Annotated in this window: 47 protein-coding genes and 1 pseudogene; 35 read left to right on the forward strand and 13 right to left on the reverse strand. The window is 68.3% G+C overall.

The features are described 5' to 3' along the window. The first annotated feature begins 89 nt into the window (after positions 1-89). Both AWC03_RS09080 and AWC03_RS09085 read left to right on the forward strand, forming a co-directional pair. Positions 90-515: pseudogene (locus AWC03_RS09080) on the forward strand (metallopeptidase family protein). Further along, complete coding sequence (locus AWC03_RS09085; protein WP_085240187.1) at positions 512-703, forward strand: hypothetical protein; 192 nt, start codon at positions 512-514, stop codon at positions 701-703. The pseudogene AWC03_RS09080 and the gene AWC03_RS09085 overlap by 4 nt, the downstream one beginning before the upstream one ends. 7 nt (positions 704-710) lie before the next feature. On the opposite strand, the gene AWC03_RS09090 is transcribed toward AWC03_RS09085, so the two are convergent. Continuing rightward, complete coding sequence (locus AWC03_RS09090) at positions 711-1,397, reverse strand: histidine phosphatase family protein (RefSeq protein ID WP_085240188.1); 687 nt, start codon at positions 1,395-1,397, stop codon at positions 711-713. Then, a complete protein-coding gene (gene pheA, locus AWC03_RS09095; RefSeq protein ID WP_085240189.1) occupies positions 1,394-2,344 on the reverse strand; it encodes a prephenate dehydratase in 951 nt (316 codons plus the stop codon). Before pheA ends, AWC03_RS09090 begins: the two co-directional genes overlap by 4 nt. 90 nt (positions 2,345-2,434) lie before the next feature. Here pheA and AWC03_RS09100 point away from each other — a divergent pair, with 90 nt between their 5' ends. Together AWC03_RS09100 and AWC03_RS09105 are read left to right on the forward strand one after the other, a co-directional pair. Further along, a complete protein-coding gene (locus AWC03_RS09100) occupies positions 2,435-3,238 on the forward strand; it encodes a DUF2470 domain-containing protein (RefSeq protein ID WP_085240190.1) in 804 nt (267 codons plus the stop codon). 45 nt (positions 3,239-3,283) lie between these two features. Then, positions 3,284-4,486, forward strand: a complete 1,203-nt coding sequence (locus tag AWC03_RS09105; RefSeq protein ID WP_085240191.1) for an LCP family protein — start codon at positions 3,284-3,286, stop codon at positions 4,484-4,486. Here AWC03_RS09105 and AWC03_RS09110 read toward each other — a convergent pair. Beyond that, the gene (locus tag AWC03_RS09110; protein WP_085240192.1) at positions 4,483-5,307 is read right to left on the reverse strand and encodes a glycerophosphodiester phosphodiesterase; all 825 of its coding nucleotides are present in this window, start codon (positions 5,305-5,307) and stop codon (positions 4,483-4,485) included. The two genes, AWC03_RS09105 and AWC03_RS09110, sit on opposite strands and share 4 nt — an antisense overlap. After that, on the reverse strand, positions 5,304-6,347 hold the full coding sequence (locus tag AWC03_RS09115) for a DUF4328 domain-containing protein (protein ID WP_085240193.1): 1,044 nt from the start codon (positions 6,345-6,347) through the stop codon (positions 5,304-5,306). Before AWC03_RS09115 ends, AWC03_RS09110 begins: the two co-directional genes overlap by 4 nt. A 500-nt stretch (positions 6,348-6,847) precedes the next feature. On the opposite strand from AWC03_RS09115, the gene AWC03_RS27445 reads away from it, so the two are divergent. From AWC03_RS27445 to rraA, 9 genes are all read left to right on the forward strand, one after another. Continuing rightward, complete coding sequence (locus AWC03_RS27445) at positions 6,848-7,003, forward strand: hypothetical protein (RefSeq protein WP_169716514.1); 156 nt, start codon at positions 6,848-6,850, stop codon at positions 7,001-7,003. Positions 7,004-7,167: 164 nt separating this feature from the next. Further along, the gene (locus AWC03_RS09120; RefSeq protein ID WP_085240229.1) at positions 7,168-7,791 is read left to right on the forward strand and encodes a superoxide dismutase; all 624 of its coding nucleotides are present in this window, start codon (positions 7,168-7,170) and stop codon (positions 7,789-7,791) included. Between the two features lie 194 nt (positions 7,792-7,985). Beyond that, positions 7,986-8,519 carry a peptidase gene (locus AWC03_RS09125; protein WP_067925804.1) on the forward strand — a complete coding sequence of 178 codons (534 nt, stop codon included), beginning with the start codon at positions 7,986-7,988 and terminating at the stop codon, positions 8,517-8,519. A 583-nt stretch (positions 8,520-9,102) separates the two neighbouring features. Next, entirely contained in the window at positions 9,103-9,501 is a 399-nt protein-coding gene (locus tag AWC03_RS09130) for a helix-turn-helix domain-containing protein (protein WP_085240194.1), read from the forward strand. A gap of 77 nt (positions 9,502-9,578) precedes the next feature. Then, a complete protein-coding gene (locus AWC03_RS09135; RefSeq protein WP_085240195.1) occupies positions 9,579-10,235 on the forward strand; it encodes a DUF6474 family protein in 657 nt (218 codons plus the stop codon). Between the two features lie 30 nt (positions 10,236-10,265). Beyond that, entirely contained in the window at positions 10,266-10,919 is a 654-nt protein-coding gene (locus AWC03_RS09140; RefSeq protein WP_167542643.1) for a YcnI family protein, read from the forward strand. Further along, a complete protein-coding gene (locus tag AWC03_RS09145; protein WP_085240197.1) occupies positions 10,916-11,425 on the forward strand; it encodes a copper resistance CopC family protein in 510 nt (169 codons plus the stop codon). The genes AWC03_RS09140 and AWC03_RS09145 overlap by 4 nt, the downstream gene beginning before the upstream one ends. Before the next feature lie 96 nt (positions 11,426-11,521). Further along, a complete protein-coding gene (locus AWC03_RS28105; protein WP_085240198.1) occupies positions 11,522-11,962 on the forward strand; it encodes an Rv3852 family protein in 441 nt (146 codons plus the stop codon). A 29-nt stretch (positions 11,963-11,991) separates the two neighbouring features. Then, complete coding sequence (rraA, locus tag AWC03_RS09155; protein ID WP_085240199.1) at positions 11,992-12,471, forward strand: ribonuclease E activity regulator RraA; 480 nt, start codon at positions 11,992-11,994, stop codon at positions 12,469-12,471. On the opposite strand, the gene AWC03_RS09160 is transcribed toward rraA, so the two are convergent. Continuing rightward, positions 12,468-13,937 (reverse strand): flavin-containing monooxygenase, encoded by a 1,470-nt coding sequence (locus AWC03_RS09160; RefSeq protein ID WP_085240200.1) that lies wholly within the window; start codon positions 13,935-13,937, stop codon positions 12,468-12,470. The genes rraA and AWC03_RS09160 overlap by 4 nt on opposite strands. A 76-nt stretch (positions 13,938-14,013) precedes the next feature. Between AWC03_RS09160 and AWC03_RS09165 the strand changes: the two genes are divergently transcribed. The 3 genes from AWC03_RS09165 (at position 14,014) to AWC03_RS09175 (ending at position 16,865) form a co-directional block, all read left to right on the forward strand. Continuing rightward, complete coding sequence (locus AWC03_RS09165; protein WP_085240201.1) at positions 14,014-14,655, forward strand: TetR/AcrR family transcriptional regulator; 642 nt, start codon at positions 14,014-14,016, stop codon at positions 14,653-14,655. A gap of 101 nt (positions 14,656-14,756) precedes the next feature. Beyond that, positions 14,757-15,956 (forward strand): DNA polymerase IV, encoded by a 1,200-nt coding sequence (gene dinB, locus AWC03_RS09170; RefSeq protein ID WP_085240202.1) that lies wholly within the window; start codon positions 14,757-14,759, stop codon positions 15,954-15,956. 150 nt (positions 15,957-16,106) lie between these two features. Next, the gene (locus AWC03_RS09175) at positions 16,107-16,865 is read left to right on the forward strand and encodes a YoaK family protein (protein WP_085240203.1); all 759 of its coding nucleotides are present in this window, start codon (positions 16,107-16,109) and stop codon (positions 16,863-16,865) included. Positions 16,866-16,871: 6 nt separating this feature from the next. Here the strand turns inward: AWC03_RS09175 and AWC03_RS09180 are convergent, their stop codons facing one another. Both AWC03_RS09180 and AWC03_RS09185 read right to left on the reverse strand, forming a co-directional pair. Then, positions 16,872-17,879 carry a PHP domain-containing protein gene (locus AWC03_RS09180; protein WP_085240204.1) on the reverse strand — a complete coding sequence of 336 codons (1,008 nt, stop codon included), beginning with the start codon at positions 17,877-17,879 and terminating at the stop codon, positions 16,872-16,874. A gap of 22 nt (positions 17,880-17,901) precedes the next feature. Continuing rightward, positions 17,902-18,333 (reverse strand): hypothetical protein, encoded by a 432-nt coding sequence (locus AWC03_RS09185; RefSeq protein ID WP_085240205.1) that lies wholly within the window; start codon positions 18,331-18,333, stop codon positions 17,902-17,904. Between the two features lie 50 nt (positions 18,334-18,383). On the opposite strand from AWC03_RS09185, the gene AWC03_RS09190 reads away from it, so the two are divergent. After that, a complete protein-coding gene (locus tag AWC03_RS09190; protein WP_085240206.1) occupies positions 18,384-19,235 on the forward strand; it encodes an LLM class F420-dependent oxidoreductase in 852 nt (283 codons plus the stop codon). 352 nt (positions 19,236-19,587) lie between these two features. Here AWC03_RS09190 and AWC03_RS09195 read toward each other — a convergent pair whose 3' ends face one another. Beyond that, positions 19,588-21,054, reverse strand: a complete 1,467-nt coding sequence (locus AWC03_RS09195) for a glutamate synthase subunit beta (protein ID WP_085240207.1) — start codon at positions 21,052-21,054, stop codon at positions 19,588-19,590. Beyond that, complete coding sequence (gene gltB, locus AWC03_RS09200) at positions 21,047-25,642, reverse strand: glutamate synthase large subunit (protein ID WP_085240230.1); 4,596 nt, start codon at positions 25,640-25,642, stop codon at positions 21,047-21,049. Before gltB ends, AWC03_RS09195 begins: the two co-directional genes overlap by 8 nt. 636 nt (positions 25,643-26,278) lie before the next feature. Between gltB and AWC03_RS09205 the strand changes: the two genes are divergently transcribed. Further along, positions 26,279-27,466, forward strand: coding sequence for a MinD/ParA family ATP-binding protein (locus AWC03_RS09205; protein WP_249025855.1), 1,188 nt, complete (start codon positions 26,279-26,281; stop codon positions 27,464-27,466). On the opposite strand, the gene sigI is transcribed toward AWC03_RS09205, so the two are convergent. Further along, complete coding sequence (gene sigI / locus AWC03_RS09210) at positions 27,463-28,341, reverse strand: RNA polymerase sigma factor SigI (protein WP_085240209.1); 879 nt, start codon at positions 28,339-28,341, stop codon at positions 27,463-27,465. The two genes, AWC03_RS09205 and sigI, sit on opposite strands and share 4 nt — an antisense overlap. Positions 28,342-28,452: 111 nt before the next feature. On the opposite strand from sigI, the gene AWC03_RS09215 reads away from it, so the two are divergent. Next, positions 28,453-29,295 carry an NmrA family NAD(P)-binding protein gene (locus AWC03_RS09215; protein ID WP_085240210.1) on the forward strand — a complete coding sequence of 281 codons (843 nt, stop codon included), beginning with the start codon at positions 28,453-28,455 and terminating at the stop codon, positions 29,293-29,295. Between the two features lie 12 nt (positions 29,296-29,307). Continuing rightward, positions 29,308-29,748 carry a nitroreductase family deazaflavin-dependent oxidoreductase gene (locus AWC03_RS09220; RefSeq protein ID WP_085240211.1) on the forward strand — a complete coding sequence of 147 codons (441 nt, stop codon included), beginning with the start codon at positions 29,308-29,310 and terminating at the stop codon, positions 29,746-29,748. 96 nt (positions 29,749-29,844) lie between these two features. Here the strand turns inward: AWC03_RS09220 and AWC03_RS09225 are convergent, their stop codons facing one another. Both AWC03_RS09225 and AWC03_RS09230 read right to left on the reverse strand, forming a co-directional pair. Beyond that, positions 29,845-30,126 (reverse strand): WhiB family transcriptional regulator, encoded by a 282-nt coding sequence (locus AWC03_RS09225; RefSeq protein ID WP_085240212.1) that lies wholly within the window; start codon positions 30,124-30,126, stop codon positions 29,845-29,847. Positions 30,127-30,381: 255 nt separating this feature from the next. Next, positions 30,382-30,669, reverse strand: a complete 288-nt coding sequence (locus AWC03_RS09230) for a WhiB family transcriptional regulator (RefSeq protein ID WP_085240213.1) — start codon at positions 30,667-30,669, stop codon at positions 30,382-30,384. Between the two features lie 526 nt (positions 30,670-31,195). Here AWC03_RS09230 and AWC03_RS09235 point away from each other — a divergent pair. The 15 genes from AWC03_RS09235 to AWC03_RS09305 all read left to right on the forward strand — a co-directional run bounded on the left by AWC03_RS09235 (position 31,196) and on the right by AWC03_RS09305 (position 49,305). Beyond that, entirely contained in the window at positions 31,196-31,999 is an 804-nt protein-coding gene (locus AWC03_RS09235) for a helix-turn-helix domain-containing protein (protein ID WP_249025856.1), read from the forward strand. A gap of 636 nt (positions 32,000-32,635) precedes the next feature. Further along, entirely contained in the window at positions 32,636-33,922 is a 1,287-nt protein-coding gene (locus AWC03_RS09240) for an EspA/EspE family type VII secretion system effector (RefSeq protein WP_141659149.1), read from the forward strand. A 64-nt stretch (positions 33,923-33,986) separates the two neighbouring features. After that, positions 33,987-34,301, forward strand: a complete 315-nt coding sequence (locus AWC03_RS09245; protein ID WP_158089960.1) for an ESX-1 secretion-associated protein — start codon at positions 33,987-33,989, stop codon at positions 34,299-34,301. A 2-nt stretch (positions 34,302-34,303) separates the two neighbouring features. Further along, the gene (locus AWC03_RS09250; protein ID WP_085240216.1) at positions 34,304-35,152 is read left to right on the forward strand and encodes an ESX secretion-associated protein EspG; all 849 of its coding nucleotides are present in this window, start codon (positions 34,304-34,306) and stop codon (positions 35,150-35,152) included. Between the two features lie 46 nt (positions 35,153-35,198). Then, positions 35,199-35,756, forward strand: coding sequence for a hypothetical protein (locus AWC03_RS09255; protein ID WP_085240217.1), 558 nt, complete (start codon positions 35,199-35,201; stop codon positions 35,754-35,756). After that, the gene (gene eccA / locus AWC03_RS09260; protein WP_085240218.1) at positions 35,753-37,474 is read left to right on the forward strand and encodes a type VII secretion AAA-ATPase EccA; all 1,722 of its coding nucleotides are present in this window, start codon (positions 35,753-35,755) and stop codon (positions 37,472-37,474) included. Before AWC03_RS09255 ends, eccA begins: the two co-directional genes overlap by 4 nt. A gap of 3 nt (positions 37,475-37,477) precedes the next feature. Further along, positions 37,478-38,929 (forward strand): type VII secretion protein EccB, encoded by a 1,452-nt coding sequence (eccB, locus tag AWC03_RS09265; RefSeq protein ID WP_085240219.1) that lies wholly within the window; start codon positions 37,478-37,480, stop codon positions 38,927-38,929. Beyond that, a complete protein-coding gene (gene eccCa, locus AWC03_RS09270) occupies positions 38,926-41,169 on the forward strand; it encodes a type VII secretion protein EccCa (protein WP_085240220.1) in 2,244 nt (747 codons plus the stop codon). Before eccB ends, eccCa begins: the two co-directional genes overlap by 4 nt. After that, positions 41,166-42,935, forward strand: a complete 1,770-nt coding sequence (gene eccCb, locus AWC03_RS09275) for a type VII secretion protein EccCb (RefSeq protein WP_085240221.1) — start codon at positions 41,166-41,168, stop codon at positions 42,933-42,935. The genes eccCa and eccCb overlap by 4 nt, the downstream gene beginning before the upstream one ends. A gap of 252 nt (positions 42,936-43,187) precedes the next feature. Then, entirely contained in the window at positions 43,188-44,435 is a 1,248-nt protein-coding gene (locus AWC03_RS09280; RefSeq protein ID WP_085240222.1) for a PPE family protein, read from the forward strand. Positions 44,436-44,524: 89 nt separating this feature from the next. Next, positions 44,525-44,827, forward strand: a complete 303-nt coding sequence (locus tag AWC03_RS09285; protein WP_067917004.1) for a WXG100 family type VII secretion target — start codon at positions 44,525-44,527, stop codon at positions 44,825-44,827. 42 nt (positions 44,828-44,869) lie between these two features. After that, positions 44,870-45,157, forward strand: coding sequence for a WXG100 family type VII secretion target (locus AWC03_RS09290; protein WP_085240223.1), 288 nt, complete (start codon positions 44,870-44,872; stop codon positions 45,155-45,157). Between the two features lie 101 nt (positions 45,158-45,258). Beyond that, positions 45,259-46,914: an ESX-1 associated ATP-binding protein EpsI N-terminal domain-containing protein gene (locus tag AWC03_RS09295; protein WP_085240224.1), complete on the forward strand. Its 1,656-nt coding sequence runs from the start codon at positions 45,259-45,261 to the stop codon at positions 46,912-46,914. Continuing rightward, entirely contained in the window at positions 46,911-48,458 is a 1,548-nt protein-coding gene (eccD, locus tag AWC03_RS09300; RefSeq protein WP_085240225.1) for a type VII secretion integral membrane protein EccD, read from the forward strand. Before AWC03_RS09295 ends, eccD begins: the two co-directional genes overlap by 4 nt. A gap of 97 nt (positions 48,459-48,555) precedes the next feature. Continuing rightward, entirely contained in the window at positions 48,556-49,305 is a 750-nt protein-coding gene (locus tag AWC03_RS09305; protein WP_142278359.1) for a hypothetical protein, read from the forward strand. A 73-nt stretch (positions 49,306-49,378) separates the two neighbouring features. On the opposite strand, the gene AWC03_RS09310 is transcribed toward AWC03_RS09305, so the two are convergent. Continuing rightward, positions 49,379-50,829 (reverse strand): hypothetical protein (locus tag AWC03_RS09310; RefSeq protein ID WP_211279219.1); only part of this gene is annotated, 1,451 nt, incomplete at its 5' end.

The raw sequence follows: 50,829 nt of genomic DNA on the forward strand, positions 1-50,829 counted from the left end.
CCCTCAGGCACCTCCCCCTCCCGCGGACGCCGGAGCGCCCCCGGCGCCGGAGGCCCCACCCGCCGCGCCCGCGCCCGGGGGCTGACCGCGTGCCCGCGCGGATGGATCCGGAGCGGTTCGACGAACTGGTTTCCGACGCGCTCGACCTGATCCCGCCCGGGCTGGCGGCGGCGATGGACAACGTCGTCGTTCTGGTCGACGACCGTCACCCCGAGGACGGCGACCTGCTGGGGCTGTATGAGGGGGTCGCCCTGACCGAACGTGACTCCGACTACGCCGGGTCGCTGCCGGATGCGATCACCATCTACCGCGAGGCGCTGCTGGACGTCTGCGAGTCCGACGACGAGGTGGTCGAGGAGGTGGCGATCACGGTGATCCACGAGATCGCCCACCACTTCGGCATCGACGACCACCGGCTGGAAGAACTGGGCTGGGCCTGACGACACCAGCCGTGCCGACTTTATGGGCGCGGCATCCCGGATTTGTCCGCGGCCGGTGCTATGAACGGCTTATGAGTGCTGACTGCCGCGACTGCCGGGTGGGCCTAGAGCACTGTCACGGCACCATCATTCGCCATGCCCTGCGCCGCTCGGAATGCACGGAGCCGGACTGCTTCAGTCCCGAGTTGTTGCCGCACGCCTTCGTCGTCGACTGCGACGCGGTCGGCTGCGAGTGCTGCGAATCCGTCGCGCTGGCCGTTTGATCGACGGTCAGCCCATCGGGTCGGTGCTCGAGTGCACCGCGTCCGCGACGGGCGTGGCGTCGGTCTCGGGGTAGAACGGCGGCGTCAGGGTTCCCCACCGCACGCAGCTCCACCGCCCGTCGGTGATGGGAGCCAGCACCACGGATTCGGCATTGTCCAGGTGGTTGTCCAGCGCGAAGCCGGCGTCCACCCCGGCCAGCACCGCGGCGGCCAGCCGGATCGCGGCGCCATGGCTGACGACGACGATGTCGCCGGTCCAGTCATGGTTGTCGAGGTAACGCAGCCGCAGGTCGGTGAGCACCGGCACATAGCGGTCCAGGACGTCGTTGCCGGTTTCCCCGCCGGGCAGCGGGGCGTCGAGGTCACCGTGGTGCCATTGCTCGTAGATCGCGTTGAACTCCGCGACCGCGTCGTCGTCGCTGCGGTCTTCCAGCGCGCCGACCTGGACCTCGTGGATGCCGGCCACCTCGGTGGCGTCCAACTTCAGCTCGCCCCCGATGACCGCGGCCGTCTGCGACGCGCGGATCGCCACCGAGTGAGCGAGCAGCGCCGGCCGTCCCGCGCCGTGGGCGAAGGCGCGGGCCTGGTCGCGGCCCAGCGGCGTCAGCTCCGCCCCGGGCGGCCGGGTGTCGAGCCTGCGCTCGACGTTGCCGTAGGACTGGCCGTGTCGCAGCAGCACCAGCCGGCCCGTCATAGCTCGCTCCCCCCGGCCGTGGTTTCCGGTTTGCCCTCTCGCAGCCGCGCCAGCCAGCGGGCCGCCTCGTCGGCAGGCGGCGGCAGCACGCCGGCGGGCGAGCCCGTCGGCCAAGATCCCAGGTATCGCACATCTGCACAACGCCGGTGCAGCGCTTTGAGTGCCTCGGCCACGGCGTCGTCGTCGATGTGGCCCACACAGTCGGCGAAGAACACGTACGTGCCCAGGGCCGTCCGGGTCGGGCGGGATTCGATCCGGGTCAAATCGATGCCGCGGATGCCGAATTCGGTCAGCGCGCCGAGCAGCGCACCGGGCGCGTTGTCGATGCGCAGCACCACCGACGTCCGGTCGGCGCCGGTGCGGGCCGGCGGCGGCCCCGGCAGGCCGACCAGGAGGAAGCGGGTGCAGGCGTTGGGCTCGTCGACCACACCGTCGGCCAGGGCGGCCAGCCCCCAATGGGTGGCGGCCAGCGGCGACGTCACCGCGGCATCGGCTTGCCCCTCGGCCACCTGACGCGCCGCGTCGGCGTTGGAGTACGCGGGCCGCAGCTCGGCGCCGGGCAGGTGGGTGGCGACCCAGTGCCGCACCTGCGCGGCGGCCACGGAAAATGCCGCCAGCGTGCGCACATCGCCGGCGGCGCGACCGGATTTGACGACGATCGTGAACGCGACATCCAGGGTCGTCTCGGCGAATACCTGCAGGGGCGAGCCGGTGGCCAGGCTGTCCAGGGTGGGGGTCACAGACCCGTCGATCGAGTTCTCGATGGGGACACACGCGTATTCGGCACTGCCATCGCGGACGGCGTCCAGCGCCGCGGCGGTGCTGTCCATCGGCAAGCGTCGGACCTCGCCGGGCCCCTGGCCGGGAATCAGGCCGGCGGCCGTGATCTGCAACAGCGCCGCCTCGGTGAAGGTCCCTTCCGGACCGAGATAAGCGATGCCGACCACGCCCCAACCCTAGCGGCGACCGGCGCCGGACGGCTCTTGCGGCATCCACGCCGTTGAGTTAACTTAGGCTTACCTAACTGAAGGAGAACGGTGTTACCGCTGACGTGCCCCGCCCCGACGACGGCCGAACGGATCCGCAGCGCGTGCGTACGCGCCGGCGGCGCGCTCCTGGCGCTGGAAGCCCCGCACGCGCGCCAGGATCCGGTCGTCACGCCCGTCCATCACCTGCTGCCCGACGGCTCGTTCGCGCTGGCGCTCCCGAATGCCGGGGACGGCCAACCCGACAGCGGCGTCGCCGGATCGCAGGCGCTCCTCGAGTTGACCGACTACGCACCGCTGCCGCTGCGGGAACCGGTGCGCTCGCTGGTGTGGGTACGCGGGCGCCTGCGCGAATTCCAGCCGACCGAGGTCGCCGCCACCGTCGACCAGATCGCCGCCGAGTGGCCGCACCCGGCCCTGCTCCAGGTCGACACCCCGCGGTGCGCGCCGTGGGACGGGCAGGAGCCGCGGTACACGCTGGTCCGGCTGGAGATCGCGTCCGTCGTCGTCACCGACGCCACCGGCGCCGAGCCCGTCAGCGTCGAGGCTCTCCTCGCGGCCCGGCCCGACCCGTTCTGTGAGATCGAGTCGAACCTGCTGTGGCATTTGGACACCGCCCACAGCGATGTGGTCGCGCGGCTGGTGTCCCGGCTCCCGGCGCCGTTGCGGCGCGGGCAGGTCCGCCCGCTCGGCCTGGACCGCTACGGTGTGCGATTCCGCGTCGAAGGCAAGGACCGCGACCACGACGTCCGGCTGCCGTTCCACAAGCCGGTGGACGACATGACCGGATTGAGCCAGGCCATCCGCGTGCTGATGGGGTGCCCGTTCATCAACGGCCTGCGCGCCCGCCGGTAGCCGAACCGGTCGTGTCGGGCCGCCCCGGCCGCGTACGTTAACCAGGTGAACGGCGATCGACCAGCGCAGCGGCCCGACCCGCGTACCGAGCCGTCGCCGGTGATTCGCCGCGGGGCGCGGCCTGCGACACCCGCAGAGCAGACCACGCCGCTGCGGCGGGCCACGCCCCCACCGCCCCCGTCGCCGCGCCCCGTGGACCCGCCGCGCCCCGTCCCACCGGCGCCGCGCACCCGTGAACCGGCCGGGCCGCCACCCCGGCCCACGCCGCCGGGCGCGCGGCGCCGACGCGGCTGGCGCCGCTGGACGCGGGCCCTCGCTTCGGCGCTGATGATCGGCGTCCTACTGGCCGGCATCGGGGCGGTGTGCGGGGCCGTGTGGTTCGACAGCAGGCTGCACCGCGACGACGTTCTCACCGACTACCCGGGACGCCCGGGAGCGGGCCGAGGGACGAACTGGTTGCTCGTCGGCTCCGACAGCCGCCAGGGTCTCACCCCCGAGCAGCAGGAGGCCCTGGCCACCGGCGGTGACATCGGCAGCAGCCGGACGGACACCATCCTGCTGGTACACCTGCCCGAGCCGTGGTCCGGTGGGCGGGTGGCGATGGTGTCGATACCGCGGGACTCCTACGTCCCCATTCCCGGCCATGGCAAGGACAAGATCAACGCGGCCTTTGCGATGGGCGGCCCCACCTTGCTGGTCCAGACGGTGGAGCAGGCCACCGGGTTGCGCCTCGACCACTACGCCGAGATCGGATTCGGCGGGTTCGCCGCCGTGGTCGACGCGCTGGGCGGGGTGACGGTGTGTCCGACGGCGCCGGTCAACGACCCGTTGGCCGGCATCGACCTGCCCGCGGGCTGCCAGAAACTCAACGGCCGCAACGCCCTCGGGTACGTCAGGACGCGCGACACCCCGCGCGCCGACCTGGACCGGATGGTCAACCAGCGGCAATTCGTCGCGGCGCTGCTGCGCGCCGCAGGCAGCCCCACGGTGTGGCTGAACCCGTGGCGCTGGTACTCGGTGCCGCGCGCGGTCGCCGACGCGCTGACCGTTGACCGCGGCGACCACGTATGGGACCTGGCCCGGCTCGGCTGGGGGCTGCACGGCTCGCCGACCACCGTGACCGTCCCGATCGGGGAGTTCAGCGACGGCGACGCCGGATCGGTGGTGGTGTGGAACCACGAGGAGGCCAGCCGGTTGTTCGAGGCGCTGGCCTCGGACGCGCCCGTGCCGACGACTCCGGCGGGCTAGTCGACGCGCTCGCCGGCGCGGCCGTTCTGCAGGTAGGCCTTCGTCCGGCCCGGGTGGTGGGTGGCAAGCCAGGCCACGCCGACGTCACGGCAGAAGTCGAGATCGTCGTACTCGTCGACATTCCAGCAGTACACGGCCCGGCCCTGGGCGATCGCGCGGTCAGCGAGCTGGGGATACTCCTTCAACGTCGCCAACGAAGGCCCGACGGCGGTGGCGCCGACGGCGGTGGCCGCGCCGCTGGTCAAGTAGCGCGCCGTCCTGCCGAGCAGGACGGTCGGCAGCAGCGGAGCGGCCCGCCGGATCCGCCAGACCGCGGCCGCCGAAAACGACATCACCACGGCGCGGGACCGGTCGGCGGAAGCCGGGGCGGCGATGCCGTAGCGGTGCAGCAGCGCCAGCAGCTTGGTTTCCACCAGCGAGCCGTACCGGACCGGGTGCTTGGTCTCGATGAAGAGCTTCACCGGGCGGCGCCAGTCCAGAACGAGCGAGACCAGAGCGTCCAGCGTCAGCAGGCTGGTGTCACCGTGGGTGCCGTCTTCACGCCAGCTGTCGTGCCACGCGCCGTACTCGAGCTCGCGCAGCTCGGCGAGGGTCGTCGTGCTGACCAAGCCGGCCCCGGTCGAGGTCCGGTCCAGCCGGCGATCGTGGACACAGACCAGGTGGCCGTCGCGGGTCAGGCGCACGTCGCATTCCACGCCGTCGGCGCCCTCTTTCAGGGCGAGATCGTAGGCGGCCAGCGTGTGTTCGGGCCGGGCGGCCGACGCGCCGCGGTGGGCTACCACAAAGGGGTGCCCGGCGAGCACCTCCTCGGCCCACGTCATACGCCTAATGCTGCCGCTTCCTGCCCCTCCAGCTCAACCGGGCGCGATGTCGGCGCCGGGTCGTCGGAGACCACGACCCAGCGGTGCGCGGGCCGCTCGACCGGTTTGCGCTCGAAGCCCTCGAAGACCCGGGCGGCCGCGGCCACCGTGAGCGCGGCGAGCAGATAGGCGAAAACCATCGTCATCGTGTTGTTGGCGATGCCCTGGGCGTCGCTGGCGAAGCTGGTGGCCATGGCGAAGACGGAGACCAGGTAGCTGGCGACCCATGCGATCCACCACTGCACGATGGGTCGACGTATCCGGCCGTAGTGCTCCTCCAGGATCGCCAGCTCGATGACGTAGACCGGGGCCCACAGCAGGTTGGCCAGCGGCACGACGCACCCGGCCCACAGCGTTCGCGTGGACCGCGGTTCGGGCAGACCGTGGTAGGCGAATACGGCGGCGCGTCGGGCGGTGAGCCAGCGGATCAGCATGACCCCGGAGGTGAACACCGCCGCGATCGCCGCCACGCTGGCCAGGATGCCGAGCCAGTCCGCTCCTGCGGCCACCCACGAGTTCAACAAGGTGTTCCGGTTGATGATCAGCAGCACGTACCGCACCGCGTAGACCAGGGCGGCGATGCCGAGGGTGAGCACGCTGACGAACAGCGTCATGCGGATCATCGGCGCGGACGGCGCATGTGTCTCCGCTTGGGCTGCCGCCGGCGTCTGCTCCACACGGTCGGTCAGGCCCCAGCGCGGCATCACCGCATAGCGCGGAGTGGGGCCGAGCGGCCGTCGGCCGTGCCTGGTGGGTGGAGCGGCGCCGGGACGGACCGCGATCCATCGGAAGCCCGGCGGCAGCCGCGGCGGGGTGCGCTGCCATCCCCGGGGCGCGGACGGCCGACTGGCCGGCGCGGCGCCGGGTGCGCCCCACCGCGGGTCGGGCGCCGGCGCGTCTGGCAAGGGTGCCATCAGCGCTCCCCGACAACGGGGACACCACTCGCGTTGCCGCTCGCGAACGTTCCACCGAGTGCCACATTGGGAGCACACCTGGATCACCGGACTAGCCTAGCCTCGCGACGATGCGCGCCGCGGGACGCGGCGGGCGGAGAAGCGGGGCAATTCAGCACCGCCTCGCGACGATGCGCGCCGCGGGACGCGGCGAGCGGGCTGGAGCGCGAGGCCGTCGGCTATCTAGTTCGCGGCTTGTGACTATCCACAGTTTCCACAGGTTTATCCACACGGCCATCGTGGGTAAGGACAGCATTACCACAGCGCTACCGGCCACCGGCGATTCCACATGTGGATAACACCGCGGTCTCACGGGCTCGTCATCGACAGCCCGCCATAGCCACCGAGCGAAATGGGTTGCCTTCCTAAGCACTCGGCGCGCGGCTTGAGTGACCGCCGGTCACATCCCCGCCCGGGTCTCCTCCGCCAATGCGCAGTTCAGTGCGTTGTTTTCCAAGCGCGGCTTGAGGCGCTATGATCGCGTTCGCGAAAAATTGTTTGTGACTCACCTCACTGTCGTGAGGTGAGGGGCGGGTGAAAGGCGATTGATGGCCACGCATTCGTTCGGTCCGGGTTCACCGGCCCCCTCGAGGTCGCACTCCGGCTCGCCCGCGTGGAACCACAGCTACAGCGTCGCCGCATTGCGCGCCGGGCTGATCGCCCTCGCGTTGCTGGCGGTTCTCATCCTCATCGTCTTGTCTTGACGGCCTTGGCTTGAGATCCCGTTAAGCGGGTATCCGGCGTCCGCGCCCCATTGCTGCCGTCCTTGCGGTGTGCCCGGTCATGGAGCAGGGTTGAATATGGCTGGCCGCCGCGTGGCAGCCCCGCGCGCATGAGCGCCAAGACGATAACCGAAGAAAGGAATGCCGTGGCCGTATACACCTTGCCCGACTTGGATTGGGACTACGGAGCGCTGGAACCGCACATCTCCGGCCAGATCAACGAGCTTCACCACGATAAGCACCACGCCACCTACGTCAATGGCGCCAACGCTGCCCTGGAAAAGCTCGAGGAGGCGCGCGCCAAGGACGACCACGCCGCGATCCTGCTGAACGAGAAGAACTTGGCGTTCAACCTGGGCGGTCACGTCAACCACACCATCTGGTGGAAGAACCTCTCCCCCAACGGTGGCGACAAGCCGACCGGTGAGCTCGCCGCAGCCATCGACGATGCCTTCGGGTCGTTCGACAACTTCCGCGCACAGTTCCACGCGGCCGCCACCACCGTGCAAGGGTCGGGCTGGGCCGCGCTCGGCTGGGACACGCTGGGCAACAAGCTGCTGATCTTCCAGGTGTACGACCACCAGTCCAACTTCCCGCTCGGGATCATCCCGTTGCTTCTGCTCGACATGTGGGAGCACGCGTTCTACCTGCAGTACAAGAACGTCAAGGTGGACTTCGCCAAGGCGTTCTGGAATGTCGTGAACTGGGCGGACGTCCAGGATCGCTACGCGGCGGCAACCTCGAAGACCACGGGGCTGATCGCCGGCTGAGTCAACATCGATCGGCAGGGGCGTCGCGCGGCTTGCGCGGCGCCCCTGTCGTTTGCTTGGCTTGGAATCGGGCATTCGGAGAACATGTGCGCCACTAGCCGTGTCGGCTTGCACGGTGCCGAACCCGCAGGCATGCTGAATCATTCGAGCTAACAGTGTGGTTAATCGGACGGAGGCGTCGCGCGGAGGTCGAAATGGAGACTGGGTCTGACCGCCCGATAGGGGTATCCCCTTTCCATGCTCGTGGTGCCCTGAAAGGGTTCGTGATCTCCGGGCGTTGGCCCGATTCGACCAAGGAGTGGGCCCAGCTGCTCATGGTCGCGGTCAGGGTGGCGTCGTTGCCCGGATTGCTCTCCACCACAACGGTGTTCGGCGCCCGGGAGGAGCTACCCGACGCGCCGGAGCCGGGCACCGTCGGCCTGGTGCTCGCCGAAGGCACGGTCTTCGGTGAATCGGCAATACAGCCAGGCTATTTCGCCGATCATCAGCCCCCGGCGCTGCTGATGTTGCATCCGCCCTCGGAGACCACGCCTTCCCTGCCGGAATGCAGCGGTGCGGCGTCGGGATGCGTCCTGCTCCCGGGATTGCCCTACCTGGGTCTCGAGCACCGGGCGGCCTGGGTGGAAGCCGAAGCCGACGGGACGATCACGTCCATGGTCAGCCGAGTCGGCGTCGACCCCATCTCCCACCCGGACACCGCCATTCTGGCGATGCTGCTTGCGGCATAACCGCTCGCCCGTCACGCGCGCCGACCCCACCGGGTTGAAGGGTTCGCGGTCACGGTCGGCCGGTTCGCGGGCGCGCCGCGGTGGCGCCGGTCGACGGCGGTCGCTCGCGAATTCCGTAACCGGCTTCAGCGCTGCGGGCCCGGCGAAAGAGCACGGTGCCGGGAGAGACACCTCGATGGAGAACGCCGATTCGCATTCCCGACACGGCCACGGCCACCGATTTCCGGACGCGCGACGGACTCGACAGCAAATAAGGCGTTAAGCAATCATAAATTGCTGCTCGGTTGCGGTACGACCACCCAGCACGTCCGCATATTACACTTCGCCGAGGACTCCGCCGCCGCCCCGCCACCGTGGGTTCGCGGTCCAATTCTGCGTATAACCTGTGAGTTTCGACTATTTAGTGGACACCTCAGCGAATCAGTTAGACGCTCGTAAAGTGTGGCATCGGCAAGCTTCAGCTACGCCCGGCCCGACTACGTGGGGGTTTGCACCTGGTTAGGCATACCAACCCTCGCTACCATGACCAGCAAATACACCTAGGTAATAGTTCACTTCTACAGCCAAGTGGAGGTCATATCCAATGAGCACGACGTTCGCTGCTCGCCTGAACCGCCTGTTCGACACGGTGTATCCCCCGGGACGCGGGCCGCACACCTCCGCGGAAGTGATCGCGGCGCTCAAGGCAGAGGGCGTCACGATGTCGGCTCCCTACCTCTCGCAGTTGCGGTCGGGGAACCGCACCAACCCGTCGGCGGCGACCATGGCCGCGTTGGCCAACTTCTTCCGCATCAAACCGGCCTACTTCACCGACGACGAGTACTACGAGAAGCTCGACAAGGAGTTGTCGTTGCTGGCCACGATGCGCGACGACGGGGTGCGCCGCATCGCCGTGCGCGCATCCGAGTTGTCCCCCGAGGCCCAGCACGAGGTCATGCAGCGGGTGAACGAGCTGCGCCGCGCGGAGCACTTGGACGCATAGCGCAAGGCCGCGCCGAACGCGGCCGCCGGCCCCGACCTGGAGGGCTCCCTCCCGCCCATTCCGATTAGGGTGAGGGAATGGGCCTGTTCCCCAAGCGAAAAAGTCGCGCGACGCGTCGCGCCGAAGCCCGTGCGATCAAGGCCCGCGCGAAGCTGGAGGCCAAGCTCGCCGCCAAGAACGAGACCCGCCGCTACAAGGCGGCCCAACGGGCCGAGGCCAAGGCCCTCAAAGCGCAGATCAAGGCCCAACGGGACAGCGACCGGACCGCGTTGAAAGTCGCCGAGACCGAGCTCAAAGCGGCGCGGGAAGGCAAGATCTTGTCGCCGTCGCGCATCAGGCGGACGCTGACCGTCTCCCGGTTGCTCGCGCCGATCCTCACGCCGGTCATCTATCGCGGCGCCGTCTCGGCGCGTGCGCTGATCGATCAGCGCCGCGCGGACCGACTCGGGATCCCGCTCGCCCAGATCGGGCAGTTCTCCGGCCACGGCGCGCAGCTGTCGGCCCGGATCGCCGGAGCGGAGAAGTCCCTGCGGGCCGTCCAGGACAAGAAACCCAAGGACGCCGAGACCAAACAGTTCGTGGCGGCCATCAGCGAACGGCTCACCGATCTGTCGGCGGCTGTCACCGCCGCGGAGAACATGCCGGCCGCGCGACGCCGGGCTGCCCATGCCGCGATCTCCTCGCAGCTCGACGGTATCGAGGCGGACCTGATGGCCCGGCTGGGTCTGGGCTGACCAGCGATGCACCGGCGCAGATTGTCGACGATGGCCCGCTTCCCGATCGCGGCGGCCGCCGCCATCGCGCTCTACCTCGGCGCGGCGGCGCACCTTCCGGCGGCGTGGGCGCACGTCCACGCCAGCAGCGACGACGCGGTGCGCGGCGCCGTGGCGGTCGTCACCTTTCAGGTCCCCAACGAATCCAACACGGGCGCGGTGACCACGGCGTTGAGCGTCGCCCTGCCCAACGTGGCCTCGGCGCGGGCGGAGAGCATGCCGGGGTGGACGGCCAAGCTCGACCGCGACGCGGCATCGGGCACCGTGCACTCGGTGACGTGGACGGCCGCGCCGGGCGGCGGGATCGGCGCCGACCAATTCGCGCTGTTCCGGCTCTCGGTGAAGCTGCCCGACACCGAGACCGTCAGCTTCCCGACCACGCAGACCTACTCCGACGGCACCGTCGTGAAGTGGGACCAGCCGCCGCAGCCCGGCGGCGGTGAGCCCGAATACCCGGCGCCCGCACTGACACTCGCCGCCGGACCCGTGGCATCGCACGACCACCACCCGGCGCAGCCGGCCGAGCACGCGACCGCGGCGCCGCAGCCCAGATCCGCGGACAACACCGCCCGGCTGCTGGGCGGGGCGGCCCTGGTGGTCGCCGCGTTGGGAGTCTTCATTGCGCTGATCCGCCGACGGGCATGAGGCGGTTGGCGACCGCCGCATGCGTCGGCGCCCTGCTGGTGATCGCCACCCTGACGGCACCGCCGGTCTCGGCGCACGCCGCTCGCATCGCCACCGATCCGGCCGACAACGCGGTCCTCACGACCGGGCCCGAGCGGGTGAGCGCCACCTTCAACGAACAGCTGCAGACCACGTTCGCGGCCATGACCGTCGTCGGGCCCGACGGCAACGTGTGGTCCGCCGGCGACCCCACCGTGCGGGGCGCGGTGGTCGGCATCGGCCTGCGACCGCTCGGGCCGGCCGGGACCTACACCGTGAACTACCGCGTGACCTCCGCCGACGGTCACGTGGTCTCCGGATCCTGGTCGTTTCGGTTGACGGTGCCGGGCACCGGCACGCCGGGACCCCCGGTGGGCGCCGGCCCGGCCGGTGGCCGGGACTCAGCGGTCCCGGTGTGGCCGTTCGTCGCGGTGGCGGCGCTGCTCGTCGCCGGCGGCGCCGTGTGGGCCCTGCGGCGCCGACCGTGACCGGCGGCCGAGGCGGTCGCGGCCGTGCTGGCATGATGGGTTCGAAGAACCCGCGTGGGCTAGAAAACTACTGAGGAAAGCTCAAGGAGCGGCCGCATGGCAGACCCGCAGGACCAACCCAACAGCGAACCCGACGGCGCATCGAACCCGCCGCCGGAGAAGCAGCCTCCGGCCAAGGCGGTCAAGAAGGCCGCGAAAGCTCCCGCGAAGAAAGCGCCCGCGAAAAAGGCACCCGCCAAGAAAGCACCCGCCAAGAAAGCTCCGGCGAAGAAGGCGCCCGCCAAGGCCGCCCAGCCCCCCGTAAAGGCCGCCGAGCCACCGCTCGAGGTGCAGCAGCGAATCGAAAGCAACGGTGACCTCGCGGCGGCCGCCAAAGATGCTGCGGCACAAGCCAAATCCACAGTCGACGCCGCCAACAACCCGGTTTCTCCCGACGTCCCGGCTTCGGTCCTGAGCCAGTCGCCGGTGCCGTTGATCGTAGCCCTGGCCGTCAGCCTGCTGGCGATCCTGTTGATCCGGCAGCTGCGGCGCCACTGACGGTAGTCCTAGCCGCTACCGTGTCAGACGTGACCGTGTCATTCCAGCCGACCGCCGACCTCGTCGACGACATCGGACCCGACGTGCGCAGTTGCGACGTCCAATTCCGCCAGTTCGGTGGCCGCCACCAATTCGCCGGGCCCATCAGCACGGTGCGCTGCTTCGAAGACAATGCGCTGCTGAAATCGGTGCTCTCCCAGCCGAGTGCGGGCGGTGTGCTGGTCATCGACGGCGGCGGTTCCCTGCACTCGGCGCTGGTCGGGGATGTCATCGCCGAACTGGCCCGCGCGAACGGCTGGGCCGGCCTGATCGTCCACGGGGCGGTGCGTGACGCCGCCGCGCTGCGCGGCCTCGACATCGGCATCAAGGCGCTGGGCACCAATCCCCGCAAGAGCACCAAGACCGGGGACGGCGAGCGCGACGTGGAGGTCACGTTGGGCGGGGTGACGTTCTCCCCGGGTGAGATCGCCTACAGCGACGACGACGGCATCGTCGTCGTCAAGCCCTAAACCGCAACCGCCGCACGCTTTTTCGCGAATCGCAGGCCTTCGTCGTCGACCTTGCCGCGCCGGATCGTGCGCATGTCGAAGAAGTAGTTCTGCTTGAGCCGCCATGGTGCGCGCGACCCCGACTTGGGCAGCAGGTGCATCGAGCGCTGGAAATAACCGGGGTTGAAGTCCATGAACGGCAGCTCGTCGACGTCAGCTCCTGGGTGCTGCGGCTCGACGAAGTCAAATCCCTTGTCGTCCATGTAGTTCAGCAGCCGACAGACGAACTCCGAGACCAGGTCGGCCTTCAGCGTCCACGATGCGTTGGTGTAGCCGAAGGTGATCGCGAAGTTCGGCACCCCGGAGAACATCAGGCCCTTGTAGGTCATCAACGACGTCAGCTCGATCGGTTCACCGTTTCGGGTTGGCCGCACCCCGCCCAGCAACTGCATGTTCAATCCCGTTGCGGTGATGATGATGTCGGCTTGCAGTTCCTCGCCCGAGGTGAGCCTGATCCCGGTCTTGGTTAACCGGTCGATGGTGTCGGTGACGACGTCGGCCTTGCCGTGCCGGATGGTGCGGAAGAAGTCGCCGTCGGGGGCCAGGCACAGCCGCTGATCCCAGACGTTGTACCGGGGACCGAAGTGCTTTTCGACGTCGTAGCCCTCGGGCAGGCGCCGCTTGGCCATGGTCATCAGCGTCTTGCGCATGTAGGCCGGGCGCTTCCGCGACAGCTGGTACTGGAAGGTGCTGAAGGCGATGGCTTTCCAGCGATTCGCGATGTGCGCCAAGCGGCCCGGCAACAGCCGGTTGGTCTGCTCGGCGAACGGGTCGACCCCGGGCAGCGAGCCGATGTAGGTCGGCGAGCGCTGCAGCATCGTGACGTGGCCGGAGCCCGTGTTCACCAGGGCCGGGATCAGCGTGATCGCGGTGGCCCCGGAGCCGATGACGACGATCTTCTTGCCCGTGTAGTCCAGGTCCTCCGGCCAGTGCTGCGGATGGACGATCCCGCCCTCGAAGTCCTCGGCGCCCGGGAAGGTGGGCGAATACCCCTCGTCGTAGTTGTAGTAGCCGGTGCACGCGAACAGGAAGGAGCAGGTCAGCTCGCGCTGCTCCCCATCGGACTCGACGGTCAGGGTCCAGCGGTTGTCGGCGTCGGACCAATCCGCGGCCACGACGCGCTGGCGGTAGCGGATGTGCCGGTCGATCTTGTTCTCGACCGCGGCCTCCCTGATGTACTGCTTGATGTCGGCGCCCTCGGCGATCGACTTCGCCGAGTGCCAGGGCTTGAACCGGAAGCCGAGGGTGAACATGTCGGAGTCGGACCGAATGCCCGGGTATTTGAACAGGTCCCAGGTGCCGCCCAGGTCGTCGCGGCGTTCGAGGATCGCGTAGCTCTTGGTCGGGCAACGCTCCTGCAGGTGCCACGCCGCGCTGATCCCGGAAATGCCGGCGCCCACGATGATCACGTCAAGGTGCTCAGTCATCCCGCCACGCTATCAACGCCCTGTCGATGTAGTCAACGCTGTGTCGAAAGTTTCGACGCTGTGTAAAGTAGCGGGCGTGACTACCGCCGGCCAGACCCGCGCCCTGCGCGGCCGCCGCACCGTCCGCCCCTCGGGCGACGACCGCGAGCAGGCGATCCTCGCGACCGCAGAACGGCTGCTGGAGCAGCGCTCGTTCACCGACATCTCCGTCGACGACCTGGCCAAGGGGGCGGGCCTGTCGCGTCCGACGTTCTACTTCTATTTCAAGTCCAAGGAGGCGGTGCTGCTCTCACTGCTCGAGCCGGTGATCGCGCGCGCCGACTCCGAGTTCGACGGCGCCGTGCAGCGACTCCCGGAGGATCCCCGCCGGGTGTGGCGTAACGGCATCAAGGCGTTCTTCATGGCGTTCAGTTCACACCGCCGGCTGGCCCGCGCCGCTACCGAGGCGCTGGCCACGAGCTCCGAGTTGCGCGTCGTCTGGCTGGGGTTCATGCAGAAGTGGATCGACCAGACGGCGGCGATGATCGCCGCCGAACGCGCTCGCGGCGCCGCTCCGGAGACGATTCCGGCGGTAGACCTCGCGACCTCGCTGAACCAGATGAACGAGCGCACGATGATGGCCGCGCTGTCCGCCGAGACGCCGGCGGTGGACGAGGACCGGGTGGTCGACACCCTCACCCACATCTGGGTGACCAGCATCTACGGCGAATCGGGCTAAGTGGCGATCGCAAGCGTGGCGTAGCCGGGCGAAGTCCCCCGCAAGCGGGAGGTGCCCCCAGGTCGCCACCATCGGATGGCGTCACCCGCCCGTGCGAACATATGTTCGTGCGGTGCGATGCGTCCATCCTGCACGCGGACCTGGATTCCTTCTACGCGTCCGTCGAACAGCGCGACGACCCGACGTTGCGGGGCCGCCCCGTGATCGTCGGGGGCGGGGTGGTGCTCGCCGCCAGCTACGAGGCGAAGGCCTACGGCGTCCGCACCGCGATGGGCGGCGGCCAGGCCCGACGGCTGTGCCCGCACGCCGCCGTGGTGCCGCCGCGGATGCGGGCCTACAGCCGCGCCAGCGAGGCGGTGTTCGCGGTTTTCCGCGACTGCACGCCGATCGTGGAACCGCTCTCGGTGGACGAGGCGTTTCTCGACGTCGGTGGGCTGCGCCGGGTCTCCGGGACGCCGGTGCAGATCGGGGCGCGGCTGCGTGCCGACGTGCGCGAGCGGGTCGGGCTGCCCATCACGGTGGGCATCGCCCGGACGAAGTTCCTCGCCAAGGTGGCCAGCCAGGAGGCCAAGCCGGACGGGCTGTTGCTGGTGCCGCCCGACCAGGAGCTGGCCTTCCTGCACCCGCTGCCGGTGCGGCGGCTGTGGGGCGTCGGCGCCAAAACGGCCGACAGACTTCACGCCCACGGTCTGCTGACCGTCGCCGACGTGGCCGAGCTGAGCGAGTTGACGCTGGCCTCGCTGCTGGGCGGTGCCATGGGCCGCCAGCTGTTCGCGCTGTCCCGCAACATCGATCGCCGCCGGGTGACCACCGGTGCGCGCCGCCGGTCGGTGGGAGCGCAACGGGCGCTCGGCCGCGACGGCAACACCATGTCACCCGCCGAGATCGACGCGGTGGTGGTCAACCTGATCGACCGCATCACCGGCCGGATGCGCGCCGCCGGGCGCACCGGGCGCACGGTGACGCTGCGCCTGCGGTTCGACGACTTCGGCCGGGCGACGCGGTCGCGGACGCTGCCCTGGGCGACGTCCTCGACGCAGCCGATCCTGGCGGCCGCGCGGCGGCTGGTCGCGGCGGCCGCACCGCTGATCGCGCAGCGCGGGCTCACGCTGGTCGGCTTCACGGTGTCGGGCATCGACCGCACCGGCGCTCAGCAACTGATGCTGCCGATTGACCGGGAATCGCTCGCGGTAGACGCCGCCGTCGACCAGGTGCGTGAGCGCTTCGGCAAATCCGCCGTGATGCGCGGCGTGTTGATCGGCCGCGATCTGGGTACAGAAATGCCGCACCTTCCCGACTGACCGATCCCGGCGCGCCAGCTAATTCGCCTCCGCTGCAGACCTTTTCGATGTTTTGAAGTTGATGTGAAAGGCATGAGACGGCGGCTTGCCCGACGTCCTGCTTGTTAGGGTGGCGAAAGACCCGACCTCGAAAGCGAGTAACCGAACACAATGCCGCCGCTGGACAAAGCCCGCGAAAGCGGACCGCCCCGCGATGGCCTCCTCCTCGGTTACAGCGCGATACTCGCGTTGTCTGCGGGCTTCGTCAACGCGGTGGCGCTGCTGATCCTGGCCATGCCCGTCGGCAACCTGACCGCGATCACCACCCAGCTGGGCATGAACACCGCCAACCCCTGGCTCTATGAGGGCCACGTCCTCGGAGCGATCTTCGTGGGCTTCCTGACGGGCGCGACCATAGCCGGGGCGATCCTCGCTCCCACCGAAGCCCCCGCGGGTCCACGCCACGCCGCCGTGCTGTTCCTCGAGGCCGCGCTGCTCGTGCTCGCCGCCGCCGGCGTCGAGGAAACGGTGGTCAAGGCTCAGATCAATGCACTCGGGATCGAGCAGACGGCCGTACAGGCGCTGTTCGCCGCCATGGCACTCGGCCTGCAAAACGCCATGACCTCAAGCTTCCGAGGCATGGCGATCCGCACCACCCACTTCACCGGAACCGTCACCGACCTCGGGCTCATCCTCGGCCGCAGCCGGCAACACGGGATTCAGAAGTTGAAGACCGCCATCCTGGCGACGACGCTCGTGCTGTTTCTCGGAGGCGGCGTAGCCGGGATCGTGTTCGGTGCCGAATTGGGCGGCTACTCCCTGCTCATCCCGGCCGCAACCTGTGCCACCGTCGCCGGCGCCAACCTGCTGCAAAGCAAGCGCCGCGGCGACGAACCGGTTCCCCAAGACGCGGAGACGGTGTCGGTCTGAGCCGTCTCAGTTCGACCCCGTCCACTCCAGCAGCTTCTCGCCCGGCCAGGCGTTGACGATGCGTTCGACGGGCACGTCGTTGTCCACCGCACGCTGCGCGCCGTAGCCCAGGAAGTCCAGCTGGCCGGGCGCGTGCGCGTCGGTGTTGATGCTGAACAGGCAGCCGATGTCCAGCGCCAACTGGAGCAGGCGGGTCGGTGGGTCGCGCCGTTCGGGGCGAGAGTTGATCTCCACCGCGGTGCCATGGTCGCGGCAGGCGGTGAACACCGCTTCCGCGTCGAACTTCGATTCCGGCCGGATGCCGCGGTTTCCGGAGACGAGCCGCCCGGTGCAGTGGCCCAGCACGTCGGCGTGCGGATTGGAGACGGCCCGGACCATGCGCCGCGTCATCGCCGCGGCATCCATCGACAGCTTCGAGTGGACGCTGACCACGACGACGTCGAGGCGTTCGAGCAGCTCGGGCTCTTGGTCGAGCCCACCGTCCTCGAGGATGTCCACCTCGATCCCGGTGAGGATGCGCATCGGGGCGAACTGGTCACGCAGCCTGTCGATGACGTCGAGCTGCGCGCGCAGCCGTTCCGGCGACAGCCCGTTGGCGATCGTCAGCCGCGGCGAATGGTCGGTCAGTGCACAGTACTCGTGCCCCAGCGCCGACGCGGTCGCCATCATCTCGTCGATCGGCGCAGACCCGTCCGACCAGTTCGAGTGCAGATGCAGGTCGCCGCGCAACGCCGCGCGAATGTCACCTCCGCCGAGATCCTCCGCGGCCGAACGCAATTCGACGAGAACGTCGGGCTCGCGGCCGGACCAGGCCTGGTCGATCACCTTCGCGGTCTTGGGCCCGATGCCGGGCAATGACTGCCAGCTGTTGGCCTGGCCGTGCCGTTCCCGCGCCGCCTCGTCGAGACCCTCGATGATGTCGGCGGCGTTGCGATAGGCCATCACGCGCCGGGGATCGTGGCGGCTGCGGTCCTTGTAGTAGGCGATCTGCCGCAAGGCCTCGACGGGATCCATGGTTCCAGTGTGCCTGGCCCCGTCAAAGCAACTGACCGGCGACGAATCCGGCGAGCAACACACCGAAGCCCCCGATCTCGCCGGCGATGAGCAACGCCATGACCAGCCCGGTCCCGGGGGCTGGATCCGCGAATTGGTTGACGGTGTCGCGGCGCACCCCGTGTCCGATGTAGCTCAGGATGGCGCCCACGAAGAAAAAGACGACCACGCCGGCAGCCGTCAGGTTGACCCACGTCGGCCAGGCACTGAGCTCGACGAAGACGGCCAGCAACAGCGTCGCGAACGAGTAGAGCAACGCCGCCCGGTGCGCGATGTCGACGTAGGGATGGGCGCGGTGGTCGGCGGCGGCCATGATCTGCCGGTACTTCCACACCCCGAGGATCAGCGCGAGCAGAAAGATCAGGCCGGCCGCCAGCAGGGTGACCTTGGTGTCGAGTCCGAGGGAGTAGCTCATCGCCCGCTGAGTTTAGTTGCCCTTCATAAAGATCGACTACCGTCGATTCCATGCGATTCGCGTTCAAAACCTCACCCCAGAACACCACGTGGGCCGACATGCTCGCCGTCTGGCAGGCCGCCGACGATATCGACGTCTTCGAATCCGGGTGGACCTTCGACCACTTCTACCCGATCTTCTCCGACAGCGCCGGGCCCTGCCTGGAGGGTTGGACGACGCTCACCGCGCTGGCGCAGGCGACCAAACGGCTGCGGCTGGGCACCCTGGTCACCGGGATCCACTACCGCCACCCGGCCGTGCTGGCCAACATGGCAGCCGCGCTCGACATCATCTCGAACGGCCGGCTCGAGCTGGGCATCGGCGCCGGCTGGAACGAGGAGGAGTCGGGCGCCTACGGCATCGAGTTGGGCAGCCTGCGGGAACGCTTCGACCGGTTCGAGGAGGCGTGTCAGGTGCTGATCAGCCTGCTCAGCCAGGAGACCACCGACTTCGACGGCAAGTTCTACCAGCTCAAGGGGGCCCGCAACGAGCCCAAGGGCGTGCAGCGCCCCCACCCCCCGATCTGCATCGGTGGCAGCGGGGAGAAACGAACGCTGCCGCTGACGGCCCGCTACGCGCAGCACTGGAATTTCGTCGGCGGTCCGCCCGAGGAGTTCGCGCGCAAGCGTGACGTGCTGGCCGCCGAGTGCGAGAAGATCGGGCGCGACCCCAAGGAGATCACGCTGTCGGCCCACCTGCGCCTGGAGCAGGAGCGCAACTACCAGCAGGCCATCGAGCAGGCGGCGGGATTGGCGGCCGAGGGGCTCGACCTGGGCATCGTGTACATCAACCCGCCACACGACCCGGCCGTCCTGGAACCGCTGGCCGAGGCCATCCGCGATTCGGGCCTGCTGGACGGCTGATCGCCGCCGACCTCCCCGGATAACTTCCGGCAAACCCCCCGAGCGCCGTGCGCGGCCTCATCGGGTGGGTCACACGCCGAAGAGCAGCAGATCCTCGGCCGTAACCAGGCGTTCGTGTTTGGCGGGAAACTCGCGACTTTTGACCGGGTGACGCAGCCATGACCAGGCCATTCGGCCCACCCGCGATCGAGGTAATGGATTCATATGCACAGTGACCACTCCTGCGACGGTCTGTCCAGCCGGGGCCTCTGTGGCATGAAGCCCACAGCGGTCCATTAGACACCCGCAGCCTGGCAAACTACGGCAGGCTCGCCGAACGATTCTCGGCGTGTTTCTGGTGTGACTGGTGTGATTACTGCAGCGGCACGGCAGTCGGCTTGACCGGCGCGGGCAGCGCGGTCGCGCCCATCAGGTACCGGTCCACGGCGGCGGCCGCGGCCCTGCCTTCAGCAATCGCCCAGACGATCAACGACTGCCCGCGACCCATGTCCCCGGCCACGAACACACCGGGGACGGACGTGTCGAAGTCGGCTCCGCGCGCCACGTTGCCGCGGTCGGTCAGCTTGACCTCGAGGTCGGTCAGCAGGCCCTCGCGTTCGGGGCCGACGAAGCCCATGGCCAGTAACACCAGATCGGCCTCGAGCTCGAAGTCGGAGCCCTCGACCTTGACGAACTTGCCGTCCTGCATGGTGACCTCGTGCGCCTTGAGCGCCGTCACGTGGCCGTCCTCGCCGATGAACCGCTCGGTATTCACCGAGAACACCCGCTCGCCGCCCTCTTCGTGCGCCGACGACACCCGGTACATCAGCGGATAGGTCGGCCACGGCGTCGATTCGGCGCGCGTGTCCGGTGGGCGCGGCATGATCTCGAACTGGTGCACGACGATCGCGCCCTGCCGGTGCGCGGTACCCAGGCAGTCCGCCCCGGTGTCACCGCCGCCGATGATGACGACCTTCTTGCCCTTGGCGGTGATGGGCGGTTGCCCGTCGGGCCCCAGGACGTCGTCGCCCTCCTGCACCCGGTTCCCCCACGGCAGGTACTCCATCGCCTGGTGGATCCCGTCCAGGTCGCGGCCCGGGACGGGCAGGTCCCGCCCGGCCGTAGCGCCACCGGCCAGCACCACCGCATCGAAGTCGGCGCGCAACTGCTCGGCGGTGATGTCCACCCCGACGTTGACTCCCGCGCGGAATTCGGTTCCCTCGGCGCGCATCTGGTCCAGGCGCCGGTCGAGGACCCGCTTCTCCATCTTGAATTCCGGGATGCCGTAGCGCAGCAGCCCACCGATGCGGTCCGCCCGCTCGAAAACGGTGACCGTGTGGCCGGCGCGGGTCAGCTGCTGGGCAGCGGCCAGACCGGCCGGACCCGAGCCCACCACCGCGACCTTCTTCCCCGTCAGCTTGTCCGGGGGCAGCGGCACGACGAAGCCTTCCTCGAAGGCGTGGTCGATGATCTCCAGCTCGATCTGCTTGATCGTCACCGGATCCTGGTTGATGCCCAGCACACACGCCGGTTCACACGGCGCCGGGCACAGCCGGCCGGTGAAGTCCGGGAAGTTGTTGGTGGCGTGCAGCCGTTCGATCGCGTCGCGCCAACGGCCCCTGCGTACCAGGTCGTTCCATTCCGGGATCAGGTTGCCCAGCGGACATCCGTTGTGGCAGAACGGGATCCCGCAATCCATGCAGCGGGTCGCCTGCTCGCGCAGGGTGTCTTCGTCGAAGTCCTCGTAGACCTCGTGCCAGTCCTTCAACCGCAGCGGGACGGGCCGGCGCTTCGGCAGTTCCCGGTGGGTGTACTTGAGGAAGCCGCTCGGATCAGCCATGCGCGGCCGCCATGATCGCTTTGTCCACATCGGTGCCGTCGCGCTCGGCCCGGGCGATCGCCTCCAACACCTTCTTGTAGTCGCGCGGCATCACCTTGACGAAGTGGCGCTGCTGGGTACGCCAGTCGGCCAGGATCCGCTGGCCCACCGCGGAATCGGTGGCGTCCACGTGCGCCTGGATGATGCCGTGCAGGAATTCGGCGTCATCGGAGTCCAGGCTCTCCGCGTCGACCATCTCGATGTTGAGGTTGTCCGGCAGTTCCTCGTTCGGGTCGTACACGTAAGCCACACCGCCTGACATTCCCGCCGCGAAGTTGCGGCCAGTCGGCCCAAGAATCACAACCCGACCACCCGTCATGTATTCGCACCCATGGTCACCCACGCCCTCGACGACGGCGTGGGCGCCGGAGTTGCGGACCGCGAACCGCTCGCCGACCACTCCGCGCAGGAACGCCTCCCCGCTGGTGGCACCGAACAGGATCACGTTGCCGCCGATGATGTTGTTCTCGGCCACGTAGTCCTGCGGGGCGTTGTCGGACGGCCGCACCACGATCCGGCCACCGGACAGACCCTTTCCGACGTAGTCGTTGGCGTCGCCGTAGACACGCAAAGTGATTCCCTTCGGTACGAAGGCCCCGAAGCTGTTGCCCGCGGACCCGTCGAAGGTGATATCGATGGTCCCGTCCGGAAGCCCCTGGCCGCCATAGGCTTTGGTCACCTCGTGGCCGAGCATGGTGCCCACCGTCCGGTTGACGTTGCTGATCGTGGTGGAGAACCGTACCGGCTTGCCGGAATCGAGTGCCTCGCGGCTCATCACGATCAACTGCTGATCGAGCGCCTTGTCCAGGCCGTGATCCTGCCTGGAGCTGCAGTACAGGTCCTGGTTCATGAATGCCGACTCCGGTTCGTGCAGCACCGGCGCGAGATCCAGCTTGTGCGCCTTCCAGTGCGCGCGGGCCAGGGTGGTGTCCAGCGCCCCCACCTGGCCGACGGCCTCGTTGAGGGTACGGAAGCCCAACTGCGCCATGTACTCCCGCACCTCTTCGGCGATGAACATGAAGAAGTTCTCGACGAACTCGGGCTTGCCGGTGAACCGCTCACGCAGCACCGGGTTCTGGGTGGCCACGCCGACCGGGCAGGTATCCAGGTGGCACACCCGCATCATGATGCAGCCGGCCACCACCAGCGGTGCGGTGGCGAAGCCGAATTCCTCGGCGCCGAGCAGCGCGGCGATCATCACGTCCCGGCCCGTCTTGAGCTGGCCGTCCACCTGCACCACGATCCGGTCACGTAAGCCGTTGAGCAACAACGTCTGCTGCGTCTCGGCCAGGCCCAACTCCCACGGCGCACCGGCGTGCTTCATCGACGTCAGCGGGGTCGCGCCGGTGCCACCGTCGTGGCCGGAGATCAACACCACGTCGGCGTGCGCCTTGGAGACACCGGCGGCCACCGTGCCGACCCCGTTCTCGGAGACCAGCTTGACGTGCACCCGCGCGGACGGGTTGGCGTTCTTCAGGTCATGGATCAGCTGTGCCAGATCCTCGATTGAGTAGATGTCGTGGTGCGGCGGCGGCGAGATCAGGCCGACACCGGGGGTGGAATGGCGCACCTCGGCGACCCACGGGTAGACCTTGTGCCCGGGAAGTTGGCCTCCCTCACCGGGTTTCGCGCCCTGAGCCATCTTGATCTGGATGTCGGTGCAGTTGGTCAGGTAGTGCGACGTGACGCCGAAGCGCGCGGAGGCGACCTGCTTGATCGCGCTGCGCCGCCAGTCGCCGTTGGGGTCGCGGTCGAAACGCTTCACGTCCTCACCGCCCTCACCGCTGTTGGAGCGGCCGCCCAGACGGTTCATCGCGATGGCGAGCGTCTCGTGCGCTTCGGCCGAGATCGAGCCGTAGCTCATCGCCCCGGTGGAGAAGCGCTTGACGATCTCACTGGCCGGCTCCACCTCCTCCAGCGGAACCGGGGGACGCACACCGCCGCGGAATTTGAGCAGGCCGCGCAGCGAGGCCATCCGCTCACTCTGGTCGTCGACCAGGCGGGTGTAGTCCTTGAAGATCTTGTACTGGCCGGTGCGCGTCGAGTGCTGCAGCTTGAACACGGTCTCCGGGTTGAACAGGTGGTACTCACCCTCGCGGCGCCACTGGTATTCGCCGCCCACCTCCAGCTCGCGGTGCGCGCGCTCGTCCCGGCGGTCCAGGTAGGCCAGCCGGTGGCGGGTGGCGACGTCGGCGGCGATGTCTTCCAGGGTGATCCCGCCGATCGGGCAGCTCAGGCCGGTGAAGTACTCATCGAGCACGTCCTCGGAGACGCCGACGGCCTGGAACAGCTGCGCGCCGGTGTAGGACGCCAGCGTCGAGATGCCCATCTTGGACATCACTTTCAGCACGCCCTTGCCCGCGGCCTTGACGTAGTTGTTGAGCGCCTTCTCGCGCTCCTGCCGATCGGAGAAGCCGTCGATCGCGCCACGGTCGAGCATGTCCTCGATCGACTCGAAGGCCAGGTAGGGGTTGATCGCCGCCGCCCCGCACCCGATCAGCATCGCCATGTGGTGCACCTCGCGGGCGTCACCGCTCTCGACGACCAGACCCACCTGGGTGCGCGTCCGGTCGCGCACCAGGTGGTGGTGCACGCCGGCAACGGCCAGCAGCGACGGGATGGGCGCCATCCGCTCGTCGGAGTCGCGGTCCGACAGGATGATGAGGCGCGCGCCTTCGGTGATCGCGGCCGACGCCTGTGCGCGCACGTCGTCGAGCGCCGCGGCCAATCCTGCGCCGCCCTCGGCGACCGGGTACAGGCAGCGAATCACCTTGGACCGCATGCCATGCGGACGCCCGTTGACCTCGTCGTCGGGATTGAGGTTGATCAGCTTCGCCAGCTCGTGGTTGCGCAGGATCGGTTGCTGCAACGCGATCTGGTGACAGGAGTGCTCGGTCGGCGTCAGCAGGTCGCACTCGCCGCCGGTAGTGCCCTGCAGGCTAGTCACCACCTCTTCGCGGATGGCGTCCAGCGGGGGGTTGGTCACCTGCGCGAAGAGCTGCTGGAAGTAGTCGTAGAGCATCCGGGGCCGCTGCGAGAGCACGGCGACCGGGGTGTCGGTGCCCATCGAGCCGATCGGCTCGGCGCCGGTGCGCACCATGGGCGCCACCAACAGGTTGAGCTCCTCATAGGTGTAGCCGAATGTCAACTGCCGCTTGACGAGTCGATCGTGGGCCATCCGCACGTAGTCGCCCTGCGGTAGCTTCTCGAGGGGAACCAGGTTCCGGTCGAGCCATTCCTGGTACGGGTGCTCGGCCGCGAGTTCGGCCTTGATCTCCTCGTCGGAGACGATGCGCCCTTGCGTGGTGTCCACCAGGAACATCCGGCCGGGCTGCAGCCGCATCCGGCGGACCACCGTGGCCGGGTCCAGGTCCAGGACGCCGGCTTCGGAGGCCATCACCACCAAGCCGTCTTCGGTCACCCAGATCCGCGACGGGCGCAGGCCGTTGCGGTCGAGAACGGCGCCCACGATCGTGCCGTCGGTGAACGTGATCGACGCGGGGCCGTCCCACGGCTCCATCAACGAGGCGTGGTACTGGTAGAAGGCCCGCCGGGCCGGGTCCATGGCATCGTTGCGTTCCCATGCCTCGGGGATCATCATCAGCACCGCGTGGGCCAGGCTGCGGCCGCCGAGGTGCAGCAGTTCGAGCGCCTCGTCGAACCGCGCCGTGTCGGAGGCGCCCGGGGTGCAGATCGGGAACAGCTTCTCCACGTCGGCTTCGGACCCGAAGACGTCGGTCTTGATCAACGCCTCGCGGGCCCGCATCCAGTTCTCGTTGCCGGTGACGGTGTTGATCTCCCCGTTGTGCGCGACCCGGCGGAACGGGTGGGCCAGCGGCCAGGACGGGAAGGTGTTGGTGGAGAACCGGGAGTGCACGATGCCCAGCGCACTGGTCAGCCGGTCGTCCTGCAGGTCAAGGTAGAACGCCTTCAGCTGCGGAGTGGTCAGCATGCCCTTGTAGACCAGGGTCTGACCGGAAAGGCTTGGGAAATAAACGGTTTCGCGACCCGGACCGTCCTGCCCGGGGCCCTTGGTGCCCAGTTCGTGTTCGGCCCGCTTCCGGACCAGATAGCACCGGCGCTCCAGCGTCATGTCCGACGCGCCGGCCAAGAACACCTGCCTAAACGTCGGCATCGCGTCGCGGGACAGCGCGCCCAGCGAGGAGTCGTCGATGGGCACGTTGCGCCAGCCCAGCACCGTCAGGCCCTCGGCTTCGGCGATCTTCTCCACCGCGTCGCAGGCGGCTGCGGCGTCCTTGGACGACTGCGGCAGGAAGGCGATGCCGGTGGCGTAGCTGCCCGCCGGGGGCAACTCGAAGTCGACCACGGCACGCAGGAACTCATCCGGTACCTGAATGAGGATGCCGGCGCCGTCGCCGCTGCGCGGCTCGGCGCCCTGAGCACCGCGGTGTTCGAGGTTGAGCAGCGCGGTGATTGCCTTGTCCACAATGTCGCGGCTACGACGGCCGTGCATATCGACGACCATGGCTACCCCGCACGAATCGTGCTCGAACGCGGGGTTGTATAACCCGACGCGCTTGGGCGTCATATGCACCTGACCCTTCACCTGAACGTTTCGAGCGGCGTTAACGGCTGCTTCGATGAGGTCCTACCCGGAGGTTGCGGGCTACAGACCTCGGTCTTGTCTCGATAGGCTGTCCCCCAGGCGGAGACGGTCCCGCTAGGGATGCGTCCGTGCAGCGCTGAACGGTGGCCTGGAAGCCAGGTCTCGACAAGTCGTAAAACGATATGACAATACCCGCCTGACATGCCAACTTCGTCAAGTCTAACCGCGAGCTGGCAGCACCGTAAATTCCGCGGAGGCCGATGGGCGGCACCCCCGCCGACCTGCTGTTCCGGGGCTGCAATCTTGGTCACAACCGCGCCGCGTTCAGCGATCCGGTGCGCCGGACCCCGACCCCGGAACGTGTTTGCTGCCTGCGTCTGCGAGCGTGCCCACCGCCCCGGCATCGGCTCGCCTGATCGTGCTCAGCGCACGACTCACGCCACCCCGGCCCCGTGGCGGTGCGCACTGCTAAGTTTGCACGGTACCTACGCGAGGCGCGGAGGAGATACTGGACGCGTACTGGTCCGTATCCGGCGATGGTGGCGTGGCCGTGGCGCTCATCACTGGCCCCGGACGAGCCGCCTGACCGCCGAGGATCGCCTGGCACCTGAGGAGCCCATGAACGAGCGCGACGAATTCCTGCGGGACCGCCTGCAGCCCCCGACCGGCGCGCCGGCCACGAGTGCGCCGCCGCCGCCTCCGGTCGGTCAGCGACCCGCGCCGCGGCCCCCGTCGCCGGCCCCGGCCCCAGCCCCAGCCCCAGCCCGACCACCGGCGCCTCCCCAGCACCCACCCGGTCCGCCTCGACACCCCGCACCTGCGCCCGCGTTCCGGAGGCAACCCGCGATGTCGCCTCCCGCAGAGGCCCCCGCACCCGCCGGCGCGGTGTCGCCGGCGCCGGCGCGCTTCGGCGCGATAACCGACCGCGGTTGGCGGCGCCTTCTCCGGCTGATGACCTTCAACCTGGTCGAGCTCGGTCCGTCGCCTGCCCAACAGCAGGACGCCCAGTTCGAGGCGGCCATCCGGACCCGCCTGGCCGGCAACTTCAAGGTCGGCGTCCTGGGCAAGGGCGGCGTCGGCAAGACGTCGGTGGCCGCCAGCGTCGGATCCCTGTTCGCCGAGCTCCGCAGGCAACACCACGTCGTGGCGATCGACGCCGACACCGCCTTCGGCCGGCTCAGCAGCCGCATCGACCCACGCTCGACCGGGTCCTTCTGGGAGCTCACCGCGGACAAGAACCTGGAGTCGTTCAGCGATGTGGTCGCGCGGTTGGGTCGCAACTCCGCCGGGCTGTACGTGCTCGGCGGCGAGCCGGCGGCCGGGCCCCGCCGCGTTCTGGACTCCGCGATATACCGGGAGGCCGCGCTGCGATTGGATCGCCACTTCGAGATCTCGGTCATCGACTGCGGGTCCACGATGGACGCCCCGGTTACCCAGGAAGCGCTGCGTGACCTGGACGCGCTGATCGTGGTGTCCTCGCCGTGGGCGGACGGGGCCAATGCCGCCGCCAGGACCCTGGAGTGGCTGGCCGATCAGGGCTTCGCAACCCTGCTGGAGAACAGCGTCGTCGTGCTCAACGATTCGGACGGCCATGCCGACAAGCGCACGCGAGCGCTGCTGGCCCGCGAGTTCATCGATCACGGCCGGCCGGTGATCGAAGTGCCTTTCGATCCGCATCTGCGGCCCGGCGGCGTCATCGACGTGAGCCACGAAATGGCCGCCGCGACGCGGCGGAGATTCCTCGAGGTCACGGCGACGATCGCGGGATACTTCGCGGCGCGCGCCGCGGACCGGCCGACGGTCTAGGCCTGCTCGGCCGCCCGGCCCGCCCGGGCCGACGGGTCGGCGATGGCCTCGATCTTGACCACCCGGGACTCCCGGATGGTCAGCACGATGACGGCGAACAGGCGGCCGTCGCTGAAGGCCAGCAGGGCGGGCCCCCCGGCGGGACCGACGACCAACGTCACGTCCGGCCACAGGTAGCGCAGCAGGTTGGTGGCCACCGCCTGCGGCCCATGATTGATCTGCGGCGGCGGCGCCGGGTCGGCCAGGATCGTGCCCACACCCCACACCGTCGGGTCCAGCACGGCGGCCAGGCCGGCGATGTCACCGTTGGCGCACGCGGTGATGAATTTGTCGGTGACGAGCTGATGCTCGGTGGACGCGATCGCATTGGTTCTGGGTTGTGCGGCAAGGAATTTGGAGCGCGCTCGCCGCGCGAGCTGACGACAGGTGCCGACCGGGCGGCCCACGGTTTCCGAGATCGAGTCGAACGGGACGCCGAACGCGTCGTGCAGGACGAAGGCGACCCGTTCCGCGGGGCTGAGCCTGCGCAAGACCTCCAGCAACGCGGTCCGGATCTCGTCGTCGAGGGTGATCCGGTCGGCCGGGTCGGAGCGGTGCGGCGCCGGCAGCTCTTGCACCTCGCCCGGGCGTTCGTAGCGGGCGCGGGCCGACCGCACCTGGTCGAGACACAGCCGGCTTGCCACCACCGTCAGCCAGCCCCGGACGTCCTCGATCTCGCCGGCCTCGGTCCGTGAGAGCCGCAGGAATGCTTCCTGCACAACGTCTTCCGCGTCACCGACGTCCCCAAGCATCTGGTAGGCAAGGTTGACCAGATAAGGGCGGTGACGACGCCAGGCCTCGGCGACCCGGTCTCCCGCTGACTGCGACTGGTTCATGTCTCTTCGACGATCTGCTGCGGCAAAAAGTTACGGGTTTCGCGGTGTAACTTTTCCACCTTTCGCCCCGTCCTTGGAGCACCGCAGAAATTTTCCGAAAGGAGCGATGCCATGACCATCGTGATAACCGGGGCCACCGGCAACGTCGGGCGCCGCCTTGTCGGCGCGCTGGCCGCCGCGGGAGCGCCGGTGCGGGCGGTGACCCGCACGCCGCAGGCGGCCGGGTTTCGGCCCGGCGTCGAACCGGTCCGCTCCGCGGCCGAGGCGCTGCCCGGCGCGTCGGCGGTGTTCCTCAACTCCCGCGCGCTGGGCGCGGACCTGGAAACGGTGGTGGCCCAGTGCGTGAGCGCCGGCGTCACCAAGCTGGTTGCGCTGTCGGCGATCAACGCCGACGACGATTTCTCCCGCCAGCCGTCCCGCTTCCGCGGGGACCGCAACAAGGAGGTCGAACAGCTCGCGGTCGACTCCGGCCTGGCCTGGGTGAGCCTGCGGCCCACGGTGTTCGCGACGAACTTCGCCGGGATGTGGTCGCCGCAGATCCGGGCGGGCGACATGGTCTTCGGGCCATCCGCCGCGGCATCGACGGCGCCGATCGTCGAGACCGACATCGCGGAGGTCGCGGCGCGGGCGTTGCTCACCGACGAGCTTGTCGGGCAGCGCATCCCGCTGACCGGCCCGCAGGCATTCACCAACTCGGAGCTCGTCGAGCTCATCGGGGCCGTGCTGGGTCGCTCGCTGCAGTATCGGGAGATTCCGAATAGCGCGGTCCGCGAACGGTTTCTGGGGTTGGGCTTCACCGCCGGCTTCGCCGACGCCTACATCGCCATGCTGGCCGCGACGCTCGATGCGCCGGCACTGGTCACCCACGACGTGGAGAAGGTCCTCGGGCGACCGGCGCTGCCGTTCGCCCAGTGGGTCGCCGAGCACCGCGCCGCTTTTGCCGCTGCGAAATAACAGGAGAATCAGATGTCGCAACCGCGTCCGCCGCGCTACCTCAAACCCATGAACAGGTTGATGATGGCCGTCCAACGGCTCGGGATTCCCACCGGTCCGGCGATGGTCTTGACGGTGCCCGGCCGCAAGTCGGGTCGGCCCCGCAAAACCCCGATGACGCCGTTCGAATTCGAGGGCGGCAGGTATGTGGTGGCGGGCTATCCCGGCGCCGACTGGGCGGCGAACGCGAGGGCCGCGGGCACCGGCACGCTCAGCCGCGGCCGGCGGTCATGGGCAGTCCGGATCGTCGAACTCTCCGCCACCGAAGCGCGGCCGGTGCTGCGGGAATTCCCCGCCAAGGTCCCCGTCGGAGTGGCGTTCGCGAAGCGATCCGGGATGGTGCGCGACGGAACGGCCGACGAATTCGAAGCACTGGCGGGGCGACTCGCCGTCTTCCGCTTCGAGCCGGCGTAGCGGCCGCCGGATCGGTCTCCCCAAAGCGAAAGCGCCGCAGCGGTTTACGCTGCCACCACCCACCGGTGGTTCACGATCGGCGGCCATCAGCCGGGGCTAGGCCGACTTCGCGGTCTCGCGCACCGGGTATCCGTTGCGCTCGGCCAGGGATCGAAGTTGGCGCAGCGCGAATGCGCGCGGACGGCCCCCTTCGGGAATCACCACCCCGGCCCACAACCCTTCCGCGCCCGCCGACTCCACGGCATCCCGGGCGCACATCCAGCGACGCGGGCACGCCCGGCAGAGGGCGATCGCCTCGGCGTCGGGTGCGGTGGTCCAGCGGTCGGGGTCCTGCGTGCAGGCGCCGAGCGGGATGTTGAACAAAGGTGTTGCGGTCATGTCGCGCGCCCTTCTGGCATAGCGGTGTAGTGCCTTACACCTCACAAACTATAGCGCTAACCGTGTCAATGCAACGGTTTTGTGAAGAATGGCCCAGACGACTCCGCCGCGATAGGCGCTTTGGCATGTCGCGGGCGGTGCAGCCCCGTGTGTCGTCGGGTCGGCCGCGCGGCCGCGGTTACGCGTGTGAACTGGTTTTTCAGCCGACCGTGGGCACTCCAAAGCCGCCTCGGGCGAACCGTAGCGGACACGCCGTTACGCCGACCTCGTCGAAGCGCTGTGTTCTCGCACGGGGTACCCGTGCAACTCGGCGAGCGAGCGCAGCTGGCGCAACGCGAAAGTCCGCGCACGCCCCCCTTCGGGAATCACGACACCGGCCCACAACCCCTCGGCTCCGGGCAGCTCGCACGCCTCGCGGGCGCACGCCCACCGGCGCGGACACCTTCGACACACTGCCTTGGCCTCGGCGTCGGGCGCCGTCGTCCAACGCTCGGGATCCTGCGTGCACGCCCCTTGCCAGAAGCCGTGCTCGCCCGGGGTCATTCCGCCGTCCCGGCACGAGTCATCGCGGCATTGCCCGCCGCGCAGCAGAGGCCGCAGCGCGCGAAGCGCTGCAACGCCACAGTTAAGCGTCCGAACACGTGACTCCCGCGCGCCCTACCTTATTTGATACATGCGCAGTTAAGCACCTTAAAGCGGCAACCGCGTGACCGGCAAGTAAAAATGTTGGGGAACGATTGACCGCACGCCGGCCTGTGACATCCGGGAGCGCAGCGGTCGCGTGCGTCGGTGTCGTCGCGTGCCCAACCGTAGCGCCGGGCGCGCTTCTCGGCGACCCACCGCCGGACCCTTGCACAGTTCTGACGGCCGAGAAACGTAGCATCTGCGATAGGGATACCGGGGTGCAACGGTTAGAATTGGCAAGGCGGAGGGTCCGCCGCGCTGTTCACGAGCGAGGAATCACCGGGGATGCAGGCGGCTCGGCGCCGGGCGGCAGTCCGTCGGCTCGGCGCACAGGGAAACGATCGTGCGTGGTTCGCCGATCCAGCGGGGGGACGTTGAAATCGAAATGACCGGGCCATCGAAGACACTTGGGCGGCAGGGGCTCGACGAGTCGGACGGGCGCCACACCGGCTCGCAGACCGGCGAACCGGACCCGGGCCTGGTCCGTGCCGGAGCCGCCGCCGCCGCCCGCCGCCGCGAACTCGACATCAGCCAGCGCAGCCTGGCGGCCGACGGGATCATCAACGCGGGCGCTCTCATCGCTTTCGAGAAGGGACGCAGCTGGCCCCGCGAGCGAACCCGCGCGAAGCTCGAGGAAGTTCTGCAGTGGCCCACAGGAACGATCGCGCGGATCCGCCAGGAGGGCACCATGCCCGGGCCCTCCTCTCAGCAGGAGACCGTTCCCGACAGGCGGTCCGCGGCCGGCCCCGCATCCGAGAGCGCGGAGTCGCTGATCGCGCAGGCGGTCGTCGCCGCCGTCGACGGCTGCAGCCTGGCCGTCGCCGCGTTGCCTGCGGTCCACGATCCGGAGTTCATCGACCGCGCGGAGCCCATCCTGTTCGATCTGCGGCAACTGGAGACGATCGCCGTCCGGGCGGCCCGTATCAGCACGATGACCCCTGAACTGATCAAGGCGCTAGCCCAGGTTCGCCGACATTACGACGAACTCATGACACTCGCCGCGGGCGCCGCCGATGCGCCATTGGCCCCGCGCCTCTACGCGATGCGGCGACAGGCCAACCTGTCCACCCAGGAGACGGCACAAGCGGCCGGTGTGTCCGAGGAGGACGTTGTTCGCGCCGAAGCCGGCGACCCATTACCCGACGACGCTGCCACGGCGCTGGAAAGGTTGATCGGCCAAATCCATTAAGGCCGAAAGCGCCTTTGTTTCCCCGCGATTCTGCGGCACTTCGCTCCCCCCTTTAATCCCCCGCCGGCGCGCACAACCCCTTCGCCGAGGCCGGGAATACGCCATGCGACAGAGCTCTCGGCCCGGCCGCCCGCTGACACGCGGCCGGAGGCCGCATGCCGCCGTGACTCCTTGCCCCGGCAACGCGGACCCAGGAGCGGGCCATCGCCCCGCTCGCGCCCGGTTGATTCGCATGCCAAGCGGGCGTCGAGTGGGGGACGGCCGACCGCGGTCCGGCGGACCCAATCCGCCTGTGGCTGCGGTGATCTCGTAGGTACAAGGCCCGGTAGTCCGGTGCCGGGCGAAGCGACGATCGCGATCAGCCGGGTGCGCCCTGCCAGGGATCGCGGATGCGCGGCCGCCGATACGATCGGGCGATCGTCGCCAGATCGGCTGCGGCCGTGAAGTCCGTCGAATCCAGTCGTTCACCGCCCGGCAACCGCCCGGCAATCTTCGTGTCGGCCCGCACGCGGCGACCGGCCCGAAACCCCTGGCTTATTACAAAATTCGTGCATCGAGGGGGCTCGGCGCGCTGTTACGCTCGACTCACCGTGCGCACGATCAGCATGGGAGCAACGAGCGTGAAGGGAAGTCGACGTGGCTTGGCTTGCAGGTGGAAGTTCTCTGGCGACCGTGGTGCAACGACTTCAAGGCGCGGGTGGGGCCGCCTACAGCGGGGACTGGGTCGCCGCAGCAGCGGGCGGCGCCGCCGCCGCGGGCAAGGCTGTCGAATACTTCGCCAAGACGAAAACCGGACTCAAGGACGCGTTGGATAAAGTCGGGAAAAAGGTGTTGCCGACGCCGACGGCGATTATCGACGGCGCTATGTTGGCGATCTTTCTCGTGGACTTACTCAATGGGCTCTCGTCCCCCGACACCGGATCCGCATTCAGCACCGCCAAAGACAAGTACGAAAACGTCAAGCTCAATCTGGAGGCGGCCAGTCCGGACGAACTGCGCTGGACCGGTGAGGCAGCCGACGCCTACAAGGCCATGAACGACACGCTGAGATCACTTGTGCAGCAGATGGAAGACCTGGACAAGCAGATGAAGGACCTGGTGGCCGATCAGGCCGGCAAGGTCAAGCAGGCGCACATGTGCGTAACGGTATCGACGCTGGTGCTTACCGGCTGCCTGGGTGTTGCGATGGCCCTGTACCTGATCCCCATCACCGGCCCGGAAATATCGTGTGCGTTCCAGATCCTTGCTGCCTTCGGGGCATGCGCATCGGTGTTCGCGTTCGAGATGTTCACGCTGTCCAATTCGATGTCGATTTCCCACTCGGTCGACGCGCTGTCCATCAGCTATGGCGAGCTCGCCGGCAGGGCGCAGACCGAGATGGCGGGCACGTTCGGCGAAATCAAGGGCAAGGTGGCGGCGCAGACCGCGTCCCAGCTCTCCAGCTTCACGGCCGTCTCCGACGGCCTGTCGGCCTTCGCGGCCGCGCCGACCATCCAATCGTTGGCCAACACGAGCCTGGGCCGCGAGTCCGCTTCGCCGGCGCAACGCGTTTTGCTGGACGCCGCGAGTGAAGCTCACGCGACGAGTTCGGCTGACGCGGCGGCGCAGGCCCCGAGTGAAACGGCGCCGGCCGCACCGGCGGCACCGGCGTTCGCGCCACCCAGTCCCGCGCAGATGACTCAAATGACGCAAGCCTCGTCAGCGTTGTCCCAGCCCGTGAACCAGGTGAGCCAGACGGTCAGCCAGACGGTGGGACAGGCGCAGCAGCTCGCGGCCTCCGCAAGAGGCCAGGGGGCGGTCGGCGACGCGGCCGCCGACGAGGCCGGCGCGGCCTCGGGCGCAGCCGGCGCCGAGCGTGCTCCGGTGGAAGTCGCGGAGGTCGGCACCGAGGCCGGGGCCGATAGGCCCGGCCGCGTCCTGTGATGCCGTTGGCACTTCACAATCTTTGCGGGACAACGCGTTAGCGGTAGAACAGGAGGAACGACCAGTGACAGCATTGAATGTCACACCGGATTACTTGGAGACGCTGGCAGGCAAGCAGGATGCGGCGAAGGGCGTCGCCGCGGAGGCAGCCGGCGCAACTTCCAATCTCACCGTGGCGGTCTGGGTGACTCACGGTGTCATCAGCGGATGCTCCAACGCAGCGTTCAGCGGCGCGGAAGGTGCGCGACGCACCGCCGGACAGAACCTTTCGGCCGCCGCCAACGAACTCGCCGCGAAACTGCGCGGCGCCAAAGCAGCCTACAAGGGCGTCGACAGCGAGTTGAGCGGCAACCTCAAAAGCCAAATGCTTGACCAGTAATCATGTCCGGTCCCCTCACTGGCGGTCGCGCCGGCCTCGTCGATGACGTCGTCGGCGTGGAGGTGACCATCGACGGGATGCTGGTCATCGCCGACCGGTTGCACCTGGTCGATTTCCCCACCGCGCTCGGGATCCGGCCAAACATCCCGCAGGAGGACCTGCGCGACCTGGTCTGGAATCAGGTGCAACGTGACCTCACCGCGCAGGGGGTGCTCGATCGAAACGGCGAACCTCACCCGACGGTGGCAGCGATGGTCGACACCCTCAGCAGACCGGACCGGACGCTGGAGGGCCGGTGGTGGCGGCGCGATCTCGGCGGTGTCATGGTGCGATTCGCATTGTGCCGCAAGGACGAACGTCATGTCATCGCCGCGCGACACGGCGACCTGATGGTGCTGCAACTGGTGGCTCCTCAGGTGGGTCTGGCGGGCATGGTGACCACCGTGCTGGGCACCGCCGAACCCGCCAATGTCCAACCGCTGACGGGCCTCGCCGACGAACTCGCCAAATGCACCACCGCGGCGCAGTTGACCGCGCACGGCCTCGAGGCGCCGTCGGCCCGTATCTACGCCGAGATCATCACCAACCCGAGCAGCTGGGTGGAAATCATCGCCGGCCAACGCCACCCCGGCGGCACGTCCACGCAGACCGACGTGGCCGCCGGTGTCCTCGACTCGGCATTGGGCCGGCTGGTGTCGCTGCCCCGTCGCGTCGGCGGCGAGCTGTACGGGAGTTTCCTGTCCGGCACGCAGGAGAATCTGCAACGCGCCTTGGAAGGGTTGCTCGAGTTCCTCCCCGCGGGCGCCTGGTTCGATCACGTCGGAGCCGCCGAAGCCTCGTCCCGGGGTTGATTCTGCCGTTATCTATTCAGCACGGAATCCAGAAAGAAGAACCTTCATGCCGCAGCACGACGACCATGATGACCTCTCCGCCCTCGACTTCTCCGCGCACCAGTCCGACTCCGACGATCACGGCCTGGATCACTCCGATGCCCTGGATTTTTCCTTCGCCGAAGACACCGAAACGGAGCTGGACGCCATCGCCTCGCTGACCGAGGCCGAAGAAGCGGCCGGGGAAGAAGACGAAGAAGACGGTCTTGCGCTCTTCACGGTGACCAACCCTCCCGATACGGTGTCGGTGTCGTCACTCATCGACGGGCGGACGCAGCGGGTCACCCTGTCGCCCAAGGCGACCAACATGACCGAATCGGAACTCGCAGAGGAGGTCCTCGTTCTCGCGGACCTGGCCCGGCAAAAGGGGCTGGCAGGCCAACGCACGTTCTTGCAAGAAGACCAAACCGTGACGGAAAGCCTCGACCAGCTGGGAATAGCCGACACCGACGTCATACGAGAGTTCATGGACGCGGTGTACCCGTTGCCGACGGCCGAGGAGGCCGACATGGCACAGGCGGAGGTCTTTGCCGCCCGATACACGAATGACGAAACCGACAAATGAACGCTCAGCTGGCCGGCCTGTTCGAAAGTGCGGTCGGCATGCTGCCCATCTCGGAGGCTCGGGCGCTGGACCTGTTCACCGAGATCACCAATTACGACGAGTCGGCTTGCGACGCGTGGATCGGCCGCATCCGTTGCGGTGACACCGATCGGGTGACATTGTTCCGCGCTTGGTATTCCCGCACCAACTTCGGGCAACTGGCCGGGGCCGCGCAGATATCGATGAACGCCGTCAACGCACGGATCGCGATCGGTGGCCTGTACGGCGACATCACTTACCCGGTCAACTCGCCACTGGCGATCACGCTGGGTTTCGCAGCAAGTGAAGCGGCCCAGGGCAATTACGCCGACGCCATGGAAGCCTTGGAGGCAAGCCCGGCAACCGGTGCCGAGCACCTGCTGTCCTGGGTCAAGGCGGTCGTCTACGGCGAGGCGCAACGTTGGACGGAAGTGATCGAAGAGGTGCGCGGCGCCGGCAGATGGCCGGACACTTTCCTCGCCGCCGCGGCCGGCGTCGCGCACGGGGTCGCCGCGGCGAACCTCGGCCTGTTCACCGAAGCCGAGCGCCGGCTCACCGAGGCCAACGCGTCGCCCGCCGGAGAGGCCTGTGCGCGCGCCATCGCCTGGTACCTGGCGATGACGCGCCGCGGCCAGGGAAACGAAGAGGCCGCGGTGGCGCTGCTGGAGTGGCTGCAGACCACCCACCCAGAGCCTAAAGTCACCGCCGCCCTTAAGGATTCGTCATACCGGTTGAAAACCACCAGCGCCGAGCAGATCGCCGCGCGCACCGACCCCTGGGACGCGTCCACCGTCGTGGCCGACACCTCGGGACGAGAGAAGCTGCTCGCCGAGGCGGAAGCCGAGCTGGAGCGGCAGATCGGGCTCAGCCGCGTCAAGGACCAAGTCGAGCGATACCGCGCCGCCACCCAGATGGCGCGGGTTCGGGCCGCCCGCGGCATGAAGGTCGCACAGCCCAGCAAGCACATGATCTTCACCGGACCGCCCGGCACGGGCAAGACGACGATCGCGCGGGTCGTGGCCAACATCCTGGCGGGGCTGGGCGTCATCCCTGAACCCAAACTCGTCGAGACGGCACGCAAGGATTTCGTCGCCGAATACGAAGGGCAGTCGGCGGTGAAGACCACCAAGACGATCGATCGCGCCCTGGGTGGCGTGCTCTTCATCGACGAGGCCTATGCCCTCGTGCAGGAACGGGATGGACGGACCGACCCGTTCGGACAAGAGGCGCTGGACACCCTCCTGGCCCGGATGGAGAACGACCGGGACCGGCTGGCGGTGATCATCGCCGGCTACAGCTCCGATATCGACCGGCTGCTGGAGACGAACGAGGGCCTGCGGTCCCGGTTCGCCACCCGTATCGAATTCGACTCTTACTCCCCGGAGGAGATCCTGGAAATCGCGAAAGTCATTGCGGCCGGAAACGACTCCACCCTGAGCGCGGAAGCCGAGGACAACCTGCTGGCGGCGGCGAAGGTGCTGAGTGAGCGGACGGTCCGCGGCAAGCCCGCGCTCGACATTGCCGGCAACGGCCGCTACGCGCGCCAGCTGGTGGAGGCGGGGGAACAGTACCGTGACATCCGTCTGACCCGGGCGGTCGATTTCGAGAGCCTCGACGAGGACCGCCTGCGGGAGATCAACGGCGAGGACATGGCCGAGGCGATCGAGGCCGTGCACGGACGCCTCAACATCGTCGAGTGACGTATGGCAAGTTTCCGGCTCACCACCAAGGTGCAAGTCAGTGGCTGGCGCTTTTTGCTCCGGCGTCTGGAGCACGCGATCGTCCGGCGCGACACCCGCATGTTCGACGACCCGCTGCAGTTCTACAGCCGGTCGGTGGCGCTCGGCGTCGTCGTCTCGGTGTTGGTCGTGGTCGGTGCGCTCGCGATGGCCTACTTCAAACCGCAGGGCAAGCTCGGTAACGGCAATCTGTTCGTCGACCGCGCGACAAACCAGCTTTACCTCAAAGTCGGGGGCGAACTCCATCCCGTCTACAACCTGACCTCGGCGCGGCTGGTGCTGGGTAACCCGGCCGAACCCGCGACGGTGAAATCCGCCGGACTGAACCGCCTGCCGAAGGGCCAATCCATCGGGATCCCCGGCGCCCCCTACGCCACCCCGGTGTCGTCGGATTCCTCCTCGGCCTGGACGCTGTGCGACACCGTCGTGCGGGCCGAGAGCACCAATCCCACAGTGCGAACCGAGATCATCGCGATGCCGGTGGCGATCGAGCATCCCGCGATCGACCCCATCCTGCCCAACGAGGCGCTGCTGGCGTCGTATCAGGGCAAGGACTGGGTCATCACCAGCAAGGGCAGGCACGCCACCAACCTCAGCGACCGCCCCATGACCTTCGCGGTGGGCATTCGCGGCACCGCCAAGCCCAGCCCCCTCTCCACCGCCATGTTCAACGCGTTGCCCGACGCCGGCTCCTGGCAGTTGCCGCCCGTAGCCAACGCGGGGGCCCCGAACACGCTGGGGCTGCCCGATGAGCTGGTCGTCGGATCGGTACTGCAGGTGCACTCGACCCTAGGCGTGAGCTACTTCGTCGTGATGCAGGACGGGGTCGCACCCGTGAATGCCAACACGGCGGCCGCGTTGCGCGCGAATCAATCGTACGGGCTGGTGGTTCCCCCCTCGCTGCCTCCGAACCTGATCGTCAACATTCCCGAATTGGTGTACAACTCACCCCTGCCCGACGAACCGATCAAGATCGTCTCGCGACCGGACGACCCCACGCTGTGCTGGACGTGGGAACGCAAGCCCGGCGAGCAGACACCGAGAACCGCGGTGCTGACCGGCCGCCATCTGCCAATACCCGCGTCGGCGATGAGCACCGGGATCAAGCAAATTCAAGGCTCCGCAACGATTTACCTAGACGGCGGGAAATTCGTGCAGCTACAGTCACCGGATCCACGATACGGCGAAGCTCTGTATTACGTTGACCCACAAGGGGTCCGCTATGGGATACCGGACCAGCAGACGGCGTCGTCGCTCGGCCTCCCGTCGCCCAAGACCGCTCCGTGGGAAATCGTCCGACTGCTGGTGGACGGGCCGGTGCTATCGAAGGACGCCGCCCTGCTGGAGCACGACACGCTGCCGACCGACCCGAGCCCCCGCAAGTTGCCCGGCGCAGCCCCAGGAGCGGCCTCATGACGACCAAGAAATTCACCCCCGCGGTCACCCGCGGTCCCCGGCTGACGCCCGGCGAAATCAGCCTCACCCCCCCGGAGGACCTCGGCGTCGACATCCCGCCGTCGGGCATTCAAAAAGCGCTTCCGTACGTCATGGGCGTCTGCATGCTCGGCATGATCGCGATCATGGTGCTCACCGGCACCCGGGCGCTCTCGCCATACATGCTGATGATGCCGCTCATGATGATCATGATGTCGTTGAGCATGGTCGCCGGGGGTGGCGGCGGTGGCGGGAAAAAGGTGCCTGAAATCAATGCCGACCGCAAGGAGTACCTGCGGTACCTGGCGGGGCTGCGTCCCAGGGTGACGTCTTCGGCGAGCGCACAGGTAGCGTTCTTCAGCTTCCACGCACCGCACCCGGACGATCTGCTGTCGATCGTCGGTACGCCGCGTCAGTGGTCACGCCCGGCCAACGCCGACTTCTACGCCGCCACGCGGATCGGAATCGGCGACCAGCCGGCAGTGGACCGGCTCATGAAGCCGTCCGCCGGGGGCGAGCTGGCCGGCCCCACCGCGGCGCCGCAGCCATATCTCGAACCGGTCGCCAACATGTGGGCGGTCAAGTTCTTACGCACCCACGGCCTGATCCACGACTGCCCGAAACTCGTGCAGTTGCGCACCTTTCCGACGATCGCCGTGGGCGGTGATACCGCCGGGTCAGCTGGCTTGGTCGCGGCGATGGTGTGCCATCTCGCCGTCTTTCATCCCCCGGACCTGTTGCAACTGCGGGTGCTCACCGACGAACCCGACGATCCGGACTGGTCGTGGCTCAAGTGGCTACCGCACCTTCAGCATCCGACCGACACCGACGGTGCCGGGCCGGTTCGGATGATCTACACCCGTCCCGACGGGCTGTCCGATCTCGCCGCGCGCGGTCCACACTCGCCCGATGCCCTGCCCGGCGGCCCGTACGTCGTCGTGGTCGACCTGACCGGGGGAAAGGCCGGCTTCCCGCCGGACGGCAGGGCCGGCGTCACGGTCATCACCCTGGGTAATCATCGCGGCTCGAACTACCGCATCCGGGTCGCCGACGACGGCACCGCCGACGACCGGCTGCCCAGCCAATCGTTCCGTCAGGTGACGTCGCGCACCGACAGCCTGTCCCCGCAACAAGCCGCCCGCATCGCGCGCAAACTCGCCGGTTGGTCCATCACCGGCACCATCATCGACAAGAAGAACGTTGGCACCCAGAAGAAGGTCGCCACGGAGTGGCATCAGCTGGTGGGCGCGCACAGCGTCGAGGAGGTGACACCCGCCCGCTGGCGGATGTACACCGACAAGGACCGTGACCGCCTCAAGATCCCATTCGGTCACGAGCTCAAGACCGGCAACATCATGTACCTCGACATCAAGGAGGGTGCCGAATTCGGCGGCGGTCCGCACGGCATGCTCATCGGGACGACCGGGTCCGGGAAGTCGGAATTCCTCCGCACGCTGATTTTGTCCCTCGTGGCGATGCACCATCCGGATCAGGTCAACCTCCTGCTCACCGACTTCAAAGGCGGGTCCACGTTCCTGGGCATGGAGAAGCTTCCGCACACCGCGGCGGTGATCACCAACATGGCCGAGGAAGCCGAGCTGGTGAGCCGGATGGGCGAGGTGCTGACCGGGGAACTCGACCGGCGCCAGTCGCTGCTGCGCCAGGCCGGCATACAGGTGGGTGCCACGGGTGCGCTCTCCGGCGTGGCCGAATACGAGAAGTATCGCGAGCGTGGCGCCGATTTGACGCCACTACCAACGCTTTTCGTCGTCGTCGACGAGTTCGCCGAATTGCTGCAGAGTCACCCGGACTTCATCAACCTCTTCGACCGGATCTGCCGCGTGGGCCGCTCGTTGCGCGTGCACCTGTTGTTGGCCACGCAGTCGCTGCAAACCGGAGGCGCGCGCATCGACAAGCTCGAGCCCAACCTCACATACCGTATCGCGTTGCGCACCACCAGCTCTCACGAATCAAAGATGGTGATCGGCACCCCCGAGGCGCAGTACATCACCAATAAGGAGAGTGGCGTCGGGTTTCTGCGGGTGGGTATGGAAGATCCGGTCAAGTTCAGCACCCTCTACACCGGCGCGCCCTATGTTCCGCCGACACGGGACGAGCCGGACGGCGAAGGCAACGGGGCGGGTCCACAGGCGGGACCGAAGGATGTGCGGATTCACCGGTTCACCGCCGCGCCCATCCTCGAGAAGGTGGTGACGTCGTGACGGTCGAACCCAAGGTACGCGCGCTCAGCGAAGTGGTGCTGGACCAACTCAGCACCACGGAGTCGCGGGCGTACAAGATGTGGCTCCCGCCCTTGAAGGATCCGACGCCGCTCAACGAGCTTGTCGCGCGCGACGATCAGCGCCAGGCATTGCGCTTCCCGCTGGGCATCATGGACGAGCCGCGCCGGCATCTGCAGGGAGTGTGGGGCGTCGACGTCTCCGGAGCCGGCGGCAACATCGCCATCGGCGGCGCGCCGCAAACGGGGAAGTCGACCCTGCTGCAAACCATGGTCATGTCGGCCGCCGCCACCCACACGCCGCGCCAGGTTCAGTTCTATTGCATCGACCTCGGCGGCGGCGGCCTGATCTATCTCGACAATCTCCCCCATGTCGGTGGGGTGGCGACCCGGTCGGAGCCCGACCGGGTCATGCGGGTTGTGGCGGAGGTGCAAGCCGTTTTGCGCCAGCGCGAGGCCACCTTCAAGGAGCACCGGGTCGGTTCCATCGCGATGTACCGGCAGCTGCGCGAAGACCCCGACCAGCCCGTCGCGGACGACCCGTTCGGCGACGTGTTCCTGGTCGTCGACGGGTGGCCGGCTTTCGTCGCCGAATTCCCCGACCTCGAAGCCCCAGTCCAGGAGTTGGCCTCCCAGGGCTTGTCGTTCGGCGTCCACACCGTGATCACCACGCCACGGTGGACGGAGTTGAAGTCGCGCGTCCGGGATTATCTGGGCACCAAGATCGAGTTCCGGCTCGGCGACGTCAACGACACCCAGATCGACCGGACGGTGCGCGAGATCCCGGCGAACCGACCTGGCCGCGCGATGTCGGTGGAAAAGCACCACTTGATGATCGGCGTGCCGAGGTTGGACGGCGTGCACAGCACGGACAACCTGGTCGAGGCGATGACGGCGGCCGTCAACGAGATCGCTGCCCTGCACACCGACCGGGCGCCTCGCGTCCGGGTCCTGCCGGAGCGGATCTACCTTCACGAACTCGACCCGAACCCACCCGGTCCGGAGTCTGACTACCGCACGCGCTGGACGATTCCCATCGGCCTGCGCGAAACGGACCTGTCGGTGGCCCACGCCAACATGTATACGACCCCGCACCTACTGATTTTCGGTGCGGCCAAATCGGGCAAGACACGGACGGCCCACGCGATCGCACGGGCCATCTGCGCGCGCAACAGCCCGCAGCAGGTGCGGTTCATGTTGGCCGACTACCGCTCCGGGCTGCTGGACGCGGTGCCGGACAGCCATCTGCTCGACGCGGGGGCGATCAACCGCAACAGCACCACGCTCGACGAGGCCATCAAAGCGTTGGCGACCAACCTGAAGAAGCGGTTGCCGCCGGCCGATCTCACTACCGCGCAGCTGCGGGCGCGCTCGTGGTGGACCGGATTCGACGTGGTTCTGTTGGTCGACGACTGGCACATGATCGTGGCCGCCGCCGGCGGCATGCCCCCGATGGGACCGCTGGCCCCGTTATTGCCCGCGGCCACGGACATCGGGCTGCACATCATCGTCACTTGCCAAATGAGCTACGCATACAAATCGACTATGGACAAGTTCGTCGGTGCGGCTTACGGCGCCGGATCCCCGACCCTGTTCCTCTCGGGCGACAAGCAGGACTTCCCGTCACGGGAAATTCAGGTCAAACGCCGGCCCCCGGGCCAGGCATTCTTGGTCGCTCCAGACGGGAAAGAGGTCATCCAGGCGGTCTACATCGATCCGCCAGAAGAAGTGCATCCACCAGCACCATAGGGCGGTTACGATTATCCCGTCGCTCGATAAAGAAACCGGTGAACCAAAGGGCGACAACCGAATCGGGGCACCTAGCACGTGCTGCGTGTCGCCATTACCCGAATTGGTTTGGGTTCACGTGGATTTTTGTTTGTGTTCACTTGATTTAGGGGCGGCGCGGACCCGAAACCAAAACGGAGTGAATTAGCGACCCCGAAGTCAACCAGAAGATAACCGCAAGCGACCCGTCTTAAACAAAGGAGACCCGTAGGCATGTTGTGGCACGCAATGCCACCGGAGCTGAACACCGCTCGGCTGATGGCCGGAGCGGGTCCAGCGCCGATGCTGCAGGCCGCCGCGGGGTGGGAAGCTCTGGGAGGCGCCTTGGAAGCTCAGGCGCTGGAATTGAGCGCAGCCCTGATGGCCCTCAAAGCTGCCTGGACGGGGCCCGGCAGCGAGCGTGCGATCGCCGCGGCAACACCGATGGTGGCCTGGCTGCACACCGCGGCCGAGCAAGCCCAGCAACGGGGGATGCGGGCGATGGCCCAGGCCGCGTCGTACACGAAGGCGTTGGCGATGACGCCGTCGCTGCCCGAGATTGCGACCAACCACATCACCCATGGCGTGCTGACGGCCACCAACTTTCTCGGCATCAACATGGTGCCGATCGGCTTGAACGAGACCGACTACTTCGTGCGCATGTGGAATCAGGCCGCCGTCTCCATGGATGTCTACCTGGCGGAAACGATGGCAAACACCGTCTTCGAGCCACTTCCCCCAGTGAAGCCCGTTGTGCAACCGGGGGTGGGCGAGGCGGTGGCGGCCCAGGCGTCGGCCCTGCTCTCGAGCATGGCGGCCGACGAGGCTGCCGGGACGCTGCGCGCGCTCGCGAACGAGGCCGGGGACGACATTCCCTCCGACACTCCCGAGGTCCCCAGCCCGGACGTCCCGACGCCTGACGTCCCCACTCCCGACGTGACCGTTCCGCCCGCACAACAAATTCCGCAGTACATGGGGCAGTTAGGTCAATTAGGTGCGCCGATGCAGCAGCTGATGCAGCCGCTGCAGCAAATGACGTCGCTGGCCGGCCAGACCGGCGGGATGGGCGGCCCGAGCGGCGGTCTGCCCGGCGCCGGAACGAGCACGGGCGGGGCCGGTGTCGGACCTGGCCAGGTAGGCCTGCTCGGTGCCAGTCCCCTGTCGAGTCATCCCTTGGCCGGCGGATCCGGCCCCAGCGCGGGGTTGGGGTTGATGCATTCCGAAGCACTGCCCGGAGCGGGCGGGACCTCGGCCCGCACATCGCTGATGAGCCAATTGATCGACAAGCCTGCGGCGGGGGCGGTCGCGCCCGCGGCAGGCGGAGCGGGCGCCGGATCATCGGCGATGGGTGGCGCCGCCCCGATGGGCGCGATGGGCCACGGTGCGCAATCCGGGTCCGGGGCCACTCGACCCAGCCTGGGTGCCCCCGCGGTGCTGACCGCTGAGCATCAGGAAGACGACGATCACGACGACGACTGGTGACGACCACCTAGAAATCAGACTTCCCGGCCGCCCGGGCCGGAAGACTTGCCATCAATTGGCGAGGAAGAGCAACACAGAAAGTAGCGAACATGGCAGAGATGAGAACCGACGCCGCTACCCTCAGCGCGGAGGCCAGCAACTTCGACCGAATCTCGAGCGAGCTCCAGCAGGTCATCGGACAGGTGGAGTCGACCGGCGGCGAGTTGGCCGGCCACTGGCGCGGGCAGGCCGGCGCGGCGGCCCAGCAGGCGCTGGCGCGCTTCCACGAAGCCGGCCAGGCGCAGATCAAGGCACTGAGCGACATTTCGCAGAACATCCACGGTGCCGGCATCGAGTACTCCAAGGCCGACGACGAGCAGGCCAGCTCGCTGTCGTCACAAATGAACTTCTGACCCTGACAACCCCTCACCAGTAAACAGAACGGAGCAAACAACATGAGCGAACAGTCATGGAATTTCGCGGGCATCGAAGGCGGCGCGAGCCAGATCCAAGGGGCCGTGGCGGCCACCCAGGGCCTGCTCGACGAGGGCAAGAGCTCGCTGCAGAAGCTCTCCGCGGCCTGGGGCGGTAGCGGTTCGGAGGCCTACCAGGCCGTCCAGCAGCGCTGGGACCAGAGCTCCACGGAGCTGAACGACTCGTTGAAAAACTTGGCGGCCCGCATCACGGAAGCCAGCCAGACGATGGCCCAAACCGAGTCCGGCGTCACGGGAATGTTCTCATAAGCCAGCAACCACGACGAAGCACGAGACTGGGCGAGTTCGACCGCGTGGGAGATCTCGCCTCTTCTCGTGCTTTCGCGGCTGCGAGTGTCTGAGAGGTTCTGATGGCGGCCGACTACGACCGGCTCTTTCAGCCTTCCGACGAGGCTGATGCGGCCGAGGACGCCGGCGGATACGGTGACTTCGACGTGGACGGTCCGTTCCCGACGCCGCCGGGGCCGCCCAGCACACCCCAGCCCAACGGGCACGGCGCGTCGCCCATGCCCGTCGACCCGCCCGTGCAGCCGCCGCCAGCGGCCGCACCCGAACACCCACTGATGCCGGTCGACTTGGCCGCCCCGCCGCCCCCGGCGGCGGCCCGACCGCCCATGCCCGTCGACTACGACCGGCTTTTCGAGCCCCCCGCCGGCACCGACACATCGGACGGGCCCGGCGCGGACGCAGCCTACGACCCCGATGTCCCGGCGCCGACCCCGCCCATGCCGACGAACGCGCCGAAGCCCAACGGCCAGGCACCGCCGCCGATGCCCGTCCACTGGCCCGAGCAATCCGCACCCGAGCACCCGCCGATGCCGGTCGACCTGACCGCCGCGCCACCCCCACCGACGCGGCCGGAACCACCCGGGCCCAAGGAGCGCAACCAGGTCGCCAAACAGCCGCCGCGGCATGCGCGTCAAGGCCCGGCCGAAGTGCCTAACCTGCAACTCGGGCGCGCCAGGTCGCACAATAGCCACCGCGCCGGACCCCAACCCGGCAAGGGCAACGCGCCCGGCCCGCCGCTCCCGTCGCGCCCGCTCATCTCAGCCCATGCCGATTCCGCCCCGGCCACCGCGTCATCCGAACCCGCGACAAGGCCGACGGCCGGCAAACCAGCCGCGCGACCGGTGTCGCGGCGGGGCTGGCGGCGCTGGGTCCATACCCTGACCCGGATCAACCTCGGGCTGTCGCGCGACGAAAAATACGCGCTCGAACTGCAGAACCGAATCCGCCGCCCCATTCACGGTTCGTACGAGATCGGGGTGCTGGGCCTCAAGGGCGGCGCCGGTCGGACGTCCGTGACGGCCGCGCTCGGTTCGGCGTTCGCTCAGGTACGCGGCGACAGGATCCTGGCCGTCGACGCGGACCCCGTTTCGGGAGACCTCGTCAACCGGGTCGGGCGTCAGACCGCCGCCACCGTCGCGGATCTCGTGGCGAATCGAGCGCTGTCGCACTACAACGACGTCCGCGCCCACACCAGCATGAACGCCGTCAACCTCGAAGTGCTGTCCGCCGCGGACTACAACGGGACGCGGCCGTTATTGAGCGCCGAGGAGTGGAAACGCGCTCTTGGGATGGTGCCCAGGTATTACAACCTGGTGGTGTCCGATTGCGGAGCCGACCTGTTCAGCCCGGCCGCGCATGGCGTGCTTGCGGTGGCGTCAGGGTTGGTCGTTCTGTCCACCGCCTCAGTCGATGGCGTCCGGCAGGCGGCGGTCGCGCTCGACTGGTTGCGCAACAACGGCTACGGCGCTCTGCTCGATCGCGCATGTGTCGTCATCAATCACGTCGTGCCGGGCGACTCCACGAACGCGGACAGCGACGTGGTGCGACAGTTTCAGCGGCACGTCCAGCCAGGCCGCGTTATCGTGCTGCCGTGGGACGAGCACATCGCCGCAGGCACGGAGGTGCAATTCGCCCTGCTCAGCACCGCCTACCAGCGTAAGATCATCGAACTAGCCGCAGCACTGTCCGACGATTTCGACAGGAGTGAACGTCGTTGACCGCGTCGACCGCCACCGCCGCTGCCGCGGCCCCGGCGACCGCCGCGGCACCCCCGACGAAGCCGGCCACCACTCGGGTCACCATCCTGACCGGGAAGCGGATGACGGACGTCGTGCTGCCCTCGGTGGCGCCGATCGAGACCTACGTCGATGACACCGTCGCGGTGCTCGCCGAATTGATCGAGGAGACACCGGCGGAGGTGCTGGCCGGCTTTGAGTTCTCCGCGCAGGGTTCATGGACGTTCGCCCGTCCGGGGGCCCCGCCGCTGCCGGTTGACCAATCACTGGACGACGCCGGAGTCGTCGACGGGTCGCTGCTGACGCTGGTGTCCGTGAGCAGGACGGAGCGGTACCGGCCGCTCGTCGAGGACGTCATCGACGCGATCGCGGTCCTCGACGAATCGCCGCAGTTCGATCGGCCCGCGCTGAATCGCCTCATCGCGGTGGCGATCCCGGCGGTGGCCCTGGTCGTCGTCGTGCTGGCGGCGCTGACCTGGGAGCACACCGGACGTCACATGTGGTGGGCGCTGGGCCTGGGCGTCGGGGGACTTCTCGCGCTGGTCGGCGGCTGGGCCGCCAACAGGTTCTACCGCAATGCGAACCTGTCGGAGAGTTTGCTGGCGGCGGCGTATCCGCTGATCGCGGTCGCTGTGGCGCTGGCCACCCCCCGGCCGCACCGGGTCGACTCGTTGGGCGCACCCCAACTCGCGAGCGCCGCTGCCACCGTCCTGTTCTTGACGCTGATGGTGCGCGGCGGCCCCCGGCGGCGGTTCGAACTTGCATCGTTCGTGGAGGTCACGGCGATCGCGGTGACCGCAGCGGCCATCTGCTTCGGCTACGGCTGGCAAGAGTGGGTGCCTGCGGGTGCCATCGTGTTCGGCCTGTTCACCATTACGAACGCGGCCAAGCTCACCGTCGCCGTCGCGCGCATTGCGCTGCCACCCATCCCCGCGCCCGGCGAGGCCGTCGAGCACGACGAATTGCTCGACGCAGTCAAGGGCGAGGAGGCCGGCGACCAGGGCGAGAACCGGACCTGGCAGGCGATCATCGCGTCGGTTCCCGACTCTGCCGTGCGCCTCACCGAACGAAGCCACCTGGCCAAGCAACTGCTCACCGGGTACGTGCTGGCCGGCACCCTGGTCCTGACGGTCGGCACAATCGCGCTGGTCGTGCGCGGACACTTTTTCGTACACAGTCTCGCCGTTGCCGGTCTCGTCGCTGCGGCGTGCGGGTTCAGGTCCCGACTCTACGCAGAACGCTGGTGCGCGTGGGCCCTGCTGACCGCTGCCATCGCCGTGCCGACGGGAGTGATGGTCCGGCTCGGACTCTGGTATCCGACCAAGGCTTGGCTTTTCCTGACGATTTACCTGGCCGCGTGCCTGGTCGCGGTGGCGGTCGTCGCGGCGACGGTCGCCGTCCGCCGGATTTCGCCGGTCACGAAGCGGATTCTGGAATTGTTGGACGGCACCATTGTCGCCGCCATCATCCCCATGCTGCTATGGATCACCGGCGTCTACGACACCGTTCGCAATATTCGCTTCTGAGCCACTCGGGTGGCGCAATATCTCCGAAAAACTGGCGCAGTTCGGATGCGGCCCATTCACTAGGATTGTCGTAACACCGTCGACAGAGGATTGGGCAATGACTGAGCCACTGGTGGTCGATCCTTCACGTTTAAAGGCTGCGGGTGCGACGTTGCAAACGCTTGTTTTTCCGTCAGCTCCGCCACCCATATTCGCGCCGGGCGTGGACGCGGTATCGGCCGCGATCAACGAAACTCTGCCAGTGATTGAATCGCCCGTTATCAAGGGGTTGCCCGCCGTTGAATCGGCGCTCACCAGAACCGGCTCGAGCATCGTCTCGGCGGCCGGAATGTATGCCGAGACGGATCAGGCGCTCGGCGAGCATGTCGGTGGCGCCCGGTTCCTCGCCGCCGCGCAAACGCCTGCAACCGGCCAGCCGAACGGTCAGCTGTTGCGTGCCACCGCAGACGAATCGAAAGACAAAGACGGTAAAGCCCCCGAACCCGAGCCAAAACCACAGCCCGACAAAAAGGGTCAGCCGGCAGACATCGCCGCACCGGTGGCACAGCTCAGCGGAATGGGGCAGGCCCTCGGGCCTGTCACGCAGGGCATGCAGACCATCATGTCGAGCGTCCAGCAGGCCACGGGCAGCATGGGTGGCGCCGGAGCGGCACCGGCGCAGCTCGCCGACGACACCACGAAGAACGACCAGTTAGCCGACGGCCAAACGCAACTGGTCGACGAGATGAAGTCCGAGGGGGACCAATCGCCGGGCAGCGGTGCCGCGCCCGGTGATCGGGCGTCGGGGACCGCCCCGGTGCGGCCCACGACTGCGCACCGCCCGGAGCCCTCGGAGGTCGGGCTCTGAGTCAGCGGCGGTCACGTCGGCTTCGTGTGCGGTGCAAGGGATTCCAAAGCCAGGTCGGGATGTGCGGCCCGTTCTAGGACGACTCGGCCAGGGCTTCGTCGAGCAACGCGGTGATGCGCTTCCAGTACAGCCAGTCGGCGACCGCCGAGCGCTGGACATCAAGGTCGACTTCGGTACGCGCCTCGGCGAGCAGGGCTTCTTGAGCGTACGCAGCGTAGGTGCGGAATGCGCGCAGGTGGGCGGCTGAGCGGCCAGAGGCCTTGCTGGCCAACGGCTTTACCACGTCAAACCACAGCATCGGGCGCTCGTCCAGCGGGGGACTCGGGTCCGCGGGCGCCGCCGGCAACGTGGTCAGAAGTTGCTGCGCGTCGACCGTGCCCGCGCCGAGTGAGGCCGCCAGCTCAGCCGCCCCCGCGGGATCCGTCACTTCGGAGGTGGGGTGTTGCCCGGCCGGCTCGGCCCCCGCCGGCGCTGCCGGCAACAGGTCGACCAATCGCGCGTCGCTGGTCGCCGCCAAACGTTCCGCCGCCGAGGGATCCACCACTTCCAGCCGGGATCGGCCGACCATGGCACCGCTGTCTGGGATGTCCTCCGGCGTCAACACGATCTTGGCCGCGCCGGGATCGGACTTCGCGAACTGCTCCTCGGTGGCGATCACCGCTCGCAGCTTCTTGTCGTGGTGGTTCGCCCAAGCTTGCACGGCCATCACCGGGTAGGTGGCCCACCGCGCCCGCTCGTCAGCTGCGATCGCATCGTCGGCGCTGGCCATGTGCACCTGTTCGGGCAATTGCACGCCATCGGGTATGTAGGCCACCCCATAGCTGTTGGCCACCACGATCGAACCGTCTGTGGTCACCGCGGTCACCCAGAAGAAGTTGAGATTGGCCGTACCGCCGCTGCCGGGGGCGTTGAGCGCCGCCCCTATCCGACGCGCCACCTGTAGCGGGTCGGTCCCGCCGCGCCGGGCCGCGTCAGCGGTCGCGGCATCGGCGATGGCGTCGCGTTCTGCCCGCGCCGCCGAAACCGGGATGATCGGCGGTGGCACAACGACATCCGGTGATTCCGCCGGGTCGGGGGACTGCGCCTGCGCGGCGGCCGCGGGCCGCGGCGTCGTCCGCGAAGCCGCGGCGGGTCGCATCGTGGGCGACCCACCCGGCGGCTTCTGCCCGACCGGGGCGGCCGGCCGGCCCGCCGACCCCGCGCGCGAGCCGCCGGAGGCCCCAGCCGATCCGCCCGCCATCGGCCCTGCCGGCATGCCGGTCGCTCCCGCGGGTGCGGCCGTCGTCGACGACTCCTCCGCGCGAGCCGCCGTCGATGACGACGTCGCCGACGCCGACGCGGGGGCCATGCCCTTGCTGCCGCCACCCGCGGTGGGTTGAGCCGCGGCCGCCGGACCCAGCGGAGCGGCGGGAGCCGCCGGACCCAGCGGGGCCGCGGGAGCCGACGGGGCCGCGGGAGCCGACGGTCCACCGCCGGGACCCCCCGGGGCGCCCGGCGCCGCGGGGCCTGGCGTCCCGGGGGCGG

The sequence above is a fragment of the Mycobacterium europaeum genome (assembly GCF_002102155.1).
GTDB lineage: Bacteria > Actinomycetota > Actinomycetes > Mycobacteriales > Mycobacteriaceae > Mycobacterium > Mycobacterium europaeum.

Excerpts from the sequence above, each read along its gene's own strand:
- AWC03_RS09215 (WP_085240210.1), top strand. The coding sequence starts at position 28,453 with ATGACCATCGTGATAACCGGGGCCACCGGCAACGTCGGGCGCCGCCTT.
- AWC03_RS09290 (WP_085240223.1), top strand. The coding sequence starts at position 44,870 with ATGAGCGAACAGTCATGGAATTTCGCGGGCATCGAAGGCGGCGCGAGC.
- gltB (WP_085240230.1), bottom strand. The coding sequence starts at position 25,642 with ATGACGCCCAAGCGCGTCGGGTTATACAACCCCGCGTTCGAGCACGAT.
- AWC03_RS09305 (WP_142278359.1), top strand. The coding sequence starts at position 48,556 with ATGACTGAGCCACTGGTGGTCGATCCTTCACGTTTAAAGGCTGCGGGT.
- sigI (WP_085240209.1), bottom strand. The coding sequence starts at position 28,341 with ATGAACCAGTCGCAGTCAGCGGGAGACCGGGTCGCCGAGGCCTGGCGT.
- AWC03_RS09220 (WP_085240211.1), top strand. The coding sequence starts at position 29,308 with ATGTCGCAACCGCGTCCGCCGCGCTACCTCAAACCCATGAACAGGTTG.
- AWC03_RS09190 (WP_085240206.1), top strand. The coding sequence starts at position 18,384 with ATGCGATTCGCGTTCAAAACCTCACCCCAGAACACCACGTGGGCCGAC.
- AWC03_RS09185 (WP_085240205.1), bottom strand. The coding sequence starts at position 18,333 with ATGAGCTACTCCCTCGGACTCGACACCAAGGTCACCCTGCTGGCGGCC.
- AWC03_RS09235 (WP_249025856.1), top strand. The coding sequence starts at position 31,196 with ATGACCGGGCCATCGAAGACACTTGGGCGGCAGGGGCTCGACGAGTCG.
- AWC03_RS09285 (WP_067917004.1), top strand. The coding sequence starts at position 44,525 with ATGGCAGAGATGAGAACCGACGCCGCTACCCTCAGCGCGGAGGCCAGC.
- AWC03_RS27445 (WP_169716514.1), top strand. The coding sequence starts at position 6,848 with ATGGCCACGCATTCGTTCGGTCCGGGTTCACCGGCCCCCTCGAGGTCG.
- AWC03_RS09175 (WP_085240203.1), top strand. The coding sequence starts at position 16,107 with ATGCCGCCGCTGGACAAAGCCCGCGAAAGCGGACCGCCCCGCGATGGC.
- AWC03_RS28105 (WP_085240198.1), top strand. The coding sequence starts at position 11,522 with ATGGCAGACCCGCAGGACCAACCCAACAGCGAACCCGACGGCGCATCG.
- AWC03_RS09295 (WP_085240224.1), top strand. The coding sequence starts at position 45,259 with ATGGCGGCCGACTACGACCGGCTCTTTCAGCCTTCCGACGAGGCTGAT.
- AWC03_RS09280 (WP_085240222.1), top strand. The coding sequence starts at position 43,188 with ATGTTGTGGCACGCAATGCCACCGGAGCTGAACACCGCTCGGCTGATG.
- AWC03_RS09250 (WP_085240216.1), top strand. The coding sequence starts at position 34,304 with ATGTCCGGTCCCCTCACTGGCGGTCGCGCCGGCCTCGTCGATGACGTC.
- AWC03_RS09160 (WP_085240200.1), bottom strand. The coding sequence starts at position 13,937 with ATGACTGAGCACCTTGACGTGATCATCGTGGGCGCCGGCATTTCCGGG.
- AWC03_RS09130 (WP_085240194.1), top strand. The coding sequence starts at position 9,103 with ATGAGCACGACGTTCGCTGCTCGCCTGAACCGCCTGTTCGACACGGTG.
- AWC03_RS09195 (WP_085240207.1), bottom strand. The coding sequence starts at position 21,054 with ATGGCTGATCCGAGCGGCTTCCTCAAGTACACCCACCGGGAACTGCCG.
- AWC03_RS09230 (WP_085240213.1), bottom strand. The coding sequence starts at position 30,669 with ATGACCCCGGGCGAGCACGGCTTCTGGCAAGGGGCGTGCACGCAGGAT.
- AWC03_RS09225 (WP_085240212.1), bottom strand. The coding sequence starts at position 30,126 with ATGACCGCAACACCTTTGTTCAACATCCCGCTCGGCGCCTGCACGCAG.
- dinB (WP_085240202.1), top strand. The coding sequence starts at position 14,757 with ATGTTCGTGCGGTGCGATGCGTCCATCCTGCACGCGGACCTGGATTCC.
- eccB (WP_085240219.1), top strand. The coding sequence starts at position 37,478 with ATGGCAAGTTTCCGGCTCACCACCAAGGTGCAAGTCAGTGGCTGGCGC.
- eccA (WP_085240218.1), top strand. The coding sequence starts at position 35,753 with ATGAACGCTCAGCTGGCCGGCCTGTTCGAAAGTGCGGTCGGCATGCTG.
- eccCa (WP_085240220.1), top strand. The coding sequence starts at position 38,926 with ATGACGACCAAGAAATTCACCCCCGCGGTCACCCGCGGTCCCCGGCTG.
- AWC03_RS09135 (WP_085240195.1), top strand. The coding sequence starts at position 9,579 with ATGGGCCTGTTCCCCAAGCGAAAAAGTCGCGCGACGCGTCGCGCCGAA.
- AWC03_RS09085 (WP_085240187.1), top strand. The coding sequence starts at position 512 with ATGAGTGCTGACTGCCGCGACTGCCGGGTGGGCCTAGAGCACTGTCAC.
- AWC03_RS09140 (WP_167542643.1), top strand. The coding sequence starts at position 10,266 with ATGGCCCGCTTCCCGATCGCGGCGGCCGCCGCCATCGCGCTCTACCTC.
- AWC03_RS09125 (WP_067925804.1), top strand. The coding sequence starts at position 7,986 with ATGGAGACTGGGTCTGACCGCCCGATAGGGGTATCCCCTTTCCATGCT.
- AWC03_RS09145 (WP_085240197.1), top strand. The coding sequence starts at position 10,916 with ATGAGGCGGTTGGCGACCGCCGCATGCGTCGGCGCCCTGCTGGTGATC.
- AWC03_RS09180 (WP_085240204.1), bottom strand. The coding sequence starts at position 17,879 with ATGGATCCCGTCGAGGCCTTGCGGCAGATCGCCTACTACAAGGACCGC.
- AWC03_RS09255 (WP_085240217.1), top strand. The coding sequence starts at position 35,199 with ATGCCGCAGCACGACGACCATGATGACCTCTCCGCCCTCGACTTCTCC.
- AWC03_RS09110 (WP_085240192.1), bottom strand. The coding sequence starts at position 5,307 with ATGACGTGGGCCGAGGAGGTGCTCGCCGGGCACCCCTTTGTGGTAGCC.
- AWC03_RS09205 (WP_249025855.1), top strand. The coding sequence starts at position 26,279 with ATGAACGAGCGCGACGAATTCCTGCGGGACCGCCTGCAGCCCCCGACC.
- AWC03_RS09090 (WP_085240188.1), bottom strand. The coding sequence starts at position 1,397 with ATGACGGGCCGGCTGGTGCTGCTGCGACACGGCCAGTCCTACGGCAAC.